The 57,671-nt window shown below is 64.6% G+C and carries 48 protein-coding genes and 1 pseudogene (1 of these 49 running past the window's edge); 28 read left to right on the top strand and 21 right to left on the bottom strand.

Annotated elements, in window-relative coordinates; genetic code table 11:
• From RMP10_RS03945 to ppc, 3 genes are all read left to right on the top strand, one after another.
• On the top strand, positions 1–936 hold the 3' portion of the coding sequence (locus tag RMP10_RS03945; protein WP_310569127.1) for a glycerophosphodiester phosphodiesterase. 66 nt of this gene lie to the left of the window's left edge; 936 of the gene's 1,002 nt are visible here — the last part of the coding sequence; its start codon lies off the left edge, out of view; its stop codon occupies positions 934–936.
• Positions 937–1,019: 83 nt separating this feature from the next.
• Positions 1,020–3,278 (top strand): outer membrane beta-barrel protein, encoded by a 2,259-nt coding sequence (locus RMP10_RS03940; protein WP_310569126.1) that lies wholly within the window; start codon positions 1,020–1,022, stop codon positions 3,276–3,278.
• A gap of 84 nt (positions 3,279–3,362) precedes the next feature.
• The gene (gene ppc, locus RMP10_RS03935) at positions 3,363–6,164 is read left to right on the top strand and encodes a phosphoenolpyruvate carboxylase (RefSeq protein ID WP_310569125.1); all 2,802 of its coding nucleotides are present in this window, start codon (positions 3,363–3,365) and stop codon (positions 6,162–6,164) included.
• Here ppc and RMP10_RS03930 read toward each other — a convergent pair.
• Positions 6,147–7,787 (bottom strand): serine/threonine-protein kinase, encoded by a 1,641-nt coding sequence (locus tag RMP10_RS03930; RefSeq protein WP_310569124.1) that lies wholly within the window; start codon positions 7,785–7,787, stop codon positions 6,147–6,149. The genes ppc and RMP10_RS03930 overlap by 18 nt on opposite strands.
• A 7-nt stretch (positions 7,788–7,794) precedes the next feature.
• The gene (locus tag RMP10_RS03925; protein ID WP_310569123.1) at positions 7,795–8,763 is read right to left on the bottom strand and encodes an acyl-ACP desaturase; all 969 of its coding nucleotides are present in this window, start codon (positions 8,761–8,763) and stop codon (positions 7,795–7,797) included.
• A 223-nt stretch (positions 8,764–8,986) separates the two neighbouring features.
• Here RMP10_RS03925 and RMP10_RS03920 point away from each other — a divergent pair, with 223 nt between their 5' ends.
• The 4 genes from RMP10_RS03920 to RMP10_RS03905 all read left to right on the top strand — a co-directional run bounded on the left by RMP10_RS03920 (position 8,987) and on the right by RMP10_RS03905 (position 13,678).
• A complete protein-coding gene (locus RMP10_RS03920; protein WP_310569122.1) occupies positions 8,987–10,795 on the top strand; it encodes an ABC transporter ATP-binding protein in 1,809 nt (602 codons plus the stop codon).
• Positions 10,796–11,061: 266 nt separating this feature from the next.
• Complete coding sequence (locus RMP10_RS03915; protein ID WP_310569121.1) at positions 11,062–12,585, top strand: DEAD/DEAH box helicase; 1,524 nt, start codon at positions 11,062–11,064, stop codon at positions 12,583–12,585.
• The gene (locus RMP10_RS03910) at positions 12,582–13,259 is read left to right on the top strand and encodes a YigZ family protein (protein ID WP_310569120.1); all 678 of its coding nucleotides are present in this window, start codon (positions 12,582–12,584) and stop codon (positions 13,257–13,259) included. Before RMP10_RS03915 ends, RMP10_RS03910 begins: the two co-directional genes overlap by 4 nt.
• Complete coding sequence (locus tag RMP10_RS03905) at positions 13,256–13,678, top strand: globin family protein (RefSeq protein WP_310569119.1); 423 nt, start codon at positions 13,256–13,258, stop codon at positions 13,676–13,678. The genes RMP10_RS03910 and RMP10_RS03905 overlap by 4 nt, the downstream gene beginning before the upstream one ends.
• Before the next feature lie 7 nt (positions 13,679–13,685).
• On the opposite strand, the gene RMP10_RS03900 is transcribed toward RMP10_RS03905, so the two are convergent.
• Positions 13,686–15,371, bottom strand: coding sequence for a formate--tetrahydrofolate ligase (locus RMP10_RS03900; protein ID WP_310569118.1), 1,686 nt, complete (start codon positions 15,369–15,371; stop codon positions 13,686–13,688).
• 221 nt (positions 15,372–15,592) lie between these two features.
• Here RMP10_RS03900 and RMP10_RS03895 point away from each other — a divergent pair, with 221 nt between their 5' ends.
• The 4 genes from RMP10_RS03895 to RMP10_RS03880 are packed head-to-tail and all read left to right on the top strand — an operon-like array spanning position 15,593 to position 18,567.
• Positions 15,593–16,231: an NAD(P)H-binding protein gene (locus tag RMP10_RS03895; protein ID WP_310569117.1), complete on the top strand. Its 639-nt coding sequence runs from the start codon at positions 15,593–15,595 to the stop codon at positions 16,229–16,231.
• A gap of 6 nt (positions 16,232–16,237) precedes the next feature.
• The gene (locus tag RMP10_RS03890) at positions 16,238–16,816 is read left to right on the top strand and encodes a cupin domain-containing protein (protein WP_310569116.1); all 579 of its coding nucleotides are present in this window, start codon (positions 16,238–16,240) and stop codon (positions 16,814–16,816) included.
• Entirely contained in the window at positions 16,816–17,604 is a 789-nt protein-coding gene (locus RMP10_RS03885) for an SDR family oxidoreductase (protein WP_309672863.1), read from the top strand. Before RMP10_RS03890 ends, RMP10_RS03885 begins: the two co-directional genes overlap by 1 nt.
• A gap of 33 nt (positions 17,605–17,637) precedes the next feature.
• Positions 17,638–18,567: a branched-chain amino acid transaminase gene (locus tag RMP10_RS03880; protein ID WP_309672864.1), complete on the top strand. Its 930-nt coding sequence runs from the start codon at positions 17,638–17,640 to the stop codon at positions 18,565–18,567.
• 58 nt (positions 18,568–18,625) lie between these two features.
• Here RMP10_RS03880 and RMP10_RS03875 read toward each other — a convergent pair whose 3' ends face one another.
• Positions 18,626–18,883: a GlsB/YeaQ/YmgE family stress response membrane protein gene (locus tag RMP10_RS03875; RefSeq protein WP_309672865.1), complete on the bottom strand. Its 258-nt coding sequence runs from the start codon at positions 18,881–18,883 to the stop codon at positions 18,626–18,628.
• 95 nt (positions 18,884–18,978) lie between these two features.
• On the opposite strand from RMP10_RS03875, the gene RMP10_RS03870 reads away from it, so the two are divergent.
• A complete protein-coding gene (locus RMP10_RS03870; protein ID WP_309672866.1) occupies positions 18,979–19,524 on the top strand; it encodes a YaeQ family protein in 546 nt (181 codons plus the stop codon).
• Positions 19,525–19,545: 21 nt separating this feature from the next.
• On the opposite strand, the gene cls is transcribed toward RMP10_RS03870, so the two are convergent.
• Complete coding sequence (cls, locus tag RMP10_RS03865) at positions 19,546–20,832, bottom strand: cardiolipin synthase (RefSeq protein ID WP_345785773.1); 1,287 nt, start codon at positions 20,830–20,832, stop codon at positions 19,546–19,548.
• 99 nt (positions 20,833–20,931) lie between these two features.
• Between cls and RMP10_RS03860 the strand changes: the two genes are divergently transcribed.
• Genes RMP10_RS03860 through RMP10_RS03850 form a run of 3 tightly spaced genes read left to right on the top strand, consistent with a single transcriptional unit; the run spans position 20,932 to position 23,941 of the window.
• A complete protein-coding gene (locus RMP10_RS03860) occupies positions 20,932–21,606 on the top strand; it encodes a hypothetical protein (RefSeq protein WP_310569114.1) in 675 nt (224 codons plus the stop codon).
• Positions 21,607–21,634: 28 nt separating this feature from the next.
• Complete coding sequence (locus RMP10_RS03855; RefSeq protein WP_310569113.1) at positions 21,635–22,852, top strand: patatin-like phospholipase family protein; 1,218 nt, start codon at positions 21,635–21,637, stop codon at positions 22,850–22,852.
• 45 nt (positions 22,853–22,897) lie between these two features.
• On the top strand, positions 22,898–23,941 hold the full coding sequence (locus RMP10_RS03850; protein ID WP_310569112.1) for a sulfite oxidase: 1,044 nt from the start codon (positions 22,898–22,900) through the stop codon (positions 23,939–23,941).
• Positions 23,942–24,025: 84 nt separating this feature from the next.
• Here the strand turns inward: RMP10_RS03850 and RMP10_RS03845 are convergent, their stop codons facing one another.
• Both RMP10_RS03845 and RMP10_RS03840 read right to left on the bottom strand, forming a co-directional pair.
• Positions 24,026–26,383, bottom strand: a complete 2,358-nt coding sequence (locus RMP10_RS03845) for a hypothetical protein (protein WP_310569111.1) — start codon at positions 26,381–26,383, stop codon at positions 24,026–24,028.
• 210 nt (positions 26,384–26,593) lie between these two features.
• The gene (locus tag RMP10_RS03840; RefSeq protein ID WP_310569110.1) at positions 26,594–29,137 is read right to left on the bottom strand and encodes a serine/threonine-protein kinase; all 2,544 of its coding nucleotides are present in this window, start codon (positions 29,135–29,137) and stop codon (positions 26,594–26,596) included.
• Between the two features lie 162 nt (positions 29,138–29,299).
• On the opposite strand from RMP10_RS03840, the gene RMP10_RS03835 reads away from it, so the two are divergent.
• Together RMP10_RS03835 and RMP10_RS03830 are read left to right on the top strand one after the other, a co-directional pair.
• Positions 29,300–30,907, top strand: coding sequence for a glycosyltransferase family 39 protein (locus RMP10_RS03835; RefSeq protein ID WP_310569109.1), 1,608 nt, complete (start codon positions 29,300–29,302; stop codon positions 30,905–30,907).
• A gap of 23 nt (positions 30,908–30,930) precedes the next feature.
• Positions 30,931–31,503 (top strand): GNAT family N-acetyltransferase, encoded by a 573-nt coding sequence (locus tag RMP10_RS03830; RefSeq protein WP_310569108.1) that lies wholly within the window; start codon positions 30,931–30,933, stop codon positions 31,501–31,503.
• 18 nt (positions 31,504–31,521) lie between these two features.
• On the opposite strand, the gene RMP10_RS03825 is transcribed toward RMP10_RS03830, so the two are convergent.
• Both RMP10_RS03825 and RMP10_RS03820 read right to left on the bottom strand, forming a co-directional pair.
• Positions 31,522–32,094, bottom strand: a complete 573-nt coding sequence (locus RMP10_RS03825; RefSeq protein WP_310569107.1) for a c-type cytochrome — start codon at positions 32,092–32,094, stop codon at positions 31,522–31,524.
• A gap of 48 nt (positions 32,095–32,142) precedes the next feature.
• Positions 32,143–32,598, bottom strand: a complete 456-nt coding sequence (locus RMP10_RS03820) for an SET domain-containing protein-lysine N-methyltransferase (protein ID WP_310569106.1) — start codon at positions 32,596–32,598, stop codon at positions 32,143–32,145.
• Positions 32,599–32,690: 92 nt separating this feature from the next.
• Between RMP10_RS03820 and RMP10_RS03815 the strand changes: the two genes are divergently transcribed.
• Positions 32,691–34,466 carry a DEAD/DEAH box helicase gene (locus RMP10_RS03815; RefSeq protein ID WP_310569105.1) on the top strand — a complete coding sequence of 592 codons (1,776 nt, stop codon included), beginning with the start codon at positions 32,691–32,693 and terminating at the stop codon, positions 34,464–34,466.
• A 68-nt stretch (positions 34,467–34,534) separates the two neighbouring features.
• Here the strand turns inward: RMP10_RS03815 and RMP10_RS03810 are convergent, their stop codons facing one another.
• The 5 genes from RMP10_RS03810 to RMP10_RS03790 form a co-directional block, all read right to left on the bottom strand.
• Positions 34,535–36,853, bottom strand: a complete 2,319-nt coding sequence (locus tag RMP10_RS03810; RefSeq protein WP_310569104.1) for a DUF5916 domain-containing protein — start codon at positions 36,851–36,853, stop codon at positions 34,535–34,537.
• A gap of 44 nt (positions 36,854–36,897) precedes the next feature.
• Positions 36,898–38,271, bottom strand: a complete 1,374-nt coding sequence (locus tag RMP10_RS03805) for an NAD(P)/FAD-dependent oxidoreductase (protein WP_310569103.1) — start codon at positions 38,269–38,271, stop codon at positions 36,898–36,900.
• 103 nt (positions 38,272–38,374) lie between these two features.
• Positions 38,375–40,768 carry an ATP-binding protein gene (locus RMP10_RS03800; protein ID WP_310569102.1) on the bottom strand — a complete coding sequence of 798 codons (2,394 nt, stop codon included), beginning with the start codon at positions 40,766–40,768 and terminating at the stop codon, positions 38,375–38,377.
• A 141-nt stretch (positions 40,769–40,909) separates the two neighbouring features.
• Positions 40,910–42,355: a carboxypeptidase-like regulatory domain-containing protein gene (locus RMP10_RS03795; RefSeq protein ID WP_310569101.1), complete on the bottom strand. Its 1,446-nt coding sequence runs from the start codon at positions 42,353–42,355 to the stop codon at positions 40,910–40,912.
• 14 nt (positions 42,356–42,369) lie between these two features.
• Entirely contained in the window at positions 42,370–43,275 is a 906-nt protein-coding gene (locus tag RMP10_RS03790; protein WP_310569100.1) for a M91 family zinc metallopeptidase, read from the bottom strand.
• Positions 43,276–43,397: 122 nt separating this feature from the next.
• On the opposite strand from RMP10_RS03790, the gene RMP10_RS03785 reads away from it, so the two are divergent.
• From RMP10_RS03785 to RMP10_RS03775, 3 genes are read left to right on the top strand one after another with little or no spacing between them, the layout of a single operon-like run.
• The gene (locus RMP10_RS03785; protein WP_310569099.1) at positions 43,398–43,862 is read left to right on the top strand and encodes a YeeE/YedE thiosulfate transporter family protein; all 465 of its coding nucleotides are present in this window, start codon (positions 43,398–43,400) and stop codon (positions 43,860–43,862) included.
• A 4-nt stretch (positions 43,863–43,866) separates the two neighbouring features.
• The gene (locus RMP10_RS03780; protein WP_310569098.1) at positions 43,867–44,271 is read left to right on the top strand and encodes a DUF6691 family protein; all 405 of its coding nucleotides are present in this window, start codon (positions 43,867–43,869) and stop codon (positions 44,269–44,271) included.
• A 19-nt stretch (positions 44,272–44,290) separates the two neighbouring features.
• Positions 44,291–44,587 carry a hypothetical protein gene (locus RMP10_RS03775; protein ID WP_309672885.1) on the top strand — a complete coding sequence of 99 codons (297 nt, stop codon included), beginning with the start codon at positions 44,291–44,293 and terminating at the stop codon, positions 44,585–44,587.
• Here RMP10_RS03775 and RMP10_RS03770 read toward each other — a convergent pair.
• From RMP10_RS03770 to RMP10_RS03755, 4 genes are all read right to left on the bottom strand, one after another.
• Positions 44,584–45,003: an SH3 domain-containing protein gene (locus tag RMP10_RS03770; protein ID WP_309672886.1), complete on the bottom strand. Its 420-nt coding sequence runs from the start codon at positions 45,001–45,003 to the stop codon at positions 44,584–44,586. The two genes, RMP10_RS03775 and RMP10_RS03770, sit on opposite strands and share 4 nt — an antisense overlap.
• Positions 45,000–45,482, bottom strand: coding sequence for a BON domain-containing protein (locus RMP10_RS03765; RefSeq protein ID WP_309672887.1), 483 nt, complete (start codon positions 45,480–45,482; stop codon positions 45,000–45,002). The genes RMP10_RS03770 and RMP10_RS03765 overlap by 4 nt, the downstream gene beginning before the upstream one ends.
• A gap of 117 nt (positions 45,483–45,599) precedes the next feature.
• Complete coding sequence (locus RMP10_RS03760; protein WP_310569097.1) at positions 45,600–46,304, bottom strand: ATP-binding cassette domain-containing protein; 705 nt, start codon at positions 46,302–46,304, stop codon at positions 45,600–45,602.
• Positions 46,305–46,311: 7 nt separating this feature from the next.
• Positions 46,312–47,808 carry an ABC transporter substrate-binding protein/permease gene (locus RMP10_RS03755; RefSeq protein ID WP_310569096.1) on the bottom strand — a complete coding sequence of 499 codons (1,497 nt, stop codon included), beginning with the start codon at positions 47,806–47,808 and terminating at the stop codon, positions 46,312–46,314.
• Positions 47,809–47,886: 78 nt separating this feature from the next.
• Between RMP10_RS03755 and RMP10_RS03750 the strand changes: the two genes are divergently transcribed.
• From RMP10_RS03750 to RMP10_RS03730, 5 genes are all read left to right on the top strand, one after another.
• The gene (locus RMP10_RS03750) at positions 47,887–48,495 is read left to right on the top strand and encodes a hypothetical protein (protein ID WP_310569095.1); all 609 of its coding nucleotides are present in this window, start codon (positions 47,887–47,889) and stop codon (positions 48,493–48,495) included.
• A 44-nt stretch (positions 48,496–48,539) separates the two neighbouring features.
• On the top strand, positions 48,540–49,688 hold the full coding sequence (locus RMP10_RS03745; RefSeq protein ID WP_310569094.1) for a hypothetical protein: 1,149 nt from the start codon (positions 48,540–48,542) through the stop codon (positions 49,686–49,688).
• 78 nt (positions 49,689–49,766) lie between these two features.
• Complete coding sequence (locus tag RMP10_RS03740) at positions 49,767–50,258, top strand: hypothetical protein (protein WP_310569093.1); 492 nt, start codon at positions 49,767–49,769, stop codon at positions 50,256–50,258.
• Complete coding sequence (locus tag RMP10_RS03735; protein WP_310569092.1) at positions 50,258–50,713, top strand: DUF6174 domain-containing protein; 456 nt, start codon at positions 50,258–50,260, stop codon at positions 50,711–50,713. Before RMP10_RS03740 ends, RMP10_RS03735 begins: the two co-directional genes overlap by 1 nt.
• Complete coding sequence (locus tag RMP10_RS03730) at positions 50,710–51,414, top strand: dienelactone hydrolase family protein (protein WP_310569091.1); 705 nt, start codon at positions 50,710–50,712, stop codon at positions 51,412–51,414. The genes RMP10_RS03735 and RMP10_RS03730 overlap by 4 nt, the downstream gene beginning before the upstream one ends.
• 209 nt (positions 51,415–51,623) lie before the next feature.
• Here RMP10_RS03730 and RMP10_RS03725 read toward each other — a convergent pair whose 3' ends face one another.
• Complete coding sequence (locus RMP10_RS03725) at positions 51,624–51,857, bottom strand: hypothetical protein (protein ID WP_309670144.1); 234 nt, start codon at positions 51,855–51,857, stop codon at positions 51,624–51,626.
• A 134-nt stretch (positions 51,858–51,991) separates the two neighbouring features.
• Positions 51,992–53,659, bottom strand: coding sequence for an endonuclease/exonuclease/phosphatase family protein (locus RMP10_RS03720; RefSeq protein WP_310569090.1), 1,668 nt, complete (start codon positions 53,657–53,659; stop codon positions 51,992–51,994).
• Between the two features lie 62 nt (positions 53,660–53,721).
• Here RMP10_RS03720 and RMP10_RS03715 point away from each other — a divergent pair, with 62 nt between their 5' ends.
• A complete protein-coding gene (locus RMP10_RS03715; RefSeq protein ID WP_310569089.1) occupies positions 53,722–55,584 on the top strand; it encodes an ABC transporter ATP-binding protein in 1,863 nt (620 codons plus the stop codon).
• An 8-nt stretch (positions 55,585–55,592) separates the two neighbouring features.
• Here RMP10_RS03715 and RMP10_RS03710 read toward each other — a convergent pair whose 3' ends face one another.
• Positions 55,593–56,159, bottom strand: a complete 567-nt coding sequence (locus RMP10_RS03710; protein ID WP_310569088.1) for a TlpA disulfide reductase family protein — start codon at positions 56,157–56,159, stop codon at positions 55,593–55,595.
• Positions 56,160–56,281: 122 nt separating this feature from the next.
• Between RMP10_RS03710 and RMP10_RS03705 the strand changes: the two are divergent.
• Positions 56,282–57,671 (top strand): annotated as a pseudogene (locus RMP10_RS03705) (hypothetical protein); the annotation flags it as partial.

Here is a 57,671-nt window from a genome sequence, read left to right as displayed (position 1 = left end):
GGCGCGGGGCCGCGGCCAGCCCCGATCGGGACATCACTCGCGGCTCCCCTCGTGATCGCCCATCGGGGGGCGAGCGGACACCGCCCGGAGCATACGCTCGAGGGGTACGCACTGGCGGTGCAGATGGGCGCCGACTTCATCGAGCCCGATCTGGTGAGCACGAAGGACGGCGTACTGATCGCGCGGCATGAGAACGAGATCGGCGGCACCACCGACGTGGCCACGAAGTTCTCCTCGCGCCGCACGCGAAAGGTGATCGATGGCGATACGATCAACGGGTGGTTCACCGAGGACTTCACCCTCGCTGAACTGCGTACCCTTCGCGCGAAGGAGCGGCTTTCGTTCCGCTCCCATGCGCACGACGGACAGTTTCTCATACCGACGTTCGATGACGTCCTGTCGTTGGCTGACTCGCTGGGACGGCGTCGCGGTCGCGCCGTCGGCGTGTATCCGGAAACGAAGCATCCCACGTACTTTCGTGGCGTTGGACTGCCGATCGAGGAACCGATGCTGCGTGCCCTGCGTGCGCGCGGACTCGATCGTGCCGACGCGCCGGTGTTTATCCAGAGCTTCGAAAGTGGAAATCTCCGCGTGCTCGCCACTCAGACGCGGATTCGTCTCATTCAGCTTGTGTCGTCGGCACCGCAGGTGACGCCGACGGCCCTTCGTGATATCGCCACCTATGCGTATGGCGTGGGCGCGAACACGCGACAGATTGTCGGTGACGATTCCTCCGCCGTGCCGACCTCACTCATTGCCGATGCGCACGACGCCGGCCTGCGCGTGCACGCGTGGACGCTGCGACCTGAGCCGCTGTTCCTTGCCAAGCGCTACGGTGGCGATCCGCTCGCCGAAGTACGCGAGTTGGTGCGACTCGGTGTGGATGGATTGTTCGGCGATTATCCCGATCAAATCGTGACGGGACTCCGCAAGTAAGAAAAGACGCGCCGTCACAATTGTGAGGCGCGTTTCATGCATTGCCCTCTCTCTCGATCATTCACTTCAAGAGAGGACATCGCATGCACAATGTGCTGCAGAATACAGCTCGTGTCACACATCGCTTCGTCGTTGGCGCGTCCGCTGCCGTCGCGCTCGTTACCAGCGTTGCCGCGACGCCCGACGCGTCCGCGCAAGGCGTGCGCTTCACGCTCGCGCCGTCGGCCGAATACACATGGTGGGACAAGAGCCTCGGTATCGAGGACGCGCCGTTCTATGGAGGGCGGTTCGGCGCGGATTTTGGTTCGCTGCTGTCGCTGAGTGGTTACTATCATCGCGCCAACGGTCTTGGTGTGACACGCGACAGTCTGCTGTCGAGCGGTGTCGTGCAGCGTGGACCGCGTCGCACCACGACGGATGTCAGCAACTTCGGTGGCAATCTCGCGATTCGATTGAGCACGGGCCGCCTCGCGCCGTTCTTGTCGGCCGGCGCTGGTGTCATGCGCTTCGAAGCCGATAGCCTCGAGCGTCAGGATCAGATCAACTATCGCTACGGCGGTGGTATTCAGTACGACGCCACACCGAACATCCGCGCGATGGTGATGCTGGAGGATTCCCGCTTTCGTTTAGCGCCGGGCACGCTGTTCACCAACACCACCGGTGGCAACTCGCTGGCCGAACGTCGGGTGACGCGCAGCAACTGGACCGCCAGCGCGGGCCTGGGCATCGCCATCGGCGGCGCGCTCGACGAGCAGGCCGACGATGATGAACGGACGGAGCGCTGGTCGATCGGCTCTGTGCCGCTCGAGGCCTTCGCCGGTCGTCTCGACTTCGATGACAAGTCGTTGCCGCGTCAGGCCTTAGTAGGTGTTCGGACGGGTATCGACGTGGGGCAGTTCGTGGGGCTCCGTGCCTTCTACTGGCAAGGACGCTCGGGCAACCTGCGCGACAAGCAGCCGATGCAGAGCTACGGCGGTGAAGCGCAGTTCAACTTCACGCGCTCGCGTGGCCCGTCACCGTTCATCGTACTCGGCGCCGGTCGTCTCGACTTCGGCGAGGACTATCGCGATACGCTCGGCCGTGCGCGCAACGTGGAAACCGCGCTGATCGCCGGTGCCGGCGTGGCGTTTCGTCTGACGGACAACTTCCGACTCAATGTCGCAGTGCGTGACTACGTGCGCGGTCCGCAGGATCTGGATAGCTTGAACAGCACCGATCAGCTTACGAACAACCTGATGTACACGGTTGGTCTCGGGTTTGATTTGGGACGGTCGCGGAAGTCGATGCCGAGTCGCGACGAGCGCGATGCACGTGCCGAACGGGAGCGTGACATGCGCGATCGCGAGGATCGCGACAACCGCATGATGACACGCGACGCCGATCTGCTGCGTATGCGCCGCGAGATGGCGGCACGCGACACTATGGTAGATGGGCGCGACAGCATGATGGTGATGGAACGCCGTGTAGTGCGACGGAATGCGCAGCCGCCAGTGCAGCCGGCGCGTCCCACCATGATCACGCTCCCGGCACCGACCGTCGGTGAGTTGTACATCCGCTACGGCGACAGCACGCAGCGCACGATGCGTATCACACCGGCCGATGCGCAGCGAATGTCGGATAGCACGACGGCGCGCAACTCGAACGACGCCATGATTCGCGAGCTGCGTGGACAGATCGAACGTCTCGAAGCGAGACTGCGCACGCCCGATGCGGCAGGCAAGGAAACGGTGAAGGACGAAGAGGTCCGCGCCCTGCGTGCGCGCCTCGACGCGCTGGAGACACAGCTGCGCATGACACCCGCGCCGGTGGCGTCGACACCGAATGTGGTCGTGGTGCCGTCGTCGACCACGACGACGAATGTCCCGATGACGTCGCCGATGTCATCGCCGATGATGTCGGATGACGCCAGCGCGATGCGCATTCAACAGGTCTCGCCGTACGTGGCCGGCTTCGACCAGTTGGTGATCGGCGCCCAGCTCGACATGGGCCCCGTGTTCGGGATCCCCGCGCTGCGCCTGGTTCCGGACTTCGCCCTTGGACTCGGCAATGACGTGTCGCTGTCGCTCGCGGTGGGTGCCCAGTATGACTTCGGAGCGCTCCGCCTGAGCACGCCGGGCATGTTTCGCCCGTATCTCCGCGCCGGGCTCGGCTTCCTCGCGGCGAGTGGTGAGCGCGATTCCGAGTTCGGTGTGAACGCGGCCTATGGTCTCACGTACCAGCGGCCCACGCCGGTCGGTACCGCGGTAGATCGTCGTCGCCCGCAGTATTTCGTGGAGCACCAGGGCATCAACTTCTTCAGCACCAACCGCTTCCTCGTGGGCATGCGCTTTCTCACGAAGTAGGTCGCGGCTGGTAAGACAGTGGGACGTTGGACATTCGGTCGGCCAGTCTGCTAACTCGGGTGTCCAACGGTACATTCTGAGACAATGACAGAGATTCCTGCGACCAGTCGGCTGGAGAAGGACCTCCCGCTCCGCGATGACATCCGCTTGTTGGGGCGTGTGCTGGGCGATACGCTGCGCGAGCAGGAGGGCGACGAGATCTTTCAGCTCGTCGAATCGGTGCGACAGACCGCGGTACGCTTCGCGCGTGCGGGAAGTCCCGACGATCGTGCCGAGCTGCATCGTCTCCTCGATGGATTGCCGCCCGAGGACATGCACCGCGTGGTGCGCGCGTTCGCCTACTTTCTGCAACTGGCGAACATCGCGGAAGACACGCACCGGTCGCGCCGTCGGCGCGAGCACGAGATCATGGGGTCACCCCCTCGCGAGGGGAGTCTGGCCTTTTCGCTCGATGCGGTGATTCGCGAGAGGCCGGACGCCGCCGCGCAAGTAGCCGCCTTTTTCGCTACGGCGCTCGTGTCACCGGTGCTCACGGCGCATCCCACGGAAGTGCAGCGACAGAGTACGCAGCACGCGCTGCAGCAGATCGCCGAACTGCTGGACCGTCGCGACCGGATGGCGCTCACGCCCGACGAGCAGCGCGACGCCGACGAAACGCTCAAACAGGTCGTGCTCACGCTCTGGCACACGCGCATGGTGCGCAGTGAACGGCTGCGCGTGATCGATGAAGTGAAGAACGGCATCAACTATTTCCATAGCACGTTCTTCACCGAATTGCCGCGCTTGCACGGCGATACCGAGGACCTGCTGCGCAAGCGCTTCCCTGACCATACGTGGGCACTGCCGCCGTTTCTGCGCGTGGGCAGCTGGATCGGCGGCGATCGCGATGGCAATCCTTTCGTGACGGCGGAGACGTTGCGGGAAACCGTACGCTTGCAGGCGTCGGCCACGATCGAGTTCTACCTCGAGGAGGTGCACGCGCTGGGCTTTGACCTCCCGCTCTCGGAACGACTGGTGCCCGTGACGGCCGAGCTTTCCGCACTCGCGGCGCGTTCGCCCGACATGTCATCGCAGCGGCTCGATGAGCCGTACCGCCGCGCGCTGATCGGGATCTACTCACGCCTCGCGGCCACCGCGCACGCGCTGGGATTGCCGGCGCCGATCCGACAGGCCATCGGTACTGACGCCCCGTACGCCACCGCGGCGGCGCTTCGCGATGATCTCGTGGTCGTTCGGGACTCGCTGCAGCAGCACGGCGCGGCACGGCTCACGACGGGGCGCTTACGTCGCCTGCTACGCGCGGTCGAGCTGTTCGGTTTTCACTTGGCACCACTCGACCTGCGTCAGAATTCCGAAGTGCACGAGCGCGTAGCGGCGGAGCTGTTATCGAGTGCGGGCGTCTGCGTCGACTACGCGTTGCGAACCGAAGCCGAGCGCGTCGCGGTGCTGTCGAAAGAGCTGGCCGGCACACGCCCGTTGTACTCGCCACATCTGTCGTACTCCGAGGAGGTCGCCGGGGAACTGGCGATTGCCTTCGCGGCGCGTGAACTCCGTGAGCGGTTCGGTCCTACGCTGCTGCCGCACTACATCATCTCGAAATGCGATGGCGTGTCGGACCTGCTGGAAGTGGCACTGGTGCTCAAGGAGGCGGGACTCGCGCGAGGCGGTGCGTCACCGACTGCCGCGATGCAGATCATTCCGCTCTTCGAGACCATCGACGACCTGCGACGGGCCGGTGGCACGATGGACGCGCTCTTCACGTTACCGGAGTACCGCTCCCTGGTTACATCGCAGGGCGACGTGCAGGAAGTGATGCTGGGATACTCCGACAGCAACAAGGACGGCGGTTTTCTGACCTCCGGGTGGGAGTTGTATCAGGCCGAGCTGGCCTTGATGCGGGTGTTTGCCTCGCACGGCGTGCGGTTGCGGCTCTTTCACGGGCGCGGCGGCTCGGTGGGACGCGGTGGTGGGCCAAGCTACGAGGCGATCCTGGCGCAGCCGGCGGGGGCGGTGAGTGGGCATATCCGCATCACCGAGCAAGGCGAAGTGATCGCGTCGAAGTACGCTACGCCTGATGTCGGGCGGCGCAATCTCGAGCTGTTGGTGGCGGCGACCCTCGAGGCCTCGCTCACCGATCATGAGCAGCGCGGTGAGCACGCCGACAGTGTGGCGCAGGACTTCCATCCCGTCATGGAGCGCTTGTCGGCGGTCGCGTTCCGGGCGTACCGCGCATTGGTGTACGAAACGCCGGGCTTCGTACAATATTTCCGCGAATCCACACCGCTGGCCGAAATCGCCACGCTCAACATCGGCAGCCGACCGGCTTCTCGGCGCCCGAGTGAACGCATCGAGGACCTGCGCGCCATTCCCTGGGTGTTTTCGTGGGCGCAGTGCCGTCTCATGCTGCCGGGTTGGTACGGATTCGGTTCGGCCATCGCGGCGTATCTCGCGGACACGCCGAACGGTCTCCCCATGCTGCAGCGTATGGCGCAGCACTGGCCGTTCTTTCGCACGCTGTTGTCGAACATCGACATGGTGCTGGCGAAGTCGGATCTTGCCGTGGCGTCGCGCTACGCGGAGCTGGTGCAGGATGTCGAGGTGCGGCAGCGCGTGTTCTCCATGCTCTCGGCCGAGTGGCATCGCACGCGCGATGCCCTGCAGCAGATTACGGAGCAGGCGGAGTTGCTGGCGGAGAATCCGCTGCTCAAGCGATCGATCGCCAATCGCTTTCCGTACATGGACCCGCTCAATCACCTGCAGATCGAACTGTTGCGCCGGTATCGCGAAGCGCAGGCCACGGGTGCCGATACGGACGACGAGCGGCGCCGGCGCGGGATTCACATCACGATCAATGGGATCGCGGCGGGACTACGGAACAGCGGGTAACCGCGGCGACTCGTTCCGTCGATCCATCGCGTCGCGCCACGTTTCCAGTGACTGCACGCGTGCTTCAAGCGACGGCGTTGCCAGAGTCGGCGTCGGCGCAGTCGTCGGCGTAGCCGCGCGCGTAGCGTCGGTGGTGCGAAATCCAACGCTGCTCTCGCCGGTGGCGCCGCGCACGCCGCGGCCGGCGAGGCGCAGCACGGCGCGGCCGCCAGCGCCAAGCCAGAACAGGCGATACACGCTCTCGCCCACGCCGCGCCGCAACGGGGAATTCAGCAGGCCTACGATGGACAGGCCGCGAATGACATAGGCCGAGTACAGCATGATTGCGCCGGGCAGCGAGACGCTGAACAGGCCGGGGCTGTATTCCCTGCGCATCGATGCCAGCACATACCACCGGATCGCGAACGACGCCACGAACAGCGAGCCGAGAATCACGACCTGCTTCTGGCGGTGACGTACGGCCCCCGCATCGGCGCGCAGTTGCGCACGCTCCGCTTCACGCTCGGCCAGCACGGCCGCGAAGCCTGCCTGAATCTCCGAAATAGAAAAGCGGCGCCGCGCGAGTCGTCGCGCCTGTTGCACCAAGACCGCCAACCGCCCCCAGATCACGGCGCCGAAGAGCACCATGGGCAGAATGCGATCGAGATTACTGTCATATGCCTGTTCGAGCGCGAGCAGCAGCAGAAAGCCAATGATGATGGCGCCCACGAGCACCATGCCGGCCTGACTGGCTTCTTCGGCAAAGAGGCGAATGGGCAGTGGCACATCGGCGCGGCGCAACGCGGACGTGTCGAGGCGCTCGACCAGTTCATCGGCGGTGGCATAGCGCGATTCCGGCGTCTTCTGCGTGCACTGGGCGATGACGTCGGCCAGTAACGCCGGCACGTCGGCCCGGAGCTGCGCGATGGGCGGCACCGCTTCGGTGAGTTGCTTCACCAGCACCTTGGAAATCGAGTCGCCGGTAAAGCAGGGGTGTCCGGCCAGCGCGAACCACGCCACGAGCCCCAGCGAATAGAGATCGCTGCGCCCGTCGATGGTATCGCCCGACGCCTGTTCGGGGCTCATGTACTCGGGCGTACCCACGACTTCACCCACGCGCGTAAGTGACGGCGTGGCCGCGGCGGCGGTGATCGAGCGGGAAATGCCGAAGTCCATGACCAACGCGCGTCCGGTAGCGCGCTCGATCATGATGTTGTCCGGCTTGATGTCGCGATGCACGACGCCGCGGCTGTGCGCGTAGGCCATCGCGTAGCTCACATCCTGCAGCATGCGCACGGTGTCACGCACCGACATCGGTCCGGAGCGCTTCACGAGATCGGCGACGCTCTCGCCCTCTACGTAGCCCATGGCAAAGGCGAGCAAACCGTCGCGGTCTTCGACACTGAACACCGGAACGATGTTCGGGTGCGAGAACGACGCGGCGGTGCGCGTCTCTCGGAGGAAGCGTTCGCGCAGATCACTCTGCTGCGCAAACTCGGGTGGCAGCACCTTGATGGCCACGTGGCGATCAAGCTGTCGATCGCGGGCGAGGTATACTGCGCCCATACCGCCCTGTCCCAACAGGCGCTCGATGGAGAAGCGATCACCGATCGCTGCGTTCAGGTCGGTGATCGCTTCTCGCATCGTGGTCCTACTCCATCGCGAATTCGCGGGCGAATGCCACATTGAACGAGAACGTCTTCGCGCGGCTGCGCGTCTCCATCATGTTGGCCACGCGCTCCAAGCGCTCGGTGATCGCCATGATCTTTTCCTGCGCCTTGCGACCTGCTTCGTTCAGCCCTTCAAGCTTGTCGATCGACCAGAACTTGATGAGGTCCTCGACGATGCGGATGTAATCGCGCGGGCCATAAATGCCGGCCCGACGAATCACGTCGGCCATTTCGCGGAAGTGCGGCATGCTGATGCCGGGCATGTCGATGCTCGGCATGATCAGCGCGGCCGATTCCAGGGCGCGGTTGGGATCACGCGCCAACACGCGCAGGAAGATCTCGCGGTAGAACACGTAGTGCCGCGCTTCTTCCTTGGCCACGTTCTGGAGCACGGTCCCGATGAGCGGCTCATACTGGCCGGCCAATTTTCCGGTGTTGGCGTGACTGACCTGGGTGGCGCGCTCCTGCAGCGACGTGTACACGAACACACGGTACGGATCCTTGTCCCAGGTGGGCTCGAAACCGGCCTTGAGATACTCGAACTGCATCCGCTCGAGCACCGGGTTGTCGAGAATCTTGCTATCGTGCGCGTAGTCATGGAGCACGGCCCCGTGCCGGTCTTCTTCGGCCGTCCACAGGTTGGTCCACTTCGCCCAGAACGTGTCGCCGCCCAGATAGGTGGCCAGCAGGCGATGGAAATGGGGGAGGCCTTCTTCGGTGAGCGTGTTGAGCGCTAGGGCGACGCGGGCCGGCATGCTGATGCCCTTCGCGCGCTCCCGGAGCTGCTTCACGAACGCGTCCGGGTCGGTATCCGGCTCAGGCGCCAGCAGTTCCGACGGGAACCACAGAATGCGCTTGGCTTCATGCGCGACCGTGAGGTCTGCGACGTCCTGCTCGAGGTCCGCGAGGACTTCGACTTTGGCGATGGTTTCGTTGTCGGGAAAGTACATAATCTGAAAGATATCCACGGAAGCGAGCGATGCCTACCGCAGGGGAAGTGATTTGGTCAGGAACACGTGGGGGGAGGGGGAAGTACCGCTGCGATGCCTGAAGCGGCGTGGGCCGACCTCGCTGGACCGTTCGTGCGCTGCTCCCGCCTGCCCTCACACGTTCCTGACCAGACAGCTTCCCCGGCGGAATCCATCGTTCACCACCGTGGTTAGATTCCGTGCTATGACGCCCCCTGCCAAAGGCAAGCCCAAGTACGACACCAAGCGCGCCTGGGCCGAGGCCCGTGCGCTGATCTGGGAACACCGCACGTCCGTGACCGTCGGACTCGTGCTGATGCTGGTGAGCCGCGCGGCCGGCTTCGTGTTGCCGTACTCGACCAAGATGGTGCTCGATGAGGTCCTGCCGAACCGCGATATCCAGCTGCTCGGCTACATCGCACTGGCCGGCCTCGCGGCCACCATCGTACAGTCGATCACCGGCTATGCCCTGTCGCAGGTCGTGAGTGTCGCCGCGCAGCAGGCCATCGCGCGGCTTCGTGAGGAGGTGCAGGGGCACCTCATTCGCCTGCCGGTGAAGTTTTTCGACAGCACAAAAAGTGGCGTGCTCGTCTCGCGCGTGATGAACGATCCCGAAGGCATCCGCAATCTCATCGGCACCGGGCTCATTCAGCTCACTGGTGGCATCGTGAGTGCAATCGCCGCGCTGGGCGTGCTCTTCTATCTCAACTGGCGCCTGACCGCAGCGACCATCGTGTTTCTGGCGATGTTCGGCGTGGTGATGTCGATCGCCTTCAAGCGTCTGCGGCCCATTTTTCGCGAGCGCAGCGTGATCACGGCCGAAGTGACGGGACGTCTCACCGAGACGCTGGGCGGTATCCGCCTGATCAAGGTGTACACGGCCGAAGAGCGTGAGAAGGAAGTGTTCGGGAAGGGCGTGCAGAAGCTGTTCGCGAACATCGCCAAGACCATTACCGGCACGTCGCTCACCGGCACGCTCGGCCTCGCCGTGGTGGGCGTGATTGGCCTGATCGCGATGTACGTGGGTGGACGCGACGTGATCAACGGTCAGATGACGGTGGGCAGTCTGATCACCTTCGTGTTCTTCATTGCGATGGTGACGATGCCGCTCATTCAGATTGCAAGCATCGGCACGCAGATCACCGAAGCCTTTGCCGGACTCGATCGCATTCGCGAACTCCGCGACATGCCCACCGAAGATCAGGAAGACGCGACCAAGACGGCGGTGCCGTCCGTCGTGGGACGCGTGGAGTTCGACCACGTGAGCTTCGAGTATGAGGAAGGCACGCCGGTGCTGAAGGACGTGTCGTTCACCGCCCCGGCCGGCACCACCACGGCGCTGGTGGGCTCGAGCGGCAGCGGCAAGAGCACGATGATCTCGCTCATCATGGCGTTTGCGCAGCCGCAGCAGGGACAGATCAAGGTGGACGGCACGCCGGTGTCCGAGCTCAAGCTGCGCGACTATCGTCGCCACCTGGGCGTGGTCATGCAGGACAACTTCCTGTTCGACGGCACGGTGATGGAGAACATCGCCTTCACCAAGCCCGGCGCTTCGAAGGAGGAAGTGATGGCGGTGGCCAAGATCGCCAACGCGCACGAGTTCATTCAGGGCTTCCCGCAGCAGTACGACACGATCGTCGGTGAGCGCGGCGTGAAGCTCTCGGGTGGTCAGCGCCAGCGCGTGGCAATCGCCCGCGCCATTCTGGCCGATCCGCGCGTGCTCATTCTCGACGAAGCCACGTCGTCGCTCGACTCGGAAAGCGAGCATCTCATTCAAGAAGGGCTCCGTCGCCTGCGCGCCGGCCGCACGACCTTCGTGATTGCGCACCGGCTCAGCACGATTACGAGCTCAGATCAGATCCTCGTGCTCGAGCACGGTCAGATCATCGAACGCGGTACGCATCAGCAGCTGCTGGCACTCGGCGGACGCTACCGTGACCTGTACAACCGGCAGTACCAGCTGGAGCAGGACCAGTTCATTAATCCTGGTGAAGAGATAGCGGCCACGGGCTGACGGCCGCGGTTGGGAACGGTCGATACCGCCGGGGACGCTGTTTGGACAGGAACGTGAATGGGGCGGGGGGAAGTACCGGTGCCGATGGTCCCGCGTGGCCGGCGTCCACCCCTCCCGGCATCGTAGCGGTACTTCCGCCTGCCTTCACACGTTCCTGACCAAACCGCTTCCGGTGGGGAATCCCGCCTTGGCCCCCGCGGTCGCCTTGGCCCCCGTGGTAGGTTATAGGGGCTACTCTGTGCCCTAATTACCCGCGCCCCGCTTACGTGACCGCTACGCCGTCGTTTTCTTCGCTGCAACTGCATCCGAGCCTCCAGAAGGGCCTCAAGGAGCTCGGTTTTGCCCGTCCTACCCCAATTCAGGCCGAAGCGATTCCGCCGGCTCTGGAGGGACGTGACGTCCTCGCCTGCGCGATGACGGGCAGCGGCAAAACGTATGCGTTCCTGCTCCCGATTCTCCATCACATCATGGAGAAGCCGCGTGGGATTACGCGGGCGCTGGTCATCACGCCCACGCGTGAACTGGCGGCGCAGATCGTCGAAAGCTTGAATGACGTAACCATTCACACGCCGCTCACGGGCGCGGCGGTATTCGGTGGCGTTGGCATGGGGCCGCAGGAACATGCGTTCCGCAGCGGCGCCGATGTCATCGTGGCCACGCCGGGTCGGTTGCTCGATCACTTCCGCATGCCGTACGCGAAGCTCGAACATCTCGAGTATCTCGTGCTCGACGAAGCGGATCGCATGCTCGACATGGGCTTCCTGCCCGAGATCAAGAAGGTGCTGCGTCATCTGCCGCAGAAGAAGCGGCAGACGTTGTTCTTCAGTGCCACGATGCCGGCGCCGATTGCGGCGCTCACGAAGGATCTGCTCACCAATCCGTTTACGCTCAACCTGCAGCGTCAGTCGGCTCCGGCCGTCGGCATCACGCAGGCCGTGTACCCGGTGGCGCAGGATCTCAAGAGTGGACTACTCGTCGCGCTGCTCAAGCGCGGTGACATGCCGCAGGCGCTGGTGTTCACGCGCACGAAGCACCGCGCGAATCGCTTGGCGTCGCAGCTCGTGTCGGCGGGCATCAAGGCCGAACGTATTCACGGCAACCGCTCGCAGTCGCAGCGTACGCAGGCCCTCGCCGGCTTCAAGGACGGCGAGTATCAGGTGCTGGTGGCCACCGATATCGCGGCCCGCGGTATCGACGTGGAAGCCCTCGGCCACGTGGTGAACTTTGATGTGCCGCTGGCCGCCGAGGATTACATCCACCGCGTGGGTCGTACGGCGCGTGCCGAAGCGACGGGTGAGGCGTTCACCTTCGTGTCGCCCGATGAAGAAGGCGATCTGAAGCAGATCGAGCGCGCGATCAAGAAAACGTTGCCGCGCGTGACCGTGCCCGATTTCGACTACAGCGCCAAGCCGCAGACCAAGCTGGAAGTGCCGTTGGCCGAGCGCATCGCGGAGATTCGCAAGAAGAAGGCGGAAGACCGCGCGCGTGCGGCGGCGAAGGTGGAGCGTCGCAGTGCCGCGCAGTCGGGCGGTGCACGACCGGCGGCGCCGGCGGGTGGCCGTCCGGCCGCTCCCGCCCGTAAGACGAGCGAATCGCGCGGCCCGTCTACCGGTTCGCGTGGTCCGTCGAGTAGTGGCGCGGGTGGCGCCGGCGGCGGTGCCTCAAAGAGCGGGGCGGCGGGCCGTGTCCGTCGGGGCCCGCATCGTGGTCAGGGCGGCAGCAGCGGTGGTGGCAGCGGTGGCGGTGCTGGTGGCTCCTCGCGCGGCGGCGGAGACAGCCCGTACGCGTGAGCGACGGCGTCGGGGATCCTGTCGGGGATCCCCTACGGGATCCGGCACGGTACCCTGTTCCGGCGCAGCAGCATCGCGTGGAGCAGGTGATCGATCGCAGCCGGTTCATCTGCACCGTGGCGCGGGTTCAGTCGAGTGAGGAGGCGCAGGCGTTCATCAAGGCGATGAACGCCGAGTTCCCCGACGCCACGCACAATTGCTGGGAGTACGTGGTCGGGGCGCCTGGCAGCACCGATCGCGTGGGCATGAGCGACGACGGCGAGCCCCACGGTACTGCCGGTCGGCCCATGCTGACGGTGCTGCTGCACAGCGGCGTTGGCGAAATCGCCGCGGTGGTGACCCGCTATTACGGCGGAACGAAGCTGGGCACTGGCGGCCTCGTGAAGGCCTACGGTAGCGTTGTCCAGGAGGCCTTGGCCCACATGCCGAGGGCCGAGCGTGTCGACACTGTCGATGTGACCGTACGCGTGGGCTACGGCGCGATCGGCGCATTGCAGCAGCTCTGGCTGGACTTCGAGGCCGAACTCCTTGAGCAGCGCTTTGAAGTGGACGCCGTGTTTTCGATTCGGGTGCCACGCATTCGTCTGTCTGCGATGGAGCATGCGATTCAGAATGCGACGCGCGGCACCGCCGTCTTTTTGCTGTCGGACATTTCATCACCCGGTACCCCATGAACAGAGATGCCGAACGACTGATTCGCGACAGCTGGCTGCGCGTAGTCCCCATTCGCCTCACGGCGGCGCAGCTGTTCTACGACCGCCTGTTTGAGATCGATCCGTCGGCCAAGGCACTGTTCGACGGGAAGCCCATGCACGTGCAGTACGAAAAGTTTGCACAGACCATCAACACGCTCGTGCAGATGCTCGACTTCCCGGCGAACATCATCGACGACCTTCAGGCACTGGCCCGCCGCCACGTGGGTTACGGTGTGAACCTTGAACAGTATGCGTCCGTCGGCGCGGCGCTTCTCTGGGCCCTCGAACGGGGCTTGGGCAGCGAATGGACGCCCGAGGTGAAGCGTGCCTGGGGAGAGTTGTACCTGTTCATCGAAGGGGTGATGAAGCGCGAAGTCAGCGGTAGCCCAACCAGGTAATCTCGCCCTACGACAGCCCCTCGATCGTGCCATCCGGGCGCACCTTCATGCGCTCGGCCGCCGGCGATTTCGACAAGCCCGGCATCGTCATGATGTCGCCGCACTTGGCCACCACGAATCCGGCGCCGGCCGAGCCGCTCACTTCCTGCACGGTCATGCGGAAGTTGGTCGGCACGCCAAGTTTCGACGCATCGTCCGAGAGTGAGTACTGCGTTTTCGCCATGCACACCGGCGTGTTGCCCAGGCCGTGTTGCTCGAGCCACGCAATCGACTTTTCCGCCGCCGGCGAGTAGTCCACGCCATCGGCACCGTACACTTTGGCGGCGATCGTTTCGATCTTCTCGCGGATCGGGCGTTCCGTGTCGTACAATGGACGGAAATTGGCCGACGTGGAGTCGAGTAGCGCCAACACTTCATGCGCCAACGCTTCGCCGCCGGCTCCGCCATTCGCCCACACGTCGCAGAGCGCCACGCGCACGCCGTATTTCGCGGCGTAGTCGGCCACCATCGCCAGCTCAGCGTCGGTATCCGACAACCGGCGATTGATCGCGACGACCACCGGCACGCCGAACTGCCGCACGTTGGTGATGTGATGCGCGAGATGCGGCAGCCCGCGTTCGAGGGCGCCGAGGTCTTCCTGATCGAGCATGTTCTTGGGCAGCCCGCCCTGCATCTTGAGTGAGCGCACCGTGGCCACCAGCACCGCCGCTTCGGGATTGAGTCCGCCGGCGCGGCACTTGATGTCGAAGAACTTTTCAGCGCCCAAGTCAGAGCCGAAGCCCGCTTCGGTGACCACGATATCAGCGAGCGCCAAGCCGGCGCGCGTAGCCACCAGGCTGTTGCAGCCGTGGGCGATGTTGCCGAACGGACCGGCATGCAGAATGGCCGGACCGCCTTCGAGCGTCTGCACCAGATTCGGACGCAGCGCGTCTTTCAGCAGCAATGACATCGCACCGGTGGCCTGCAAATCGCGCGCGCGAATGGGTGTGCGCTCTTTCCCGCTCGTGGTGCCCACGATGATGTTGCCGAGGCGCTGCTCGAGATCTTCCGCGTCGGAGGCCAACGCCACGATCGCCATGACTTCACTGGCGGGAATGATCACCCACCGTTCTTCGCGCATCACGCCGTTGCCGGCGCCCACACCGATGATGGCCTGACGCAATGCGCGGTCGTTCATGTCGATCGTGCGCGGCCAGGTGATGCGCTTGGTGTCGAGGCCGAGTGCATTGCCGTGATACAGGTGATTGTCGAGCATCGCCGAGAGCAGGCTGTGCGCGCTGGCGATGGCGTGGAAGTCACCGGTGAAGTGCAGGTTGATGTCGTCCATCGGCAGCACCTGCGCGTAGCCGCCGCCGGCCGCGCCACCCTTCACGCCGAACACCGGGCCGAGGCTCGGCTCACGCATGCAGAGCACGGCGTTGTGCCCGAGGCGACGGAACGCCTGGCTGAGGCCAACACTGACGGTACTCTTGCCCTCACCGGCCGGCGTCGGGCTGATCGCCGTGACCAGCACCAGTCTCCCCTTGGGCGGTTGCGAAGCCAGGGCAAGCGGCAGCTTGGCCTTGTAGCGTCCGTACTGATCGATGTCGTCGGCGCCGAGCCCGAGATCGGCCGCCACCGCGGTGATCGGGCGAAGACGCGCCTGCTGTGCGATCTCGATATCCGACGGGACGAACGGTTGGGTGGCGGTCATACGGCTCGGTTCATGAAGTGAAAATTGGTGCACGACGAGGGTACGGATGCTCCCGCATCGGCCGTTCCGGATGCATGTTGATGCATGCGCTACGCACACAGACCTGCCGATGGTAACACCCCCCGAAGATACTGCCGAATGTGGCAGTCGGCTCGCCGACTCGCCGACTCCGTGCGAGCGGCGCGCCCGATGGCGCCTGCCGCAATCCGTCAGAGGACTTCATGATCGTTTCCGTTTTCGGCGCCTCCGGGCGGACGGGTCACGCGTTTATTGCCAGCGCGACCAACGCCGGGATTTCGTTGCGGCTGCATTATCGGTCCAAGCCCTCGGAGCAGGTGCCGACGTCGTCTACCGTGGTAGTGGGATCGCTCAATGATCCGACGGCCGTGCGCGAAGTGTTGCGAGGCGCCGAGGCCGCCGTCGTACTGTTCGGTCCGCACAACGACGCGCGCATTCCGTTCTGCGCCGCGGCCACCAAGAACATCATCGCGGTCATGCACACCCAGTCGCAGCAGCGACTGCTGGTGGTCACCGGCGCAATGACCGGAGGCATGCCGTCCAATGTCTCGCTGTTCATGCGCTTCATGCGCAAAATCGTACAACGGTCGGCGCACGACGGCATGGTAGAAGATCGCAACGAGCAGGAACGCCTCGTGCGGAACAGCACGCTGGCCGGCTGGACGCTGATCAAGCCGCCGCGTCTTACCGACGACCCGGCCACTGACGCGGTGGAGATGGGCCCCGAGCTCTCGGTCGGGATGCGCAGCAGCATTTCCCGCGCCTCACTGGCCAACGCGTTGGTGCGCGAGATTCAGGAGCCGCGTTTCGCGCAGCAGGCTGTGTACGCGGCCAATCGCTGATCCACCGTGGAGAAGTTTCTCAACCCGATGTTCCTGTTCGACGCGATGTTCGTGTTCGGGTTCGGGATTCTGTGCTGTCTGTACGCGCTGTGGGACCTGCGCAAAGAGAATCGACTGGCCGAGGCGCGCAACGCGTCACTGCTCGTGACGCCCGCGAACATTCTCCAACTTTCTACCGACCATCTTATGTCTGACCAGCTACCGCAGGGCGTTCGCAAACAGAACTGGGATGATCTTCCCATCGAAGAGCTCATGCCGCTCATCGGTCGCCGTTTGATTTATAGCGAGAAGATGATGCTCGCGCACGTGTACCTGAAGAAGGGTGCCATCGTGCCGGCGCACGATCACATCAACGAGCAGTTCACCTACGTGCTCTCGGGAACGCTCCGCTTCTGGCTCGGCGAACACGCCGATGCACCGGGCGATGTGTACACCGATGTCGGCGCCGGTGATGTGCTGGTGATCCCGAGCAACGTGCGGCATCGCGCCGAGGCACTCGAAGACACACTCGACGTCGACATCTTCAATCCGCCGCGGCAGGATTGGATCGACAAAACCGACGATTACCTTCGCGGGACACGCTGATGGACCTCGGCATCGCGGGAAAAATCGCGCTGGTGTGCGGCGCGAGTCGCGGTATCGCGTTCGCGACGGCGGAAGAATTCGCGCGCGAAGGCTGCACGCTGGTGATCTGTTCGCGCGATGCCGCGTCGGTTGGCCGTGCGAAGGCGAAGCTCGAAGCGCTTGGCGCATCGGTCACGGCGATCGTGGCCGATCTGTCCACCGAGGCCGGCATGGCCGACGTGATCGCGCAGACGATGGCGGCGCATGGGCGTGTCGACATTCTGGTGGCCAACACCGGCGGTCCGCCAACGGGCGCGGCGATGTCGCACTCGTGGGAGGCGTGGACCGGCGCCAGTGAACTACTATTGCGCAGCGTGGTCGAACTCACGCGGGCGTTCGTCCCGGGCATGCGCGAGCGGAAGTGGGGACGGGTAGTGTCGATCACGTCACTCGCCGTGAAGCGTCCGCAGGGATCGCTGGTGCTCAGCAACAGTCTGCGCGCCGCCGTGACCGGATACCTGCGCACGTTGGCCGATGAAGTAGCGGGCGATGGCGTCACGGTGAACTCGGTGCTTCCGGGCTTCACCGCCACCGAGCGACTCGATGCGCTCGCCAGTGCCACGTCCACGCGCACCGGTCAGAGCCGCGAGTCGGTGTTCGATGCGTGGACGGCGGAAACACCGGTCGGCCGCCTCGGGCGTCCCGATGAGTTGGCTGCGGTGATAGCTTTCCTCTGTTCCGCGCGTGCCGGGTTCATGACCGGGCAGGCCGTGTTGGTGGATGGCGGCGCAGTGCGTTCGCTGCTGTAGCCCTCCCCTTTCTCCTTACCGCAGCGTTCCGACATGAGCCAAATTGCCGAGACCCAGTGGATCTGGCGCGATGGTGCGTTCATCCCGTGGGCGGATGCCACGATCCATGTACTGAGCCATTCCGTGCAGTTCGGCTCGAGCGCGTTCGAGGGCGTGCGTGCGTACAGCACGCCGCGTGGTCCGGCCATTTTTCGACTGCGCGAGCATCTCACGCGGCTGTTGATGTCGTGCAAGATCTATCGCATGGATGTGCCCTACACGATCGATCAATTAGTTGAGGCGTCGCGTGAGCTGATCGTGCGGAACGGTGTCGAGTCGTGCTATCTCCGCCCGATGGTGGTGCGTGGCTACGGTACAGCGGGCATGGTGCCGATCGGCGCGCCGATCGAGGTGTATCTGCCCTGCTGGCCGTGGGGCACGTACTTGGGCGCCGGCGCGCTCGAGAACGGTGTGGACGCCTGCATCTCGTCGTGGCATCGCGTGGAGCCGAACACGATTCCCGCGATGGCGAAGATCGCCGGCAACTACCTGAGCGGTCAGCTCATCAAGATGGAAGCGTTGGCCAACGGCTACGCCGAAGGCATCGCGCTGAGCCCGAGCGGCATGGTGAGCGAAGGCTCGGGGCAGAACGTGTTTTTGGTGTCGGGCGGTACCATCGTGACCACGCCGCTCGACGGGACGATTTTGGGCGGCATCACGCGTGACACGATCATGACGCTGGCGCGCGAGGCGGGGATTCCGGTGCGCGAAGCGCATATCCCGCGCGAGATGCTGTACATGGCCGACGAAGTGTTCTTCACCGGCACGGCGGCGGAGATCACGCCGGTACGCAGCATCGACAAGATCACGATCGGCGCCGGCAAGCCGGGACCGGTGAGCACGCTGATGCAGACGCAGTATCTCGATATCGTGCATGGTCGTGTACCCGACACGCACGGATGGCTGACGCACTGCCGCGACTGATTCAGCGGATGTGAACAACGAGAGCGCACGCGACGTCGGTGTCGCGTGCGCTCTCGTGTTACATGGTGGGGCTTCGTCGTCCCGCCACGAGATGCAGCAGCGCGAGCAGCACGACCGCGCCGATGCCGGCGGTGAAAATCACACCCGGGACGCCGGGAAACGGTGGTGCAATCTCGAGTTCTCGAAACAGCAGACCACTCGCGAATGCGCCGAGGATGCCGACGATCATGTCGCCGAACAGACCCACGCCACCGACGATCAGCGACGCCAGCACGCCGGCGCCAAGTCCCACGAACAGCCACGTCAGAAGATCCATTGTGCGGTCCCGATGCGAGAACGGTTCACTGTCTATCATTTCGAACACAGGAAGGTTGTAGTGGGTGACCTCATTCGTGCAAACGAGCTCGACCAATGGCGTTGACATCGACCATGTACGCTTTCGAGATCGCGCTCGCCAATGTCGATCGTGGCGTGTACGAGTCACTCGAATTCCGGATGGCCATGCACCCGTCAGAATCGCCGGAATACTTCGTGGCCCGGCTCCTCGCCTACTGCCTCGAATACACGGAGGGCATCGCATTCTCCCGCGGCATTTCCGACCCCGATGAGCCGCCGCTCAGTGTGCGAGACCTGACTGGCAGCCTGAAGGTGTGGATCGAGCTTGGGGCGCCCGACGCGGCGCGCCTGCATAAGGCCAGCAAGGCCGCCCCGCGGGTGGCGGTGTACACGCATCGCGATCCGGCGCAGCTCTGGCGGCAGTGGGAAGGGGAGAAGATCCATCGTGCCGAGCAAATCGAGCTGTACGCGCTCGATCGCGAGCTCATCGACGCCGTCGCCGAGAAGCTCGACCGTCGCATGAAGCTCGAGCTGTCGGTCACGGATGGCACGATTTTCGTGAACGTGGCGGGCACGACTTTGAGTGGTACGGTGGAAAAACTCTCCGTCCGTGGCGTCTGACGGCAGCCGGGTCGTACCGGTTCACAGTTGCGAGCGGAACAGCGCCGCCGCGTGCTCGACCAACTTCTCATACCACGGACGGGTTCTCCATTCCTCGAGCGTGATACGCCGGGAGCGCGCGCGGTCCGCCTCAAAATCGGCGATCTGCGTCGCGGCGAACTCCCGGTCATAGACGTTCAGATTCGCTTCGTCGTTCAGACGGAACGACCGATTGTCGAAGTTGGTGGAGCCTACCGACGTCCACACACTGTCGACAATCATGATCTTGCAGTGGTACATGGTCGGCATGAACTCGTAGATGATCACGCCTGCTTCGAGCATGCTACCCCACCGTGCGCGTGAAGCCCGTCGCGTCATTTCGGTGTCGACATGGGGGCCCGGCACGACGATCTCGATGTGCACGCCCCGCCGACGCGCCGCGACAATCGTTTCGATGGAGAGATCGTCGGGCACGAAGTACGCGGCCGCAATCCGCACGCTTTTCTGGGCACTCGCGATCGAGAGCAGATACATGAGCCGCACGCTTTCGCTTCCCTCACCCGGGTCACTGCGAAACATTTGCGCCGTGACATCGCCTACAGGCTCGAGCTTCGGAAAATAGTGCTCGCCATGGAGTACGTCTCCCGTCGTTTTCATCCAGTTGTCGGTGAACGCCGCCTGCATCTGCGCGACCACGGGACCGGTCACTCTGTAGTGCGAGTCGCGCCAGTGCTCGGCGTCCTGCGCTTGCCCTTGCCACGGGTCGGCGATGCCAACGCCGCCCGTAAAGCCGATCTGTCCATCGACCACTAGCAGCTTGCGGTGCGTGCGGTTGTTCATGCGCGCCAACGTATACCACCGTGGCGGATGGTAGCGCTTCACCATGACGCCCGTACTGTTCAGCCGCTCAAGAAGCTCTGGCTCCATTTTGGTACTGCCGACCCAGTCGAGCAATACGTGCACCTTCACCCCATTCGCGGCCCGTTCGGCCAGCGCGTCAGCAAACTGACGTCCGATATCCCCTGACCAGTAGATAAACGTCTCGAACGTGATCGTATGCTTGGCCGTGCGGATCGCCTCGAGCATGGCGGGGAAGATCTGTTCGCCATTGACCAGCGGCACCACGTGATTGCCATCGACGAGCGCGGGGCCCAGCAGGCTCCCCATGGCCCGGCGGAACTGCGCGTCACCGGTGCCGTACTGCGGCTCGATTCGGCGCTTCATCTTTTTCTCGCTCGACGTGAGATTCAGCACGACGAGGGTAGCCAGAACGGTCAGCAGCACCGTGACGAAGATTGTCAATTTGACGTGTCGCTGGACAAGGCCCATGGGGACTGGTGAAGGAGTTTCCTGTGTCCTACGCACAATGAGTGCCCAACCTCGGATCGCCGGGGGTTCAGGCGCGTTCACGCATGAGTCGGGAGCCGAATGCTGGAGTCGATCGTGTTGAGTTGGAGCGGTGGGAAGGACAGCAGCCTCGCTCTGCAGATGCTGCGGGCCGATCCCACGGTAGAGGTGGTGGCGTTACTGACCAGTGTCACGGCCGCATACGAGCGCGTCAGTATTCACGGCGTGCGACGGGTCCTGCTCGAGGCACAAGCGGCCTCGTTGGGACTGCCGCTGGTGGAGATCAGGTTGCAGCCCGCATGCAGCAATGCCGACTACGAGGCCGCGTTCCAGCAGGGATTGGCCACGATCCGGGAGCGGTTTCCGGCGGCGACCGAGATCGCATTCGGTGATCTGTTCCTGCAGGACGTGCGCGCGTATCGGGAACAGGCGTTGGTCGGCAGCGGCTTCACGCCCCGATTTCCGCTTTGGGGCACGCCTACCGCGGCGTTGGCCGAACGCTTCGTCGGCGACGGCTTCGTCGCACATCTGGTCTGTGTCGACACGCAGCAGCTCGATGCGTCCTTCGCCGGACGCCGCTACGACGACGCCCTGCTGGCCGACCTGCCACCGGCGGTCGATCCCTGCGGCGAGCGCGGCGAGTTTCACACGTTCGTGTCCGACGGTCCGATCTTCGCGCAGCCCATTGCGTGCGATGTGGGCCCCGTCGTGCTTCGGGACGAACGGTTCGCTTTTTGTGATCTGCTGGCGCGATAACCGCGGTCCCGGGGCTACATTCCCGACCATGCGACTGACGATTTCCGCGACACTTCGTGGATGGATGCTTGGGGTGTTGGCGTCCGCCATTCCGCTGGTCTCCGGCTGCGCGTCCCTTAAGCGTCCGCCGACCACCGTCGACGCGATTCAGCGCGACGCGATCACCATCAACGCCGAACATCGGGCACTGCGCGACACCGTGATCGAACGGTTGGTACGCCGCGCCGTGAAGCGTGGTGATCGCACGGTGGATGTGCTGATGCTCTCCGGCGGCGGTCAGAACGGCGCGTTCGGCGCGGGCTTCCTGCGCGGGTGGCTGCAGCGCTCCGCTGATTCCATGCCCCGCTTCGATCTCGTGACAGGGATCAGCACGGGCGCGCTCCAGGCACCATACGCCCTGCTGGGCACGCGCAGTGCGATCGATACGATTACCTCGCTCTACTCCCGCGCGGCCGAGAGCTTTGCGCCGTCACTCGATTGGTGGTTCTGGATTCGCCCCACGGGCGGTCTGGTGAATACCAAACGCTTCGACCGAACCATCGCGCAGACGTTCGACGGCCCGCTGCGCGACGAACTGCGCGCGGCCTTCGCGAACGATCAACAGCTGGTGTTCGGGACCACCGACTTCGATCTCGGCATCGGTCGCGCCTGGTCGATGGGCGAAGAGCTCGGAAGCAGCCGCGAATCGGTGGAACGCACGCAGCAGCTGCTGAAGGGCGCGACGGCGATTCCCGGCATCTTTCCGCCGGTGATGATCGATGGCCACCTGCAGTCCGACGGCGGCGTGATCGAGAACATCCTCCCGCTGCTCGCCTTCGACGACTACACGCGCCTGGGACAGCGCCTGCAGGCCCGCGGCCTCACGGATGTCTCCGTGCGCGTGTGGGTGATCATGAACCTGTGGACACACGGTGAGCCAAAGGTCATCAAGCCGTCGTCGCGACGCTCGATCAGCAGTCGTTCCACCTCCTTACTCTTCTACGCACATCAGCCGGCCACACTCACCGCGCTCGACAATCTCGCCCGCGCCGTCAGCGCTGGCGTGCCGGGTGTGCGTATGCAAGTGAAGGTGGCCGCGATTCCCAGCGCGGAGTCGGTGTTTCCTGGCGCAAGCGCGCTGTTCGAGCGTCGCTTCATGCAGCGCCTCGATTCGCTGGGCTTTGCCAAGGCGCAAAGTGCCGCCCCATGGGATTCGCTGCCGTTAAACGCCTTTACCCGCCCCGACGTCCCTCCCCGTTTGCGTTAGGATACGGCCATCACGTCCGCTTCGATCGAATCACCAAGCCCCGCCGTGCATGACGAGGCCGCGCTCGATGTCGTGCGCGCCGAACCGTTGTGTGCCGAAACGCCGGTACGGTTGCTCACGGCGCCGATCACACCGGCACCGAGTGTGTACGTGCGCAGCAACTTCGCGCTGCCGCCCCTCGACGCGACGCATGTGATCGAGGTCGGTGGCGCGGTGCGATCGCCGTTCGTGGTGTCGTTGGCCGAGCTGGCCGCGCTCCCGCAACGGCATGTCACGGTCACGATGGAATGCGCCGGGAACGGCCGTCTTGGGATGGACCCGGTACCGACTGGTGAGCCGTGGCGTTTTGGCGCCGTGAGCACGACCACGTGGTCGGGTGTCTCGTTGCGCACGCTGCTGGAGCGCGCCGGCCTCGAGCTGGATGTGGTCGAGATCCTCGGGCACGGCGCCGATGCCGGGCCCCGTGACGATGCCGATGGCGAGGTGCGCTTCGCCCGGTCGCTGCCGATCGCCGACGCGATGCATCCGGACACGCTCGTAGCCACGCACATGGCGGGCGAGCCGCTGTCGTATGACCACGGCGCACCCGTGCGGTTGATTGTGCCGGGATGGTACGGCATGGCCAGCGTGAAGTGGCTCGCTCGCCTCGAGGCGATCACCACGCCGTTCACGGGCTACTTCCAGCAGCAACGCTACGTGTACGAGGTGGACGGCGCGGTGGAACCGGTGCGCCGGGCACGCGTGAAGTCGATGATCACGTCGCCGATCGACGGCGGATCGTGCGGTCGTGCCGTGCTCGTGCAAGGGTGGGCGTGGTCCGGTGCCGGCCCGATCGCGCGGGTGGAGCTGGCGGTGAATGATGCGCCGATCTGGATCGAGGCGGCGTTGGGCACGCCAGTGTCGGCCTACGCGTGGACGCCGTTCGAAGCGGAGCTCGTGCTACCGGGCGCGGGCGCCGCGACGATCCGCAGTCGCGCGACGGATATGGCGGGGAATACACAGCCGGAACGGATTCCGTGGAATCGACTGGGATACGGGAACAATGGGATACGCACGGTCGCGGTGGTGGTGACTGCTGAACGGCGCTAGGAGTTAACGGCGCTAGGAATTAGGGGCGCTGAAACGACAAAGCGGAGGGGCGCGTGCGCCCCTCCGCTTTGTCGTTTCGTGTAGTTAGTAGCCTTGCAACTTCACGGCTGGGCTGAGGCGATAGACTGCGCCGAGGGGGGTGGCGATCGGGGTTTCGTTCACCGCTCTGCACTCATTCGTCACCGTGCACTTCGTATTGCCGGGTGAGCAAGTGCCGGTGTTGAAGTTGATTGTGCCGGAGACGGCTTGGGTGGGGACGATCGTGAACACGATCTTAGAGCCGTTGCCCGAGGTCACGGGGCTGCTGAAGAAGAAATTCGCTTCCTTCTGCTCCGAGTTGTTTCCGCGAAGGAAGACCTGCGACACCTGCGAGCTCTTCACGGCCCCTTGCTGGACTCCCAATCGGTCGTACACACGCGCGTCGACGCGCAGGCTGTACGGGGTGAGCGCGTTGGCGCTGCCGGTGATCGAGAAATAGAACTTGGCGTTGGTCACTGCCTTGTTCGATCCATCGACGCGCACCACGTACTGACTGATCGGATCCTTCTGATTGCCCACGGCGCACGACACGATCGGCGTGCTGGTCGTCGTGCCGGTTGCCGTGAAGATCTTGAAGCGTGATTCGTTTTCCGTGGGTGTGGCATCGAGGCTGGCCAGCATCTCGTTCGTGCCCGACTGCAGCTGCCAGGTGGCCGAACCAAGACCAGCGCTGTTGGTGGGATTCACCAGCGGGGTCACCGTCGCCGAGTTGTTGCTGGGAGAGAAGTACACGGTCTGCCCGACTACGACGTTGCCATACGTATCCTTCACGATCACCGATGGCGCGACAGTGCCCGTCGCAGCGCCAAGCACCGTGCCGACGAGGGCGGACTGGTTGTTGCCCGCATTGATCGTAAGCGACGCCGCTGAGGCGGAGCCGATACCGAAGACGCCGGTGTCGGCGAACAGGGTGCCGGCGGTGAAGCGAAGCTGCTGCGTCGTACCGGCTTTCTGAATCGACAGATTGCTGAAGGTCGCGACGCCGGCCACGGTCGCTATGCTCATGGTGCCGAACAACGGTCCACCCTGCAGGACACTGGCCACGATCGCGCCGCTGTAGCCCTCCACCGTGCGGTTGTTCTCACCGATCACACGTACCGTCGCCGACGGGAGTGCGGAGCCTGCGGTGTAGGTGGTACCGGCAACTGGCCCACCACTGATTTCCACGCCGGTCGGACCCGTTGCGGTGGCCGTGAACGTGCTCGCCGCGGGTACGAAGACCACGCCGTTGACCGCATCACCGCCGGTGGTCGGCGTGGCGGTGGCGCTGTTGTTGCCCGTGATCGTGCCGAGACGCCAGTCGGAGCTCGAGGCTACGCCGACGCTGTTGGATGACGTCGCGGCCGGAGTGATACTGCCGCCGCCGCTCGTGATCGCGAAGTGCACCGGAATGTTCGACAGCAACTTGCCATTCGGCGTGCTGAGCGTGAGCGCCGGCGACGGGATGACGAGCGAGCCGATCGGCGCGCTCGTACCGGCGACGTTTGGCGTCACGTTGATGCGCGGATCGACCGGACCGATCGGGCTGAACTCGAGCAGCGTACCACCGATGCCGCTGGCACCCGGTCCGAGGGCGTACAACATCTTCGGCAACAGCATCGCGAGCAAGCGATCACCGAGCGATGTTGGCGCGTTGCTGACCACGAGGTCGCCGCAACTAAGAAAATCGATCGGCACTTCGTTCAATAACTCGAACCCAGTGCCACCGATATTGTGGCCGAGCACGAGGCGATCGAGCACCGGATCGGGCGTGTTTACGTCGATGGAACCGCACACCGCCGCGATGATCTCAGACGAAAAGGTGTTCGACGGATACTTGCTGAACTCATACACGACGGGATACTTGTCCAGATTCGTGTTCAGCGTGTCCGCCGAGGGCACGATTGAGATCAGCGAGGTCGCGTCGACATTCGCGCCCGAGAGTCGGATGCCGGCGTGACCGTCATCAGTCACCAGCGTGCGCGTGAGGTCGGTGGGATACACGACCCACGCGTTGGTCGATTGCGGCAGCGTCGCATTGATGCCGGCAAAGCAGAAGAGCGCGCGGCCCAGACGCTCCGAGTTCGCGTTGACCGGTAGCTTGTTCTGCTTCTGCTTCGTGATGATGAAGTCGATCAGGTCCCAGGTCTTTGAGACGACGAGCGCCAGATTACCTGCGGCCTTCTGCTTCTGGATGTTGCTCCACTTGCCCAGCGCGGCGTTGGCATCGGGTGAACCCGCACCAAATACCGCTTCGATCAAGCCCGTGATTTCGCTGGGCGAGATATCCGTGCAGGGAATTGCATTCGGATCGAGGTTGAACCGCGGCGTTTCCTGTATGTCAGGGGCGGTAGTGCCGCGGTCCGAACACGCGGCCAGCAAAACGACGGCATAAGTACTAAAAGCTACAAGAATTCTGCGCATGAACTTAGCCCTCCGAGGCACGATGCGATGTCACGCAACGGATACGCGCTCGCGTATCGGCAACGTGACACGGCACACATCATCGGACAAGACTGCGCGTTACCACCGGTCAACGCAAATGAACATTGTGTCACAAATTCGCAACGGTAGAGCTCTCGTGAGGAAGCACGTAGCACGCACGCACCATCTACATAGATGAGCTCGCCGGTCTTACGGCGCAGCACCCACGAGCTTCTGATACGCCCGCGACTGCGCGATCGGTTTGAACCACCAGCCGGGATCGTTCGCGTAGGCGGCACGGCGCTCATCGTTACGCGAGAAATACACGTTGAGCGCACTCACCGCCGCCGAAGTATCGGCGAGGATCGTGTGTACGAACGCGGCGCGTAGCATGAGGTCACGCTTGGGATCAACTTCGGCGTCGCCCTGAGAACGTTGCACGACCTTGCGCGCGCTGTCGGCCATGCCGGCGCGGGCGAGCACGGCCGCGACCAGCAGATCGCTCGCCAGGCGCTGCACCGTTTGCTGCGGCTTCGGCGAACGCAGGACCACGGAGTCGGCCAAGGCCCACGCCTTCACCGCGGCCGCCGCGTCGGCGGGCCGTGAGCGCGTGGTGAGCAGCTGCAGTTGGCATCGCGCCGCGTTGGCCGATGTGGGGAAGCGGCGCCTCGTCTGCTCGCACCACGCGATCGCGTCCGGATCGATATTGTTCAGATCGTACGACGACGCGAACAGGCGGCTCAGCACGACGTCGGCGTTCGACAGAAACGCGTCGGCCTCAAGGGCGCGCTTGGCCGCCATGTTCACGTCGACGTTCGTCTTGGTGCGGTAGTATAGGTGCGACAAGGTGGCGAACGCGCCAGCCTGCAGGGGATTGGCCTGCGTGGCGGTTTCGAGATCGGCCTGTGCCGAGTCCACCATTTCGAGCGCCTTCTTCTGGTCGGGCTCTAGCCCGACCAGCACCGTGAAGTAGCGCAGGTTACCGCGCACCTCGAGTGCATCGGGGTTGCTGGGCGTGCGCTGCAGCGCGCGCTCGGCGAACACGAGTCCCGAATCGATCCATGTGCGCGCGGCTGGTGGATCGCCCTGCAGGATCCGGGAACGACGGTACGCCAGATTCGCGCGAAGCACCGACGGCTCGCCCCACTTGGCATCCATGCCCTCGGCCAGCACCAGCAACGAGTCCGCGGTGCCGAACGCGCGCGCCAAGCCTGCCGCATCGCCGCTCTTGAGCGCCGCTTCACCCGCACGCCGCTCCACTTCGGCGCGTTGCACGAGCTCCCAGGCGTCGGCGTTGCTGGTGGCGTCGCGCTGTTCGCGCACCTTCACCTGCCGACCCAACTCTTCGCGAATGAGGATCGTGACCCGCGAGGCCAGTGAGTCGCGCAGCGCAAGCGCGTTCGACGCACTGCCCGTGATCTTCGCACTCTTTCGCACGAAATCGCCGGCGCCGTCAACGAGACGGATATTCACCAGCAGCTTGTCGCCGTCCTTCGAAACATCACCGCGTACCAGCGTCGCGACATCGAGCACTTTGGCGATGCTATCATTCGGTGATGTCGAGCCGCGAAACGTTTCCACGCCTCCACGCGATACGACGTTGACGCCCGTCACGCCCGTGAGTGAAGCAATCAGCGATTCCGTGAGACCGTCGGCGAGATAACCTAACTCGTGCTGGCTTGACACATCATCGAAGTAGAGCACGGCAATGCGATCGGCGGCGAGTCCGTCCTTTTTGAGCGCAACGGATCCGCTACCGCCAAACTTCCAAAATGCGCCGCCGCCCGCGAGCACCGCGAGGAGCAGACCACCGACTAGCGCAGGTTGCTTGAACCACGGTGTTTTCGGCGGCTCGGGCGGCGGCGTCGGAATACGACGCATCGTGGTGAAGCGATCCACCCGACGCATCGCGGTCTCGCCCATGGGCGTGCCGAGAATCGCGGCAAACTCCGTCGCGGTGCGCGGCCGGTCGGCGGGCGACTTCTCCATTGCCGCATAGATCGCTTCTTCGACTTCGTCCGGCACCGCCTGTCGCACGATCCGGATGCTCGGCACGGTATCCATCGCGTGCCTGGCCATGATCGCCATGGCGTTTCGGCCGGTGAACGGCGGATCGCCCGAGAGCATTTCGTACAGCACGCAGCCTAAACTATAGATGTCGGCGGCCGGCCCGACTTTCTCGCCTGTTGACTGCTCCGGGCTCATGTAAACCGGTGTGCCCACGGCCATGCCCGTCTGCGTCAACTTCTGTGCATCTCCTTCAGTGGCCGCGCGCGCGATGCCGAAATCGGCCACCAACGCGTGTCCGCTCTCGAGCAGCAGAATATTTTCTGGCTTCACGTCGCGATGCACGACTTCCTGCGCGTGCGCATAGCCGAGGGCATCCGCGACCTCCCGGATGATGCGCACCGCTTCGGCGACTGGCAGCTGCCCTTCGCGACTCAATCGATCACGCACCGATTCGCCCTTCACGAACGGCATCACGTAGTACAAGAGGCCGTTGGCGTTTCCCGACTCGTAACAGCCCAGAATGTGCGGATGCTGCAGCCGTGACGCGATCTTGATTTCGCGTTCAAAGCGATCGGCACCGATCGTCGCGGAAAGGTCGGGGTTGAGCACCTTGATCGCGACCTCGCGATCCTCGCGCAGGTCGTGCGCAAGGTACACGGTCGCCATGCCACCGCGCCCGAGTTCCCGCTCTACCCGATATAAGCCATCCAGATGACTCTGGAGTGTTTCGAGAATGTCAGCCACTGTTGAAACGAGAGGATACGGCGTTACCGATTCATCGACACTATCGGCACAACTCTGCGTAATTCACGACAAGATACGGCCCAACGGTGATCTGCGCGACGCAAGATGTGTCACTTGGGCGGCACTCCGTGGCAGTTTATCTCAGAACATGAAGAGAAGCACATGAGCGTTGGCGTTACGCCGGTAGTGTCACGAGGTATGGTTGGGCTCGCTGTAGCCGTGTTGCTTGGTCACGTCGTCGTGGACGTGATCACTCCGTTCGAATTTCATCGCGACGAATTTCTGTATCTAGCGATGGGTGAGCACCTACGGCTGTGGCGGATGGACTTTCCACCATTCATCGCCATCGTAGCGCGTGTATCGCGGGCCCTGCTTGGGGACTCGCTCACGGCGATTCGCTTGGCGCCGGCAGTGGCGAGCGCGCTGATCGTGCTGTTGACGGGGGTGGCGTCGTCCGTCATGGTCGCGCTCGTGGGTGCGGCAGATCGCGGCCTCGAACGCGAACGAGCACGCGCATTTTCCTGGGTGCCGTGGTTGGCGATGATCGCGGTGATCACGTCGCCGGTGTTCCTGCGTCCGGGCAATCTCTTTCAGCCCGTCGTGTTTGATCAGCTGTGGTGGACAGCGGCTCTGCTGGCGGTACTCATGCGCGCGTACACGCGCGATGTGCGATGGTGGATCGCGATCGGCGCGGCGCTGGGCCTCGGCTTGCTCACCAAGTTCAGCATCGCCTTCATCGGCGTGGGCATCGTCGCCGGTACCTTGTTCACGCCGACACGTCGCGACCTGTTGACCCGATGGCCGTGGCTGGCGCTGCTGTTGGCAGTCGTGATCGGCAGTCCGTCGCTGGTGGGGCAGTGGCTCCTCGCGTTTCCGATTCGCTGGCAGATGCGGGATCTGCAAGCGGAACAACTTGGTGTGCGCTCACCACTGGCGTTCTTCGCCGAGCAGCCAGGGCTGGTCGGGCCGGCCATGCTGTTGGCGCTCGCGGGACTGGTATGGTTGCTCTCGACGCGCGCGGCCGCACCGTTGCGGGCGGTGGGTATCGCCGTCATCACCAGTTGGATCCTGCTGTCGTTGAATCGCGGCAAGGCGTACTACGGTGCGCCCGTGTATCCGATGCTGTTCGCGGCTGGAGCACTGGCGATCGCGGTGGCACTGCCCGAACGGCTGGCCGGATCACAGACGGTGTGGCGAAAACGGATCGCCTTCTCGATCGGTGCGATCATGCTGCTGCTCTGGCCGGTCGCGTTGCCGATTGCGCTGCCGATCTTGAGCCCCGAGCGCACGGCGCGGTACATCGCAGCGCTCGGTGTGAGCGGGTCGACAAGGACGAACTACGGCACGACGCTGGAACTCCCGCAGGACTTCGCCGATATGCTCGGCTGGCACGCCATGGTCGTCGCGCTGTCGCACGAGTGGCGCGCGATGCCCGAGCAGGATCGGGCCGATGCGGTGCTGCTCGCGGGCAGTTACGGTCGGGCGGGTGCTATCGACTTCTACGGACCGCGGTATGGACTACCGAAGGTGGTGAGTGCGGCGGGCAGTTACTGGTTCTTCGGACCCGGTGGAAAGCCCGGTCGCGTGGTGCTCGCCCTTGGCGTGTCGAAGGCCGAGCTTGAGCCATTCATGACGCATTGCGATGAACTGCGCTTCATCGGAACGCCTTTGGGCGTAGAGGAGGAGCGACGCATCCCCATCACGCGATGTGCAGGACCAAAGACCTCACTCCAGAAGCTGTGGCCGGTGCTCGATCCGTCCCACCAGTGACCCGAAATTGACTATCGTACGGCATGACGAACACAACCGCTGACGACCGCCCCGCGGGTGAGCTCACGATCCGAACAGCAACGGCGACCGACGCCGAAGCGTTGTCCCAATTTGCGGCGCGTGTCTTCCATGACACCTTTGCGCCCGACAATGACCCGATGGACATGCACGCGTATCTGAGCGATGCGTTTACGCCGGAGAAACAGGCGGCGGAGATTGCCGATGCCACGTGCGTCTGTCTGGTCGCTGATATGGCTGGCGTGTTCGCGGGCTACGCGCTGCTGCGCCTCGCTGCACCGGATCCGATCGCGTCCCGGACCAACGCCGGCGAGCAGTCCGTGGAGCTACAACGCTTTTACGTGGACCACGCATGGCACGGTCAGGGCATCGCGCCGCGATTGATGGCGGCGTGCGTTGACGCGGCGCGTACGGCCGGTGGCGCGACGATGTGGCTGGGCGTGTGGGAGCGGAATGCGCGGGCGATCCGCTTCTATACGAAGCAGGGATTCGCCGATATCGGCACGCAGGAATTCCGACTCGGCAGCGATCTGCAGACCGACCGCGTGATGTCGCGGCCGGTCGAGCTGTCGCTCTGAGACTTTCCCTGCGCGCTTCTAACGCTTGCGGAGCGGCACGGGTGCGGTGGGCACGTCCATCTCGGTCGTCAGATGGGTGGCGCCGCGATGACACATCACGCAGGTCGTCTTCGGACGCGGATCGTCGAGTTCCTTCACTTTCGCGATGTACTTCCGGTCGATGTCCCGTTGCATTTTTACCATCTGCATCGCGATGATCTTGTCCTTCCGGGCATCGCTGGCGTAGTCGCCGTTGTCCATGTGGCAGCTGGTGCAATTCACGCTCAGCCCCCGTCCGAACTGTTCGTCCATCATGGTGACGAACTCCTTCGCCGGCATCTCCTTGTGGAGCTTGACGTTCTTGAAGACGGTGCCGGCCGGCTCGTTTTCACGGCCCACCAGTGTGGCCATCAGCTTGGCCACCGCTTCACGGCGCAGCGTGTCGAGCTTCATGGGCGTGGGCGGCACCCGACGCGGGCCCTGCGGACGAGGGGCCGTGCCTTCCGCTGCGGCGATCGGGCGCGCTTCCTGAACCGCGCCTTCCTTGGCGCCACGAGCGCAGGCCACAGCCGACCCGAGCACCACCACCGACATCACGACCCACGAACGCATACGGCCTCCAAGGCTCCACGCGAGGTTCGAACTACCGACTGGCGTAAACTATCGCTTCTTCGCGAGGATCGTTCCTCGACACGTGATCGCGCCGCAGGAGCACGGAAATCGCTTCTTGGCGGCTGGCGTGTGGCGCTCCGGGAGGATGTAGGCGTAATCGTAGACCAGCTCTTCACCCACCTCGATGTCATGGATGGCGTCGATCCAAATGCGGCCGTCGTCGATCACGGCGTCGCAATTCGGGGCGCAGGAGTGGTTGAGAAACCGGGCCTCGTTCCCGTTTACCGCCGCGTCGACCACCGCTTCGTCATCAATGGCGAACAAATAGGTATGGTGCCGCTCGCCGATCACGTCGGGGTAGCGCGCCTCCGCCGCTTCCGGGGTCAGCCGCTCGCCGGCATACTCGATTATGCGCGTGCCGGCGGCAATCGGGCGGGTCGCGTAGCCCCCGAATCCCTGAATCGGGGAGTGGCGGACCTCAAACGGAAGTGATGTATCGGTCATGATGACTGACAATCTCACCTATTTCACCCGCCGAAACCACATCTGGGGTCCAGAATAGGATAGATTAAGATTCTCAACAGGAGACTTGACATATGAAACAGCCGGACGAGCGCGATGTCGCCGCACGGAACAGCGAGCGCGACGTCAGCGAAACCGGATTCGCGGCCCTCGGACTCGACCCCCGCATTGCCTCAGCGCTTGCTGCGCTAGGCTACGAAGAACCAACGCCTGTTCAGCGTGCCGCGATTCCGCCACTGCTGGAAGGACGAGATGTATTGGCCCAGGCGGCCACCGGTACTGGCAAGACCGCCGCGTTCGCGCTGCCGTTGCTGAGCCGCGTGAACACGAGCGCCAAAGGCGCCGAGCGCACGTCGGCGCTGATCCTCGTGCCCACTCGTGAACTCGCCATGCAGGTGGCGGAAGCCGTGCACCGCTACGGCAAGCCGATGGGTGTGAGCGCGCTGGCCGTGTACGGCGGCTCATCCATGGAGATGCAGGTCCGCGCCCTCAAGCGCGGCGTGGATGTCGTGATCGCGACGCCGGGACGGGCGCTCGATCATATCCGTCGTCACACGCTGCAAATGACGTCGCTCAAGACCGTCGTGCTGGACGAGGCCGACGAGATGCTCGACATGGGCTTCGCGGAAGATCTCGAGGCGATTCTCGAGGCCACGCCGAAGTCGCGTCAGACGGCGCTGTTTTCGGCCACGTTGCCGCCGCGCATCGCCAGCATCGCCAAGCGTCAGCTGCGTGATCCGGTGCTCGTCACGATCGATCGCGAAATCGTACCCGATGGCGAAGCGGCCCGAGTGCGCCAGGTCGCGTACATCGTACCGCGGGCCCACAAGATGACGGCCCTCGCGCGCGTGCTCGACATCGAGCAGCCCACGAGTGCCATTGTGTTCTGCCGTACGCGCACCGAAGTGGACGAGCTCAGTGAAACGCTCATGGCGCGTGGTCTGCGCGCCGACGCGTTGCACGGTGGTTTGAGTCAGGATCAGCGCGACCGCGTGATGACCAAGTTCCGCACGAAGAAGACCGATCTGCTCATCGCGACGGATGTCGCGGCGCGTGGTCTCGACGTGAAGCACGTGTCGCACGTGGTGAACTTCGATGTGCCGGCCGACGCCGAATCGTATGTGCACCGCATCGGCCGCACGGGTCGTGCCGGTCGTGAAGGGGTCGCGATCACGCTGGCCGAGCCGCGCGAACATCGGTTGTTGCGCAACATCGAACGCATGACGAGTCAGCGGATCGAGATCGCGCAGGTGCCGACGGTCGACGATCTGCGCGCGCATCGGTTGGAGTTGGTGCGCACGACGCTGCGCGAGACCATCATGGAAGGTGGCCTCGACAAGTTCCGCGGCATCGTGGAGTCGCTGGCCGGTGAGTTCGACGTGATGGACATCGCCGCCGCGGCCGTGAAGCTGTTCGATGCGAACGACGAGACCGACGAGCCGGACATCCCCGCCGTACAACCGCGCTCTGACGATCGTGGGTCGCGCGACAGCAGCCGTGGTCGTGATGGCGCACGCGACAGTGCACGTGAAGGTGGTCGTCCGAGCCGCAGTGGCGAAGAGGAAGCACCTCGCGGCGCCAAGGCCGCCAAGCGTTCGAAGCCGGAATGGAGCGTCGCACGGTTGTGGGTCGGTGCCGGTCGCAAGCTGAAGATGCGTCCGGGCGATCTCGTGGGCGCGATCGCGAACGAAGTGGGTATCGACGCCAGCGTGATCGGTGCGATCCAGATTGCCGATGGATACAGCACGGTCGAGGTCCCGGAGGAAATCGCCGAGGATATCATCACGGCGCTGCGGAACACGACGATCAAGGGCAAGAAGGTGTTGGTGCGTCGGGATCGGATGCGCTAGTCGTCACCGACGATGCAAAAAGGCCGGCCGGCGAGGGATCGCTGGCCGGCCTTTTTCGTATGAGTCGACTACCAACGCAGCAGCTTGGTGAGCTTCACCACGACGGAGCGGTTCTCGAGTTCGGGATAGTTGGGTCCGATCGTCGTTCGTCCGTCGCTGTAGACCAGAAAGAATTCACTGCCTGGCTGATATTCCCAGCGGAGTCGCAGGTTGCTGGACATGGACGAATTGCGCGACTGATACTGAAGGAGCGCGGCCATGAACATGCGCGGCGTCACGGTATACGTGAGGCGCGTGCTCAGCAGATTCGCGTCGCCGCTGCCGTACGGGCCATCCACATGATTACGCGAGAGCGTGGGCTCGATGTACCACTGCGGCGAAATCTCGATGCGACCGCGCCAGCTGGTTTCGGTGAGCGTGCCACCATAAAAGCCGCCGTAGGTGAGCGTGATTCCGCCACTGACGCGGTGCTGCGGGCCCAGCGTGTACGACGCCTTTGCCTGATTGAAACGGTAGCCACCGACGGGCACCGTCACGCCTTTGGCCACGCCGAACGGCACGACGAGTTGTTCGAACACCTGAGCCACTTCAGCAGAGAGCAGGTCGCCGTTGGCGAACTCGGTGCCGAGATAGGAGCGAAAATCCTCCGACTGGAGTGTCCCGGTCATCGAGGTGATGTGATCGGCACTGCCTTGCATCGTGAATTTCCGCACGTGGGGCACATGCGCCGGCCGCGGGCTGAATCGCGCGAGCGCATACGAACGCTGGAAGCCCGTGCGACGTAGGAACCCGACCTGTGGGTCGAAGCCGTCGCCCACGGACATCCGCTCGACGTTCGCGCCATAGCGATCCCCATTCCAGTCGATGCGCGCGCGATAGCTCGTCGGATCGCGCTGGAGTGAGTCTCGCGAGGTGCGCGCGACGAAACCGGTGATCGCGAGATCGGTACGAAGGTTCAATTGTGCGTCGGCGCCGACGGCCAGATTGCTGCTGATCGCCCCGGCCGGGTCGCGACGCGTCGCGATCAGCCCGAGGCGGCTCCGACTGAGGATGTCCCGATTGACACGCACCACGGAAAAGTTCGTGGATGGCGCACCGGCGGCTCGGACATCGTCGGTCTGCATGCTGAGGGCGCCGACTTGCCATGGTCCGGAGCGGCCCAAAACGCGCCCGCCGCCAATGATCGGCGCGGGTCCGCTATTGGTGAGTCCGATCCGGCGACTGTAAAACAACGTGGGCGCGAGGTTGTCGTTGGGGCTGGCACCGGGTGTGCCGAAGCCACCGCCACCGCCACCACCGCCGCCGCCCCCCCCACCACCGCCACCAACGCCGGCGAAGGCGAACGCGTCCTGCCCCTCGAGGAAGAACTCACGCTTCTCCGGGAAGAACAATGAGAAACGGGTAAGGTTGACCTGCGCTTCGTCGTCTTCGACCTGCGCAAAGTCGGTGTTGTACGTGAGATCTGCCACGACCTGTGGCGTGATCCCCCATTTCGCATCGAGGCCCATGTTGCCATCGCGCGCGTTGCGTATTGCGGGCGTGGCGGTGGCGTTGGTCAGCAGCGAGCCCAGCGCGTAGGGCTTGATGTCGATATACCGGCCACCGGACGGCGCCTCGATCCCCGTCATCACCGCCGCATCGGACACCTTGTTCAACGCCCGCCGCCCCCACGCCCGCGGCACGCCGCTCAAGAACGACGTTTCGTTCTTCCAGCGGACCATGCGGCGCATGTTCACGCCCCACGTCGCTGCGCCGTCAGCAAAACGGATCGAGCGAAACGGAATCCGGATTTCGACGGTCCAGCCGCCGTCGAAGTCCTGTGCCTTCGAGGTCCAGAGTGCGTTCCAGTTGGAGCTGGGCTGTTCGTTGGTCGCAGAAAAGTCGAACAGCCCGCCAATGCGGTTCGTGGAGAAGCCGAAGCCGTTCCGATGATCATTGAACGTGTCGAAAATGACCGCGAGGTGGTCGTTGTTGTACATGTTCTGTGCATCACGTCGCATGTCGCTCATCACGCGGCGTGACGGTTCGCTCTCGTAGAGCCGTGCGGCAACGTAGAGGTTCTCGTCGTCGAAGAAGATCCAGGCTTCGGTTTTCTCCGTGGCCGCTGCGCCTTCGTTCGGCTCCTGCTGCACGAAGCCCGTGAAGGGCGCGACTCGGCCGTATACGGCTTCGCTGAGCGTGCCGTCGAGGGTCATACGCTCCGCGATCCGCGAGACCCGTACCGAGACGCGTCCGTCTGGCGTGCGCGTCATGACGGACGCTCCGGTGCCCGACGACGTCGCGCCGCCGCCCGCTCCCCCGAGTGGTGCCACCGGTTGGGCAGACAGCGAGTGCGCCGTCAGACCGAGACACAGGGCGGTGGCGAACCGCTGAGATCGCAGATGCATGATAGGTATACGGTGCGACGGGCGGCGCGTTGACGCCGTCTCGTCTACGCCGTCTCGTCTTCGCGAGCCTCTGCCCGTGCGAGTTCGCGGTCGCCGCTGGTCTTGAGCAAGCGGTGGGCCGTGGTGCCAGTGATCAGTCGCACGCCGCGCTGATACGTGATGTACTGATAGGCCCACTGCACGAACACGGTGATGCGATTGCGGAATCCGGCGAGATACAGGATGTGAATGAAGAGCCAGGCAAGCCACGCGATGTTGCCCTGCAGCTTCACGGCTCCGATCGAAGCAACGGCGCGATGTCGGCCGATCGTGGCGAGGTCGCCCTTGTTGAAATACGTGAAGGGCTTGCGCGGCGTACCGCGCAGGTCGTGCAGAATCGCCTGTGCGGCGTGGGCGCCCATCTGATTGGCGGCCGGTGCCACGGCCGGAACCGGTGTGCCGGCAGCGGTGAGCACGGACGCGATATCCCCGATGGCAAAGACGTGCGGGTCGTTGGGTACCGAGAGGTCGGAGGACACCACTACGCGCCCGGCGCGATCGAGCGGAGCACCGAGCTGTTTGCCGAGCGGTGAGGCCTGATTGCCGGCACCCCAGAATACGGTGTGCGCGAAGATGCGCTCGCCCGACGCCACGGTCACGCCGGCGTCGTCGACGCTGGTGACGGCGGTGTTCGTACGCACATCCACGCCCAGGTCGCGCAGGTCACGTTCCGCGCGCGCGCTGAGTGTTTCGGGGAACTGCGGCAACAGGCGAGGGCCTGCCTCCAGCAGCACCACGCGGGCCGTGGACGGATCGATGCGACGGAAGTCGTGCTTCATGGCTTTGCGCGTGATCTCGGGGATCATGCCCGCCAGCTCCACGCCGGTCGGACCGCCACCGACGATGACGAAGGTCAGCAGGGCCTCTCGTTGACCTTCGGCGCTGGCGCGTTCGGCCGCTTCGAAGCTGAGCAAAAAGCGACGTCGCATCTCGAGCGCGTCTTCGATGCTCTTGAGCCCCGGTGCGTTGTTCTCCCACTCCGGATGGCCAAAGTAGGCGTGTCGCGCGCCGCTGGCCACGATGAGGTAGTCCCACCCCACCGTGCTGCTGCCGCCATCGAGCGTCAGCGTGTGCTGCGGCACATCGATGCGGTCCACCTCCGCCATGATCACCGTCGCATTCGGCTGATTACGCAGCATCCAGCGAATCGGCACGGTGATGTCGGCGGGGTTGAGCACCGCCGTCGCCACCTGATACAACAGTGGCTGAAACAGATGGTGATTAGTGCGGTCGACGAGCGTGATCCGCACCTCGGCTTCGGCCAGTGTACGCGCGGCCGTAAGTCCTGCAAAACCGCCACCGACGATGACCACATGTGGTCGAGGGTCGGTGGCGTGCATGCTCGTCATGCGCGTACTGGTGTTCGGTTCAGCCTTCACGACATGCTCTTGGATGAAGCGTCAGGGTCTCCACGCGCGAAGTGGCCGACGGTGTATGCCAGACGTCGGGCGTCAGTGCAAGATAAACGCGCGGCGTGAGAAGTCAGGCCGCCGGCCTGGGTCCCGCCAGGATCTGTTGCACGCTGGCGATGAGTTCTTCACCGCGAAAGGGCTTTGCCAGCAGGCCATCCGGTCGTTCGATATCCTCGAGGGAATCGAGCACGCCATCCGAGTACCCGGTCATCAGCAGCACGCGCAACTGCGGCTTCTTGGCGCGTGCGGCGCGAAGCAGTTGGACGCCGCTCATACCCGGCATCACAATATCGGAGACGAGCAGCTCGCTGTCGTCGCCGGCTCCGTCGAGCCAGGCGAGTGCGTCGTCGGCGGTAGGCGCCTCGTGCACGAGATAGCCGGCGGACTCGAGCGTTCGAATGACGATGCGTCGAATGGCCGGTTCATCCTCGCAGACAATGAGTTTGGCTGGCTTCGAGGCCGGCGGCACGACCCCCCGCCGCGGGGGCAGCACGGTGGCCGCAGCATGTGAGCGCGGAAATCGGAGGCGGAAGCAGGTGCCTATGCCCAGACGACTCTCAACCGTCACATCGCCACCCGCCTTTCGCATAATGGCGTCGACCGTGGCTAGCCCGAGTCCTGTTCCTTTCGAGCCCTTGGTCGTGACGAACGGCTCAAAAATGTCACGCAAGAATTCCGGTGCGATGCCTTGGCCTGTGTCGCACATCTGCAGCGTCGCGTACTCGCCGGGGGCCAGTCGCGTTCGCTCGGCGTCGCTGGACGCGATCCGAACGCTATCGGTCACGATATTGAGTTCACCGCCGTCGGGCATCGCATCCCGCGCATTGACCGCGAGATTCAACAGGACCTGCTCGAACTGGCCAATGTCCAGCGAGACGCGCCAATCGGGGCCGCGATGCTCGGCGTGAATCACCGTGCGCTCTTCGACCACGCGACGGAGGAGTGAGACGGTCGCGTCAACCTGTGTCGCGAGCGTGACGACGGTTGGTGCGAGGGATTGAGCTCGAGAGAAGGCGAGGAGCTGCGCACTCAGCCGCTTGGTGCGTTCCACGGTCTCCTCGATTTCCTCGATCGCCGCCACCTCGCTCCCGGTTGTGACACCGGAGCGCAACACGAAGGTCTGTCCGAGTACGATCGTCATCAAATTATTGACATCGTGCGCGACGCCACCGGCCAACCGCCCGATCGCCTCGAGGCGACTCGCCCGCGTACTCGCCTGCTCCTCGCGCTCTTGCTGGACGAGGTCGATCGCGGTGGCGACTGCCCCGACTATCTGTCCGTCAGCGCCGAGCATCGGCTCGTAGCGCATTTCAACGCGCGTGGCCGGATCCGGTTCAAGCGTCGCACTATCCGGTTGCCCGGCGAGTGCACTGGTCCAGGCCTTCGTTCGCCGTATCATGGTGTCGGGCGTGCCCTGCACCGGGCCGAGCGGGTCCTGACCGCGGGCGAGGCTGTGGTTGGCGAGCTTCAGGAACATGCGCGCGGCATTCGGACTGAATCCCACAATGCGACGGCCGGAGTCCACGGCGACGATTGCACTGTCGGTGGTATTGAGGAACGACTGCAATCGATCGGAGGACTCGCGTAGATCCTTCAGAGCGGCGGCCATCAACACCAAAGAAATGCTGAGCACACCGGCGTAGAGCTCGATTGCGACATAGCGCGTGAACCCCGGGGCACGTGAGTTCGCGAAGGGCCCCGCGCCGCCGGCGGTGACCAAGAGCAGCGTGGCGAACATCACGATCCCTGCCCACGCCGTGGTCCCGACGCCATAGCGATAGGCGATGACGATCATGAGTGGGACGGCCGCGATACTGATTGGCAGAGAGACTACCGACGTCGTCGGCTGCAGGGTCACCAGACCGACGGCGATGGCGAGTACTGCCAGCACCACGGCACGTTCGAGTCCGCGCCTCGCGGCCGCTCGCCATGGCCGGTGTCGCCCGTGCTCTACCCACTGCACCGATGCCCAGAGTGCCGGTGCCAGCATGAGCGTCATGACGACTTCGGGGACGTACCACTGGATAAAACTCACCGGAAACGCCGGGCCGCCGGTCACCGCACTCGCGAGAGCACCGACCGTCGCGACGATGGGCGTGACGACCAGCGCGACGAGTGCCGCAAACGCGAGCATCGGCTGACTTCGATTCAACGCAGGGCGGGCACCGAGGACACGGATGACCAGTTCGGCGCCGCCCCAGTCCGCGAGCAGGCGAACGCCGAGGGCGAGTGGCAGTTGCTCGACGGGCATCGACCCGAAGAGCAAATGGGCCGCAGCGTTGGCGCCGACCGTCACGAGCGCCGCCAGCCACCGGCGATTGTTGGGCGCTCCGAGAATGAAGACGAGGCCGACGGCGCTGGCGGGCCAGAGGCCGGCGTTTCCACCGTTCCGCTGGCTTAGCTCCAACGATCCAGCCTGGGCGGCAAAGTAGAGCACGAACGTCGCCGTGGAATACAGCGACATTCGCAGCGATGAGTGGGCAGCGCGGAGCGTCAACGGCTTCTCGACCCGAAGAAGAAGGCGGCTTTCGCGTACCGCACCGAACTACTGAACGCGATGGTAATTTTTTCGCGCGTCCTGCGCTAGAGGCTGGTTGACCGGCCTCTACTTCGTCCAGAACACCAAGCTCCCACACCCCCCAAGTCCGGGTTGGAATTGCGCCGGAACCTGACCGGCCGCATACACCTCGATACCCGCGATGTCATTCGGCCGGATGAAGCCGTCCAGGTCGCCTGAGGTGAGGGCGTTCATCCACTGGCCGTTGATGTAGATCGCGGGTTCGCAGCGATCTGCGAACAGGCCGCGCATCATCACCTTCTCCTCGGCGTCCATCGTACGGTCGAGAAAGAGTCCGGGGACCGCGCGGAAAATCTCCGACGTGGTAAAGGGCTGCCGCACGGCGATGTCACGGGGCGTGAGAAAGCGGCCCATGCTCGAGCGGCGACGCTCCTGAAAGCCGACCAGATTCTGGTCGACGGTACGCGCGGCGCTGATCTTCATGGTGTCGAGCACCGACTTGAAGGTCGCCAGAGCGACACGCAGCGGCGCCACGCTATCGACGATGTCCACCGCGCGGCGCTCGGGATAGTAGCCCACGGCGCGGACTTCCAGCATGCGCGTGCCCGGTGGCGCGTCGGTGAGTGTCCACTCGCCGCGGGCGTTGGAACGCGTCTGCGGCCCGTCGACGATACTGATTTGCGCGCCGGACAGCGGACGGCCGTCGGTCGTGGTACCCACGATTCCGCTCAAGCGACCCTCCCCCACATGCACGCGGCGCGTGCTGTCGGCACCGGCGGCCACGCGGGCGGGACCGAGGTACAACTCACGCCGCTGAAAGCCGGCGGCAGGCATCTGCACTTCGACCATCGCGGTGCTGTCGGCCCCGCGCGTGGCCATGAGCATCAGCAGGCCAGGGCCCGGCACGTTGCAGAGGGAGAACCAGCCGTTTTCGCGGGTGATCGCCGTGCGGCGTGGCATGCGTCGCGTCATGCCCCCTGCGCCAAACGTGAGTTCGATCCACTCGGCGATCACCGTCACGCCGGCGGCCGGTGCACGTCCGAGCGCCGCGTGCACGGAGCCGATCAACACGCCACCGGTGCCCTGCGCGTTCGGCGCGCCGCAGATGGCGGTCCGTAGCGTCGCGGGCGAGGGCACGGCCAGATCGGCGCGGACGGCGCCCACGCCGGTTACGGCGACGCTACGTAGCATCGGGTCGAGTCCGACCGAGTCGAGCATCGGATGGAAAAATCCGAGCGTGTAGCGTCCGGCCGGCACGTCGTCGAAGGTGAATCGACCCGTGGAGTCGGAGACGATCGTGCGTCCGAAGTTGGCGAGCGTGTCAGTGGTCACGAGTTGAACAACGGCGCCGGCAAGTGGACGAGCGGCGATGCTGTCGTTCACGATGCCGTACACGGTCGCCCGACTCGACGTTGTGCTGTCCGGCCGAGTCGGTACCGTGCTTTGCGCCGCCGCCGTCGCGGTGTACAGCGCCGCGCACATCGCGGCAAAGAGCGCCGAGCGTACGGTCAGCACTCCTCGTCGACGTCGCATTCGCCGATCCTGTGTCAGGGGTACTTGGCGCGTGGGGCGCAGCCACCGGGCCATTCCGCGCGGAACTTGTTTTCGGTGAATGGCCGGGTATCGAATGGTACCAGCCCGACGGACATCAGTTCGAAGAGTCGGCCGCCAGCGGACTCGATCGAGCTGTCTTCGCGACCGAGTTGGTCGCCGCACGCGTTGTAGTATGCGTGCACGAGCTCGTGAAAGAGGGCGGCGTGCGGCGGACGGGGCAGACCGCCGGCCGAATCCTTGTGCGGATCATAATTGATGCGCGTGCCGCAGCCGTTGCCGGAGCGCAGCCACGTCTGCAATACGGTCGCCAGGACGTCCATCTGATCCACGTCCGGAATCGTCGTCCCAGCGAGCCACGAGTCGATGTTCGCGACGGCGAGCTGGATCGGGGTGGGCGGCACCGGCTTCGCCCCGCCCGGCAAGACCGGCGGCGCGACACGCCTCGGATTGCGGAACGGACTTGGTAAAACCGCTCCGGTCCACGTATGGATCGGGGTCTCGTAGAGCTGCCTGGCGAGCCACTGCTTGTCGTGCGGACAGGCCAGCAACGTCGCCGCCAGTTCGGCCGCGAATGCGACCTTGTCCCCTTGGTCGTGCGCCTTTCGCAGCTTCTTGTAACCGCCGAGTCCGCCTGCAGCCTGATTACTGTTCGGTCCGGCATACAGAATGGTTTGCGTTTTCCCGAGTCGTGCGAGTTCCGCAAACAGGGCCGCGCCGACCGTCGTGGATTCGATCTCCATGAGGTGCCGGTAGACGGTATCGGTATAGTTTCCGCCGCCCGGCAAGGTTTGCGCGGACGGGCGAATCTCGATCATCGTGTTCGGGTAGCGGACTGGCGCCGCGGCATGAAACACCGGAACGGGCTTGCTGATCTTCGGTGTGCGTGAGAACCATCCCATGATCGGCACTCGGTAGGAGTCGTAGGCGTTCACTCGGCGGCCTGGCGTCCGCTGCCCGAGTGTAGCGTCACCGCTGCCAACACGCCATCTCTTCCCGCTTCCGCCCAGAGCACTTGGCTACCATGACACCGTTTCCGCAGGGCTGGACCCACTATCTCGCTGGTGGCCTCACCATCGGTCTCGGGGTCAGCGTGCTGTTCGCGCTGACCGGCCTGATCGGCGGAATGAGCTCCGTGTATTCGTCGACGTGGTCATACGTCGTACGGCGGCCGTTCTTTCAGCAGCCCCGCTTGGTGAACAGCCGAGCGTGGCGTCTGGCGTACGCGGCGGGGCTGATCGTCGGCGCGTTCGTGTGGTGGCTGCTGCTCGGACACGGAGAGCGCGTGGCGGTGTCGATTCCGCCCTGGCAGCTCGCGATCGGCGGTGTGCTGGTAGGGTACGGCGCGCGGTTGTCACGCGGCTGTACGTCGGGGCATGGCATCTGCGGCCTGGCGTCGCTCAAGCTGCCGTCCTTGCTGGCGGTCCTGACGTTCATGGCGACGGCGTTCATCACGGCGAATGCCATGGCGCGCCTTGGTGGGAGCTGACACGATGCTCAAGTCTGCGCTCGGCGCCGGTGCCCTCTTCGGATTCGGCCTCGCGTTTTCCACGATGATTCAACCGCGCGTCGTGCTCAGCTTCCTCCGTTTTCAGGACATGGGACTGATGCTGGTGCTGGGCGGTGCGGTGGTGGTCACGTTCCTGGCCTATCGCTTCGTACCGCAGCTGTTGCGGCGGCCGCTGTTGGGCGGCACGTTCGGCGCGCACGAGTCGGTGATGGATCGATCGACGATCATCGGCGCGGCGATCTTCGGCATCGGATGGGGCATCACCGGCGTGTGTCCGGGACCGGCGATCGCGGGGCTTGGCGCCGGTAGCTGGGAATTGGGGTATGCGATCGGTGGTATTGCGCTCGGTGCGCTGGTGCAGGGATTCACGGCGCCGCGCGAATCGTGACGCGACCCGGAGCGTGAGAATGCGCGCAAGGACGGTGCTTGGTTTGCTTGTCGTGCTCTGCACCGCCTCGTGCATCCCACTGGGGGGCAGGACGGTGTACGCGTCGAAGCCGGTGATGGAGAAACAGGGAACGAACCTGCTCGTGGCCGGCGACCGTTCCACCTGCGTGGTGAGCGAAGCGGTATTCAATCGCGTGGCGCCAGGCGATCGGCATCGTTGCGTGTGGAATGAGAGTGATCCCAACAGCACACGGATCCGACCGGGAATGCCGCCGACGCCACGACGGCAGCCGGCGGCAGTCCCCATGCGCGACTAGATCGCCGTCAGGTATTTCAGCGAGCAGTACCCTTCTTCACCGTTCGCTGAGCGGACGAGCGCCCATTCGCCATTGTACTTGCTAAGCAACGTCACTTCGGAATGGTGCGCCGCTTTGCCGATGATCGGCTGATCGGTGCCTGGTCCTTTGCGGATGTTCAGGTTTGAGCTCTCCGTCGTGACCTTGAGCCGCGTGGACGGTGCGGCGGGTGACACGTCGAGGTTGAGCACGAGATCACCACTGCGAAAGTCGGGGTCGATCGTGTCGTAGATCCCCCACGCCGCGTCTTTCGCCTCGCCGGTCGGAACGACGCCATCGATGTAGAGCACGTTGTCCTGTGTCCGCACGGCGACGTTCGTCGCGCCACCGCTATTCACGGCGTTGATGAGCTCTGCGTACTTGGCTTCGAGGGTCATTTCTTCACCGTGGCCTTGTTGTCGATCTTCTTCGGGTTGAGCGCGGAGAGGGCCTGCATCGCCATAGGCAGATCAGATCGCTTGATCTCGCCGTTCAGCGTCACCACACCGTCGCTGACCGTCGCCGAGAGCGTCGGGAACGCGGCGAGGGCGGCGGCGACACTGGTCAGCAGCGCATCGTCGGGCGAAATCACAACCGGCGGCGGCGCGATGGTGGAGCTGTCGGCCACCGACTTGACGCCCTTCACCGCTGCCACCTTGGCGGTGGTCGATGTGCGTGTTGCTTCGTCGGCGAACTGGCCGGAAATCGTGGCGACGCCGTTGGTCACCGCGACCGACACGCCGGATACGCCGACGATCGCCGTATCCGCGGCGGCCTTGATGTCGGCATCTTTCGGCGCGCAGGCGGTGAGTGCCAAGGCGACAGAAAGCGTGACAGCGGAGATGAAGCCGCGTGTGCGCATGCGTGTGCGAATCATGGTTGACATGATATGCCGTACCTCTACTGAATTTGAAGAAAAGACGTGGTGCATAGCCTGCCCACTCAACGGAACACGCACCAATCTTGCCGAAACGCAAGCATGCCCGACTGTGCGCTACGGGAGCACCTCGCGCGCCGGACCCTGTTCGGCGATGGTGCCGTGCGACAGCACCACGACACGATCGGCGAAGCTACGCGCGAACTCGGCGTCATGCGTCACGATCAGCAAGCCGCGCGCTTGAGCGGCGAGCGCACGAACCGACTCGCCGAGCGCCGCGCGGCGGGCGGGATCGAGGGCGGACGTGGGCTCGTCCATCAGGAGCAACTGTGGATCGGGGGCGAGCGCTCGGGCGATCGCTACGCGTTGTGCTTCGCCGCCCGAGAGTTGCCGTGGATACGCGTGCGCGCGTGCGGACACGCCGAGCGATTCGAGCAAGCGCGTGGCCGTGTCCTTGGCCTCGGCGCGCGATTGTCCGAGCGCGTGGATCGGCGCCAGCATCACGTTCTCGATCGCCGTGAGATGCTCGAATAGCGCGTGGCTCTGGAAGACAACGCCCACGCGACGACGCAGCGCGCGGAGCCGCGACTCTGGCGGTAGGGCGCCGGGTTGGAGCGCGACGCTTCCAATCTCTACGGTGCCTGCGGAGAACGGCTGCAGCGCGGCGACGACTCGCAACACCGTGGTCTTCCCGGCACCCGACACGCCCATGACCGCGCACACTTCTCCGGCGGCGACGTCGAGGTCGAGTCCGCGCAGGATGGCCTGTTCGCCACGGGCGGCGTGCAGCGCGCGTACACGCAATGCGGCGTCGTGGCTCATGATGGCGTCATGACAGGGTCCACCGCTGCTCGAGTCGGCGGGCCATGCGCGACAACGGCAGCGACATGGACAGATACACGATGGCGCACAGCGCGCCGGGGATCGCCCAGCTGCCGGCGTTCGTCGCGTAAATGGCGGTTTGCTTGGTGAGTTCGACGACGGTGATGACCGAGACCAGCGATGAATCCTTGAGCAATGCGACGAAATCGTTGGTCATCGGGGCCAGCGCGAGTCGAAGCGCCTGTGGCCCGCGTACCAGACGCAGGATCTGCACCTCGGAGAGACCCAGTGTGCGCGCCGCTTCGAGCTGCAGGGTGGGGATGGCTTCGAGCGCGGCCCGGTAGATCTCGGATTCGTAGGCCGCGTAGTTGAGGCCGAGCCCGATCACGGCGGCGGCGAAGGCGGGGAGTCGAACGACGTCCGATAGTCCGTAGTACAACACAAACAGCTGCAGGAGTACCGGCGTGCCACGGATGATTTCCACGTATGCCGTGAGCAGGATGCGCAGCGGCCGTGATCCGTACACGCGACCGGCGGCGAGCCCGATGCCGATCACGATGGCGAGCGTCATCGCGAGCACCGAGAGCGCCAGGGTGATCATGGCGGCCCGCAGTAGCGCCGGGAGATAGGTCGCGATCGAGGTGGTGGTGCCACGTGTGGCGGCAGACGCGTCGCGGGCCGCCACGGAGTCCTGTAACACCCGCTGCTGAAACTCGGATTGGCTCGCATTCCACACATCCCACGACCGGAATACCCGCTCGAGTGCGCCGTCACGCATGCGAGCCCGCAGCGTCGCGTTCACCGAGTCGCGAAGCACACTGTCGCCGGCGGCCAGCACGGCGACGTAGTGTCCGCGGGCCAATGCCGCCGGCTGAATCACGAAGCCGCCGATCCGGCGCAGCGAGCGTTCGGCCAGCACGTGGTCGAGCAACACGGCATCGACGCGTCCGCTCACCAGATCCGTGTACGGATGCACGTCGTCATCGTACGACACCGGCAGCACGCCGTGCGCGATCTTGGCGGCGAGCACCATCTCCCATGCCATCGTGGAGCCAAGCGTGGCCACACGACGACCACCCAGGTCAGCGAGTGTGTGGAAGCGCGCACTGTCGGCCGCGCGCACGGCGAGTACTTCACGGAACTCGTAGTACGGCAGCGATACGGCAAAGCGTTCGTGCAGCGCAGGTCGATCTTCGAGACCGGACATGCCGATCGTGAAGTCGCCGCGGGCGACCGACTGCTCGATCGATGCCCAGGCGACCTGCACGAACTCTGGTTTGCGCCCGAGGCCCTGCGCGATCATCGCGGCGATCTCGACGTCAAAGCCGCGCACACGGGTGGGATCAGCCGCATCGGCCTCCACGAAGGGCGCGCCACCTTCCGCATCGCCGCCCCAGCGAAGTGGCGGTCTAGTCACCGGCCTGGCGTCCGGCGGACTGGTGCACGCCCAAGTCCCGACGAGCAGTGCGGCCAGCGACAGCAACCGCGTGGCGAATCGGATCATGGAGCCGAGCTGTGGGGAAAGTGTGCGCGCAAGCACAAAGTATCGCCTGCGACCGCCTGCGGTCGAGTAGCTTTCATTGTGACTCAGATTCCGATTACACGACCGGTGAGCCTTGATGTGCAGATCACCGTCCTCCATCCCGACAAGTCGCTCGCCACTGGCGTGCCGCTTCGCGTGATCCTTGGCACCGCCGCCGACTGGCAATCGCCGTCTGCTGGCGAGGAGCTGGTGACGGGAGACGACGGTACCGTTCAACTCACGCAGCCGGTCGTGCTGGCATCCCTGCGCCGTCAGGTGGCCACGAACTTCATTGCGCGTCTGACGGCCTCGCGCGAGACGACGCGACAGGTGCAGGTCGGCGTGGTCATGGAGTACGCGGGCCGCTCTTGGCTGTCGGCGATCACCGTAGACCGTCGCCTCAGCGGGGCCAGCCTGCGACTCGATCCAATGCGTGTGTACGGTCGTGCCTCCGACGGGCGTTATACCGATGACGTACCGTTGAACGACGGTTCGTGGCACAAGCGCCTCCCCAGCGGCAAGATGGCATCGCTGCCGGGTTTTGTGGTCACGCAGGCCACGCTCGATCCGGAGTCGCCGGCCGCCGACAATGCGGCGTGGCGGCTGCGGGTGACGATCCAGCAGTGGGAGCCGCATGTTGCGGCCACGCCGGTCGGCGCGCTACCATAGCGGCTTCGTCGCAGGCGGCGTTCAGCTGTTCTTAATCCGGTCCAATGTCCAACAATCGCTTCGTATCCGCTCCCGCCTTGGCCCTGTTCTCGGCATTGTTGATCAACACCGTCCGCGTCGATGCGCAGAGTGCGCCACCACGTTGGCACGGGGCGATCGAGATGACGATCGGCGGCGCCGAGGCCGACGACGCCACGTTCGGCCGGATTGGCGGCTTGGCCGTCGATGCCGCGGGGCGCGTGTTCGTCGCCGACGCTCAGGATCTGCAGATCCGCGTCTTCTCGCCAACGGGCGCATCGATCGCCCGCATCGGTCGCTCCGGTTCTGGCCCGCTGGAGTTCAAACGGCTCGGACCAATCGGCTTTGGCCCCGATCGTCTGCTCTGGGCGCGAGACGAGGGCAACGCGCGCATGCTCGGCATCGATGCGACGGCCACGCCGGCGGTTAGTACGAAGACCATGCCGCTCCAGTCGTTCACAGGCGGCAGTCGGCTGCCAATCACGTTCGAGTCTGATGGTTCGATGGTGGACGAGACGATCTGGTTCGACCAGGCAATGGCGAGCTTCCGTCCGATACGCGTGCGGCGCAGCGCCAACGGTGCGATCGCGGGCAGCGACACGCTCGCCGTTCCACCGGGCTCGTTCGCTGGTATGCACAAGGTCACGACGGTGCAGAAGGATGCGAAGGGCAATCAGATGGGTACGTCGCAACGGTATTACTGGCAGCCGTTCGGACCGCAATGGATTCGCGCGTACGGCCCGGGTGGCGTGCGTGCGGAGTCGGTGACCTCGCGCTATGAGGTGCACATCTACGATACGAGCGGCAAGCGCGTGCGGACCGTGGCGCGCACGATTCCCGCCGTGCCGCTGTCGGCGAAGGAACGCGCCAAGGCCGACAGCACGCTTGAGGAGGCGAAGCCGGATCTGCCGTTCGGTGTGCCAGCGACCAAAGCGCCGATCGTTGGACTGACCTACGCCAAAGACGGGCGACTGTGGGTGGAGCGCGCCGTGGCCGAAGGTCGCCCGCGTGAAGCCGATGTGTACGATGCCGCGGGCCGCTTGATTGCCATCGCGGAATGGCCACGCGCGATCGACACGTATAACGGGCACCCGTTCATCATCGGCAACACGGTGACTGCGGTCGCCACGGATGTCGATGGCATCGAGCGCGTAGTGCGCCTGCGCTTTCGCTGAGTCCGGGCGTTCACCGGATCGTTCGCTTGCCAAGCCTCTGGCGACGGACAATACTCCGTGTCTCGCCGGGCGCCACTCATGCGCGCTGGCCGATCTCCCCCGCTCGCCGAGCAGACCGTGGCCCTCAAGGAATATCCCGACCATCATGATGCGGAACTCGTCCTCAAGCTGTACGAGCTCCGTCGCGAAGATGTGATGCGCGAATCGCGCACTCAGTTGATCGCCAAGTTTCTTCCCACGAGCTTCGAGGACGTGATCGCCGTAACGAAGGGTGATCATCCGCTCAACGCGGCGTTTCGTCAGTGCACGTCGTACTGGGAGATGACGTACGCGATGGCGCGTCACGGCGTCATGCACGCCGACTTCATGATGGAGAGCAACGGCGAAGGGCTGTTGATTTTCTCGCGCATCGAGCCGTGGCTCGCCGAGTATCGGGCGGCGATGAACCCGATCGCGTTCCGCAACGCTGAGTGGGTGGCCAAGGAAACGGAAATGGGTCGCTTGATTTCCGAGCGATTCCGCAAGCGGATGCAGGCGCACCTCGACGCGGCGAAGGCGGCGAAGGCGTAATGCGGTTGGCCGTTGCGCTCCTCGGGCTCCTACTGCTGGCTGGCGGCTGCAGCGATCCCACCGGTCCCGAGGAAGCGCGGCTGACGGCCGCGCAGCGACGGTGGGAAAGCACGCGCCCGACATCGAACAGCTATACGATGCAGCAGCGCGTGCTGTGCTTCTGCGTCACCGGCTCGACCACGTTTCAGGTCACGGTTACGGCGGGATCGGTCACGCGCGCCGTGAACGTGACCACGGGAGAATCGCTGTCGGTGACCTTGCTGACGATCTTTCGCACCGTTGATCAGCTGTTCGCGCAGGCGCGCCAGGGGCTCACGCGCGCAGGCGTGGTTCAGTCGATGGCATTCGATGCCGCCTTGGGTTATCCCACCACGTTGAGTCTCGATCCCGTCCGCGACGCGATCGACGATGAGGTCACGTACATCACCTCGAGTGTAACGCCGATCTCGCCGTGACATCGCGGGCGATGGTGCTGGCCGGCGTACCGCTGCTGATCGCGGCGCCGGTGCTGTCGTCAGACCAGACGCGTCCCGCGGTGCTCTGGATGCACGGTTTCCGTGCCGATGCTTTGGCTCACGCGGCGGAACTCGAACGCTGCGCGGCTCTCGGCTTTGTCGCCGTCGGCGTCGATGCGGTCGATCATGGGGCCCGCTCAAGTGCCGCGCTGACCGAACGGCTTCAGCACTCGGCGGATGGCGCGCTGCCGGTGATGCTTGACGTGATGGAAGCAACGGTGCGCGAACTGCCTACGTTGATCGACGCGTTGGTGGCCGAGTGCGGCGTCGACCGAGAGCGGGTCTCACTGGTGGGGATCTCGATGGGCGCGTTCCTCGCCTATCGCGCGGTATCAGCTGGCGTGCCGCTGCGTGCGGTGGTCGCGCTGCTCGGCTCTCCGGAATGGACCCGCGACACCAGCGCGCATCACGTGCTGTCCGCCTTCCGCGACGTCGCGCTGCTCAGCATCACCGCCGAACACGACGCGAGTGTGCCACCGCACGCGGTGTTTCGCCTGCACGACGCGATTGCTGCGGATTCGGCGCACGTCGCCCCGCAGCGTCATCACACGATGCGAGGCGCCGGGCATTTGACCACCGCCGCGCAGTGGGCCGAAGCAATGCACGAAACGATGGCGTGGCTGGAGCGACACGGCGGGTGAGGCAGCCGGCGGTTTGGATGATACTGACGTTCGAACAATCAACAACTTCACCACGAATTCGCACGAATGTCCGCGGATGAACCCGAGTGGCCTCGTGTTGTTGTTTATTCGCGGTCATTCGTGCAGACCCGCGGTAGGCAGTTCTCTTTTGGGAAAGACGAACAGCCTTACCACGAGATGGCGCGCGTATCACGGCGCGGAATGGCGCATCACGCCAGAAAACGCCGGGCCAGCTGTTCGAGACGGTCGTCGCCCTGCTGCTCGGCTTCCACACGCAGCTCTTCGACGAACGGCTTGAGCAGCGGTTCACCCCAGTAGTAGCCGGTGGCGCGTTCGGCCAACTGCGTTTCGTTCACTCGCGCGGCTTCCAGCAGCGCCCGCGCACAGGCTCGATCGTAGCCCGCGTCGGTGCGCTCCGGCAGGTGGTAATTGCGGCGGGGCATTTCGCCCTCCGCATCATCTCTCAGAAACGCCCGCGACATACCCGCCTCGTCCGATCATCGTGGTTCGGCACGGGCGCGTCCCGTGCGTTCCTCAAAGATAGCGGGTTCTGGGGGATATGCCCTGGATGCCGAGTCTATCGCCTGGCGCGGAGGTCGGTGACCATGATCAGGTGATCAGCGGTCCCGGCCGACGTCTCGCGCGCGATGCCGAGTGAGGCGGCGAATGCGGACGTGAGATCGACACTCGAGAACGCAAAGCCACCCGTGCGTTCGAACGCCGCGTCGGAGTACAGGGTGAGATCGAGACGGCCAGGAAGGAACTGACCGACCTTCGGGTCTGTCCACGACACCAGCGTGCGCTCGCCGAGTCGCCAGGAATCACTGAGCGTCAGGTCGGACCCGTCGACATCGAGGCCCTGCTGGAGGGTGTAAATCGACTCGTAGGAGCCGATCGCATTGAAGTCGCCGGCAATCACCAACGCGCTGCGTGTTGCACCTCGTGTTGCACCTAGTATTGCACCTTGTGTTGCACCCGACGCCAACTCGCGCTGCACGTGCGCGCGGATCGCTCGGCTTTGCAGTACACGCAACTGATCCTGCGGATTGCCGAAGAAGCCGCCGCTTTGGAGGTCGAGTGGCACGAACAGCGTCTCGATGCCGCCTACCGTGATCCATGCACCCGTACTCGACAGCTGGGCCTTCGCTTCGGTGTCGAACAGATGCTGCGCGGCGCTCGGTGCAGTGGCGCGCACGCTGTCGAGCACGCCGGATGGATACTCCACGCGCACCATCGATGCCGCCTGACGGATGTCGCGATCGCGCGTGGCAACCACGGTGTGCTGTCGACCGCCCGTGCGCGAGTACACGAAGCGCCAGTGGCCCAGTGCGGCCAGTTCAGGGCGCGCGAAGAAGTCCGCCAAGGTGGAGTCGGACGTCTCGGCGTACGCTTCGTCCAGCAAAATGATATCGGGTGCCACCGCCGCTAACAGCTTGGCGTGATTGGTCGGCGAGCGGAACGAACCCTCCGACACATTCCACTGCACCACGCGCACCGAGCCCGCGGCTTTCGTCGGGATCGCCGACACGAGGTTTGCCCGCGGTCGGGTGTCGAGCGGCGTGGCGAATACATACCGCGCGGCGGGAAGCGCTGAGACGGCACCACTCGTCGCTTCGAACACCAGGCGGACACGCACCGCGCGCCCTAACCGACCAAATCCATCGAACGCGCCGCCGCGGGCGATCCGAAGCTCGAAGCGAGTGGCGCTCCACGTGGGCAGCGCGACCACATCGAGCTCGTACGCGCTACGGTATGCGTCGAGTGCAGCGGCGCCAACTGTACGCAGCGCGGCGCCGGCGCCGATCCCATTGCCCTGCGGCTTGTCGGTACGTGACATGTCGAGCGACAGCTCGACGCCGGTGAGACCGCCCGCGGCATCGAACACGCTTCCGCCGGTCTGTGTGTTATCGTCGGCGTCGATGAGCACATGCAGCGTACCCGGCATGGCGGAGTTGCTCACCGTGTCGCGCACGGAGAACGACAGGTACAACCACTTGGCGTCGTCGGTCGCCCACGCCGCGTGCAGTGGTCCGTCCGGTTGCGCGGCTTGCGACAGCATTGGAACACCGGCCCAGTCGTCAACGCGCCCGTCCAGTTCGATCGGGACTTGCGCGGCGGCGGGGCCAGGGATGGCGCCCGTGCGCGTCCCGCCTCCTGCGCCACAGGCGGCAAGGGCGGCCATCGCACCGACCCCAACGAGGCGGTGGCCAAAGCGCGAACCGAGAGTTGAAAGCGTGAGGCGCATGGCAAGGAAATTATCCCCTGCTCGCAATGGCCGTGCTGCCCGCCCGTACCCAGATTCACCGCATGGCGCGTCCGAGACAGTCCCCACCACCGATCAAGTCGTTCCGCGAACGGCTCGGCGCGCTCCGGCATGTCGGGCCGCTGTTCCTGCTGGTGTGGGGCACCAGCGCGCCGCTCACCATCGCGACCATCAGCATCCGGCTCGTTCGCTCGCTGCTGCCGGTGAGCACGCTGTACGTGGGCAAGCTGATCATCGACGAGGTGATTCGTACGGCGGCGCTGCCGGGGCATCCCGACACGTGGAGTGCCTGGGTGGCCAGCGGTCTGCTGGATCGCACGATGCAACTCATCCTGCTCGAGTTCGCGCTGGCGATCGGTGCGGATATGCTCTCGCGCAGCGGTTCGCTGGTGGATCGCATTCTCGGCATCAAATTCTCGATCAGCACCACGATCCGCCTCATGGAGCACTCGGCCACGCTGGATCTCGAACAGTTCGAGGACAGCGAGGTACAGGACCGCCTGGAACGCGCGCGCACGCAGACGTTTCAGGGGCTGGGGGTGATGGGGCAGGTGTTCGGTCAGGTACAGACGCTGATCACCATCATCAGCTTCGCGGCCGGGCTCGTGGTCTATGCGCCGTGGCTGATCGTGCTGTTGCTGGTCGCGTTGGTGCCGGCGTTCGTGGGGGAAGCGCACTTCAATGCGCTGGAGTACGCGCTGCAATGGTCGCGCACACAGCAGCGTCGGCTGCTGGAGTATCTACGGCAAACGGGTGCGAGCGTGGAAACGGCCAAGGAGGTGAAAATCTTCGGCCTCAATCGTTTTCTGATCGAGCGCTTCCGTGAGATCTCGCTCGATACGTACCGGGCCAATCGCGCGCTGGCGATCAAGCGCGAAAGTACGATGGGACTGCTCACCGCGATCGGTACCGCTGGCTACTACACGGCCTACGGGTACATCGCATGGCGTACGCTCACCGGGCAGTTCAGCATCGGCGATCTCACGTTCCTAGCCGGGTCGTTCCGTCGGCTCGGTGATTTGCTGGCGAGCTTGCTGGTGGGATTCTCGAGCACCGCGAGCCAAGCGCTGTATCTCGATGACCTATTCTCGTTCTTCACGATCACGTCGCGCATTCACTCGCCGGAGAATCCACGCGATGTGCCGAAACCGATCGCCATCGGCTTCGAGTTTCAGGACGTGGGTTTTCAGTATCCCGGTACCGAGCGATGGGCCGTTCGGCATTTGTCGTTCACGCTGCACGCCGGGGAAACCTTAGCGTTGGTGGGCGAGAACGGTGCGGGCAAGACCACGATCGTGAAGCTGTTGGCGCGCCTGTACGAGCCCACCGAAGGACGCATTCTGTTGGACGGACACGATCTGCGTGAGTACGACCTCGATGCGCTGCGCGCGAACGTGGGCGTGATCTTTCAGGACTTCGTGCGCTACAGTCTCACCGCCGGTGAGAACATCGCCGTGGGGCGCATTGATGAACGTGAGGACAAAGCGCGCATCGTGCAGTCGGCCGACCAGAGCCTGGCGGCGGAGATGATCGCGCGGTTGCCGGCTACGTACGATCAGCCCATCGGCAAACGCTTCTCTACGGGCGTGGAGTTGTCAGGCGGGGAATGGCAAAAGCTGGCCATCGCCCGCGCGTACATGCGCGACGCGCAGCTGTTGGTGCTCGACGAACCCACGGCGGCGCTCGATGCGCGCGCGGAGTTCGAGGTGTTTCAGCGCTTCAAGGCATTGAGCGCGGGGCGTACGAGCATGCTGATTTCGCATCGTTTCTCAAGTGTGCGCATGGCCGATCGCATTCTCGTGCTCAACGAAGGCACGGTGGACTCGATGGGCACGCACGAGGAGCTGCTGTCGCGGAAGGGGCGGTACGCGGAGTTGTTCGAGCTGCAGGCGCAGGGGTACCGGTAGGGGCGCGGTCATTGCTCGGTCAGCGCGCGCCGGATCGCCGGCTCCAGCGTCAGCGGACCGATCGGCCCCATCACGTGATGTCGTACCCGGCCGTCGCGGCCGATGAGGATCGAGGTGGGATAGCCGCGCACACCACCCAGCTCGGCGATCGCATCGGCGCCGACGATGGCGATGGGATAGCTGATGCCGCGCTCGGTGATGAAGTCGCGCACGGATTGCGGATCGCCTTGGTCAACCGAGGCACCGAGGACGACGAGGCCGGCCGCCTTGTGCCGGTTCCACGTGGCCTCGAGCAGTGGCATTTCTACGCGGCAGGGTGTGCACCAGGTGGCCCACACGTTCACGAGCACCACTCGTCCTCGGAGTGACTGCGATGTGATCGTCGAGTCGGCCAGCGTGCGGACGGCGAAGGTGGGCGTGCTGCGATCGCGTGCGGTGACGTTCACGAGCGCACCGACATGCGGCAGTAGGCGCGGCAGGGCCCAGATACCGAGGACCAGCATGAGCCACGTGGTCCAGTGGAATCTGCCGAGCAGCCGCTTGAGCCGGGGCGGATAGGAGTAGCGAAACGCCATGGTGGGAACTTAGCGCGACGGTTCGCTGACGGCCGTTCATGGGGACAGAGTCGTTGATAGCCACGTTTCAACGACTCTGACCCCTTGAACTGGACCAGTTCGGATACGACGCGCTCGATCGCGTGCGGACCGCCGTCAATCGCGATGCGCGTGTCGTGCGCAGCTACTTCCCCGGTGGCGATCTCGACACTGATAGCCTGTACATTCGGGGAGCATCCGGCGTGCTGCTGGGGTACGGGCTGCAGCTCAAATACGACGCAAACGGCCGACGCGTACTGCTTCTCTTGCCCGAACAGCTGACGGCGCCCGGCAGTCGCCATCAGTACGAGTATGTGTCTGAGACGGGCCGCCTTCGTTCCGTGATCGACGAGTTCGGGGTCTATTACAGCCGTCTGTACAATCTCAGAGACGAGGTCGTCCAGCTACAGCACGCGACTGGTGTGCAGCCGTGGATTCGGCGCTTGGCGTACGATGCGAGCGGGTATCTGGCGGCCGACACGCTCAATCAGTTCGGTGGGCTCTTCTTCCGGCAGGCACGATTCAGCACCGATGCGCGCGGGAAGCGCCTCTCCACGACCGATGCGCTCGGGTTCCAGGAGCAGCAGCAGTTCGAATACTCGGGCCTGGGGCACCTGCGCTCGAGCCGGATGCGACAACTGAGTGGCCTGGTGGAGACCGTCACGCGCGAACGGTACCAAATGGACGCAATGGCCAACCCGGACACCAGCAACACCATCGACTCGGTGCGGATCAACGGCCAGTTCAACCAACTTACGCAACGCCCCCGCCGCTATCGGTATCGCGCCGGCGTGGGGCGCCTCGACTCCCTCACGGCGGTCGGTGCGAACCGTCGCTACCGGTACGACGCGTCGGGCAATGTGCAATTCGATCAGCACCCGGACACCCGCCAGCACGACGATCGCATGGCGTACTACGGCGCCGATGAGCGACTGCGGGCGGTGGATGCGCGCACGTATCTCGAGCTCGATCCGGGGACGTTGGTGTTCGAGGAGTACGGCTACGACGCGTTCGGGCGGCGGGTGTGGGTGCGGACCGACCGGCGCTGCGATGTGGGGCTGTTCTTCTCCACGGCCGTGGCGTGCGATGTGAGCACGTGGCGGCGCACGGTGTGGGACGGGGACCGGGAGCTGGCCGAGATCCAGGTGCCGATCCGCTACGCGGGGCAGTCGACGTCGGTGCCGGACAGCGTGCAGAACGACGATCGGTTCGTGCCGGCACTCCCGCTGCTCAATGGCGAAGATCCGAATCCGTTCTTCGGGCGCGTGGTGTACGTGCCGGGGCTGGCGCTCGACCAACCGGCGGGGCTGACGCGCTACGGCTACGTGGGCCGCCGCACGGGGACGCTGGTGCCGCATGCGGCGCGGAGCCTGGCGCTGCACTGGAATGGGCTGGGGGCGCTGAGCCGGGTGTCGTGCGGGGATGGCGCGCTGGTGTGCGTGGCGCTGAGCGGCGGGCCCACGCCCACGCCGGATACGATGGTGGTGTCGGTGC

The sequence above is a fragment of the Gemmatimonas sp. genome (genome assembly GCF_031426495.1).
In the GTDB taxonomy this organism is placed as follows: domain Bacteria; phylum Gemmatimonadota; class Gemmatimonadetes; order Gemmatimonadales; family Gemmatimonadaceae; genus Gemmatimonas.
This window is presented reverse-complemented; position numbering and strand designations above follow the sequence as displayed.

Coding starts and splice junctions, on each gene's coding strand:
- RMP10_RS03895 (WP_310569117.1), top strand. CDS start 15,593: ATGATCGTTTCCGTTTTCGGCGCCTCCGGGCGGACGGGTCACGCGTTT.
- RMP10_RS03810 (WP_310569104.1), bottom strand. CDS start 36,853: ATGCATCTGCGATCTCAGCGGTTCGCCACCGCCCTGTGTCTCGGTCTG.
- RMP10_RS03745 (WP_310569094.1), top strand. CDS start 48,540: ATGTCCAACAATCGCTTCGTATCCGCTCCCGCCTTGGCCCTGTTCTCG.
- RMP10_RS03790 (WP_310569100.1), bottom strand. CDS start 43,275: ATGGGATGGTTCTCACGCACACCGAAGATCAGCAAGCCCGTTCCGGTG.
- RMP10_RS03870 (WP_309672866.1), top strand. CDS start 18,979: ATGGCGTTGACATCGACCATGTACGCTTTCGAGATCGCGCTCGCCAAT.
- RMP10_RS03845 (WP_310569111.1), bottom strand. CDS start 26,383: ATGCGCAGAATTCTTGTAGCTTTTAGTACTTATGCCGTCGTTTTGCTG.
- RMP10_RS03815 (WP_310569105.1), top strand. CDS start 32,691: ATGAAACAGCCGGACGAGCGCGATGTCGCCGCACGGAACAGCGAGCGC.
- RMP10_RS03820 (WP_310569106.1), bottom strand. CDS start 32,598: ATGACCGATACATCACTTCCGTTTGAGGTCCGCCACTCCCCGATTCAG.
- RMP10_RS03775 (WP_309672885.1), top strand. CDS start 44,291: ATGCGCGCAAGGACGGTGCTTGGTTTGCTTGTCGTGCTCTGCACCGCC.
- RMP10_RS03835 (WP_310569109.1), top strand. CDS start 29,300: ATGAGCGTTGGCGTTACGCCGGTAGTGTCACGAGGTATGGTTGGGCTC.
- RMP10_RS03715 (WP_310569089.1), top strand. CDS start 53,722: ATGGCGCGTCCGAGACAGTCCCCACCACCGATCAAGTCGTTCCGCGAA.
- RMP10_RS03885 (WP_309672863.1), top strand. CDS start 16,816: ATGGACCTCGGCATCGCGGGAAAAATCGCGCTGGTGTGCGGCGCGAGT.
- RMP10_RS03800 (WP_310569102.1), bottom strand. CDS start 40,768: ATGTCGCTGTATTCCACGGCGACGTTCGTGCTCTACTTTGCCGCCCAG.
- RMP10_RS03755 (WP_310569096.1), bottom strand. CDS start 47,808: ATGATCCGATTCGCCACGCGGTTGCTGTCGCTGGCCGCACTGCTCGTC.
- cls (WP_345785773.1), bottom strand. CDS start 20,832: ATGGGCCTTGTCCAGCGACACGTCAAATTGACAATCTTCGTCACGGTG.
- RMP10_RS03760 (WP_310569097.1), bottom strand. CDS start 46,304: ATGAGCCACGACGCCGCATTGCGTGTACGCGCGCTGCACGCCGCCCGT.
- RMP10_RS03880 (WP_309672864.1), top strand. CDS start 17,638: ATGAGCCAAATTGCCGAGACCCAGTGGATCTGGCGCGATGGTGCGTTC.
- RMP10_RS03905 (WP_310569119.1), top strand. CDS start 13,256: ATGAACAGAGATGCCGAACGACTGATTCGCGACAGCTGGCTGCGCGTA.
- RMP10_RS03710 (WP_310569088.1), bottom strand. CDS start 56,159: ATGGCGTTTCGCTACTCCTATCCGCCCCGGCTCAAGCGGCTGCTCGGC.
- RMP10_RS03725 (WP_309670144.1), bottom strand. CDS start 51,857: ATGCCCCGCCGCAATTACCACCTGCCGGAGCGCACCGACGCGGGCTAC.
- RMP10_RS03765 (WP_309672887.1), bottom strand. CDS start 45,482: ATGATTCGCACACGCATGCGCACACGCGGCTTCATCTCCGCTGTCACG.
- RMP10_RS03785 (WP_310569099.1), top strand. CDS start 43,398: ATGACACCGTTTCCGCAGGGCTGGACCCACTATCTCGCTGGTGGCCTC.
- RMP10_RS03825 (WP_310569107.1), bottom strand. CDS start 32,094: ATGCGTTCGTGGGTCGTGATGTCGGTGGTGGTGCTCGGGTCGGCTGTG.
- RMP10_RS03860 (WP_310569114.1), top strand. CDS start 20,932: ATGCTGGAGTCGATCGTGTTGAGTTGGAGCGGTGGGAAGGACAGCAGC.
- RMP10_RS03900 (WP_310569118.1), bottom strand. CDS start 15,371: ATGACCGCCACCCAACCGTTCGTCCCGTCGGATATCGAGATCGCACAG.
- ppc (WP_310569125.1), top strand. CDS start 3,363: ATGACAGAGATTCCTGCGACCAGTCGGCTGGAGAAGGACCTCCCGCTC.
- RMP10_RS03735 (WP_310569092.1), top strand. CDS start 50,258: ATGCGGTTGGCCGTTGCGCTCCTCGGGCTCCTACTGCTGGCTGGCGGC.
- RMP10_RS03770 (WP_309672886.1), bottom strand. CDS start 45,003: ATGACCCTCGAAGCCAAGTACGCAGAGCTCATCAACGCCGTGAATAGC.
- RMP10_RS03720 (WP_310569090.1), bottom strand. CDS start 53,659: ATGCGCCTCACGCTTTCAACTCTCGGTTCGCGCTTTGGCCACCGCCTC.
- RMP10_RS03875 (WP_309672865.1), bottom strand. CDS start 18,883: ATGGATCTTCTGACGTGGCTGTTCGTGGGACTTGGCGCCGGCGTGCTG.
- RMP10_RS03920 (WP_310569122.1), top strand. CDS start 8,987: ATGACGCCCCCTGCCAAAGGCAAGCCCAAGTACGACACCAAGCGCGCC.
- RMP10_RS03925 (WP_310569123.1), bottom strand. CDS start 8,763: ATGTACTTTCCCGACAACGAAACCATCGCCAAAGTCGAAGTCCTCGCG.
- RMP10_RS03740 (WP_310569093.1), top strand. CDS start 49,767: ATGCGCGCTGGCCGATCTCCCCCGCTCGCCGAGCAGACCGTGGCCCTC.
- RMP10_RS03940 (WP_310569126.1), top strand. CDS start 1,020: ATGCACAATGTGCTGCAGAATACAGCTCGTGTCACACATCGCTTCGTC.
- RMP10_RS03930 (WP_310569124.1), bottom strand. CDS start 7,787: ATGCGAGAAGCGATCACCGACCTGAACGCAGCGATCGGTGATCGCTTC.
- RMP10_RS03780 (WP_310569098.1), top strand. CDS start 43,867: ATGCTCAAGTCTGCGCTCGGCGCCGGTGCCCTCTTCGGATTCGGCCTC.
- RMP10_RS03855 (WP_310569113.1), top strand. CDS start 21,635: ATGCGACTGACGATTTCCGCGACACTTCGTGGATGGATGCTTGGGGTG.
- RMP10_RS03795 (WP_310569101.1), bottom strand. CDS start 42,355: ATGCGACGTCGACGAGGAGTGCTGACCGTACGCTCGGCGCTCTTTGCC.
- RMP10_RS03830 (WP_310569108.1), top strand. CDS start 30,931: ATGACGAACACAACCGCTGACGACCGCCCCGCGGGTGAGCTCACGATC.